Annotated in this window: 55 protein-coding genes, 1 other RNA gene, 1 pseudogene and 1 riboswitch (1 of these 58 running past the window's edge); of the genes and pseudogenes, 18 read left to right on the top strand and 39 right to left on the bottom strand. The window is 60.8% G+C overall.

What is annotated here, in order from left to right:
* The 12 genes from murG to rsmI form a co-directional block, all read right to left on the bottom strand.
* A protein-coding gene (murG, locus tag AC07Y2_RS24530) for an undecaprenyldiphospho-muramoylpentapeptide beta-N-acetylglucosaminyltransferase (protein ID WP_039766246.1) crosses the window boundary here: on the bottom strand, positions 1–991 show its 5' portion. Its footprint begins 80 nt before the window's first position; the window shows 991 of its 1071 coding nt (coding positions 1–991); the start codon lies at positions 989–991; its stop codon lies off the left edge, out of view.
* Entirely contained in the window at positions 981–2198 is a 1218-nt protein-coding gene (gene ftsW / locus AC07Y2_RS24525) for a putative lipid II flippase FtsW (RefSeq protein WP_103387034.1), read from the bottom strand. Before ftsW ends, murG begins: the two co-directional genes overlap by 11 nt.
* Positions 2195–3541 (bottom strand): UDP-N-acetylmuramoyl-L-alanine--D-glutamate ligase, encoded by a 1347-nt coding sequence (gene murD / locus AC07Y2_RS24520; RefSeq protein WP_103387033.1) that lies wholly within the window; start codon positions 3539–3541, stop codon positions 2195–2197. The genes ftsW and murD overlap by 4 nt, the downstream gene beginning before the upstream one ends.
* Before the next feature lie 5 nt (positions 3542–3546).
* Complete coding sequence (gene mraY, locus AC07Y2_RS24515; protein ID WP_007956769.1) at positions 3547–4629, bottom strand: phospho-N-acetylmuramoyl-pentapeptide-transferase; 1083 nt, start codon at positions 4627–4629, stop codon at positions 3547–3549.
* A complete protein-coding gene (locus tag AC07Y2_RS24510) occupies positions 4629–5996 on the bottom strand; it encodes a UDP-N-acetylmuramoyl-tripeptide--D-alanyl-D-alanine ligase (RefSeq protein ID WP_103387032.1) in 1368 nt (455 codons plus the stop codon). The genes mraY and AC07Y2_RS24510 overlap by 1 nt, the downstream gene beginning before the upstream one ends.
* On the bottom strand, positions 5989–7452 hold the full coding sequence (locus tag AC07Y2_RS24505) for a UDP-N-acetylmuramoyl-L-alanyl-D-glutamate--2,6-diaminopimelate ligase (protein ID WP_103387031.1): 1464 nt from the start codon (positions 7450–7452) through the stop codon (positions 5989–5991). Before AC07Y2_RS24505 ends, AC07Y2_RS24510 begins: the two co-directional genes overlap by 8 nt.
* Positions 7452–9191 carry a peptidoglycan D,D-transpeptidase FtsI family protein gene (locus AC07Y2_RS24500; protein ID WP_170844883.1) on the bottom strand — a complete coding sequence of 580 codons (1740 nt, stop codon included), beginning with the start codon at positions 9189–9191 and terminating at the stop codon, positions 7452–7454. The genes AC07Y2_RS24505 and AC07Y2_RS24500 overlap by 1 nt, the downstream gene beginning before the upstream one ends.
* Positions 9191–9484 (bottom strand): cell division protein FtsL, encoded by a 294-nt coding sequence (gene ftsL, locus AC07Y2_RS24495; protein WP_007956777.1) that lies wholly within the window; start codon positions 9482–9484, stop codon positions 9191–9193. Before ftsL ends, AC07Y2_RS24500 begins: the two co-directional genes overlap by 1 nt.
* Positions 9481–10428 carry a 16S rRNA (cytosine(1402)-N(4))-methyltransferase RsmH gene (rsmH, locus tag AC07Y2_RS24490; protein WP_085700843.1) on the bottom strand — a complete coding sequence of 316 codons (948 nt, stop codon included), beginning with the start codon at positions 10426–10428 and terminating at the stop codon, positions 9481–9483. Before rsmH ends, ftsL begins: the two co-directional genes overlap by 4 nt.
* Positions 10425–10880, bottom strand: coding sequence for a division/cell wall cluster transcriptional repressor MraZ (mraZ, locus tag AC07Y2_RS24485; protein ID WP_007917012.1), 456 nt, complete (start codon positions 10878–10880; stop codon positions 10425–10427). The genes rsmH and mraZ overlap by 4 nt, the downstream gene beginning before the upstream one ends.
* A gap of 403 nt (positions 10881–11283) precedes the next feature.
* Positions 11284–11637, bottom strand: an RNA gene (gene rnpB, locus AC07Y2_RS24480) — RNase P RNA component class A.
* Between the two features lie 73 nt (positions 11638–11710).
* Positions 11711–12616, bottom strand: coding sequence for a 16S rRNA (cytidine(1402)-2'-O)-methyltransferase (gene rsmI / locus AC07Y2_RS24475; protein WP_074690999.1), 906 nt, complete (start codon positions 12614–12616; stop codon positions 11711–11713).
* Positions 12617–12793: 177 nt separating this feature from the next.
* Between rsmI and AC07Y2_RS24470 the strand changes: the two genes are divergently transcribed.
* From AC07Y2_RS24470 to AC07Y2_RS24455, 4 genes are all read left to right on the top strand, one after another.
* Positions 12794–14605, top strand: coding sequence for a penicillin-binding protein activator (locus tag AC07Y2_RS24470; RefSeq protein WP_103387030.1), 1812 nt, complete (start codon positions 12794–12796; stop codon positions 14603–14605).
* Positions 14605–14967: a YraN family protein gene (locus AC07Y2_RS24465; protein WP_039766259.1), complete on the top strand. Its 363-nt coding sequence runs from the start codon at positions 14605–14607 to the stop codon at positions 14965–14967. The genes AC07Y2_RS24470 and AC07Y2_RS24465 overlap by 1 nt, the downstream gene beginning before the upstream one ends.
* Positions 14968–15069: 102 nt before the next feature.
* Positions 15070–15663: a phosphoheptose isomerase gene (locus AC07Y2_RS24460; RefSeq protein WP_007928463.1), complete on the top strand. Its 594-nt coding sequence runs from the start codon at positions 15070–15072 to the stop codon at positions 15661–15663.
* Positions 15660–16238 carry a BON domain-containing protein gene (locus AC07Y2_RS24455; protein WP_011335871.1) on the top strand — a complete coding sequence of 193 codons (579 nt, stop codon included), beginning with the start codon at positions 15660–15662 and terminating at the stop codon, positions 16236–16238. Before AC07Y2_RS24460 ends, AC07Y2_RS24455 begins: the two co-directional genes overlap by 4 nt.
* Positions 16239–16289: 51 nt before the next feature.
* On the opposite strand, the gene AC07Y2_RS24450 is transcribed toward AC07Y2_RS24455, so the two are convergent.
* The 7 genes from AC07Y2_RS24450 to rplM all read right to left on the bottom strand — a co-directional run bounded on the left by AC07Y2_RS24450 (position 16290) and on the right by rplM (position 21176).
* Positions 16290–16703 carry a ClpXP protease specificity-enhancing factor gene (locus tag AC07Y2_RS24450; protein ID WP_007956787.1) on the bottom strand — a complete coding sequence of 138 codons (414 nt, stop codon included), beginning with the start codon at positions 16701–16703 and terminating at the stop codon, positions 16290–16292.
* Between the two features lie 16 nt (positions 16704–16719).
* Positions 16720–17337 carry a glutathione S-transferase N-terminal domain-containing protein gene (locus AC07Y2_RS24445; RefSeq protein WP_011335872.1) on the bottom strand — a complete coding sequence of 206 codons (618 nt, stop codon included), beginning with the start codon at positions 17335–17337 and terminating at the stop codon, positions 16720–16722.
* Positions 17338–17485: 148 nt separating this feature from the next.
* Positions 17486–18268 carry a cytochrome c1 gene (locus AC07Y2_RS24440; protein ID WP_007956790.1) on the bottom strand — a complete coding sequence of 261 codons (783 nt, stop codon included), beginning with the start codon at positions 18266–18268 and terminating at the stop codon, positions 17486–17488.
* On the bottom strand, positions 18268–19479 hold the full coding sequence (locus AC07Y2_RS24435; protein ID WP_007956792.1) for a cytochrome b: 1212 nt from the start codon (positions 19477–19479) through the stop codon (positions 18268–18270). The genes AC07Y2_RS24440 and AC07Y2_RS24435 overlap by 1 nt, the downstream gene beginning before the upstream one ends.
* A complete protein-coding gene (petA, locus tag AC07Y2_RS24430) occupies positions 19479–20072 on the bottom strand; it encodes a ubiquinol-cytochrome c reductase iron-sulfur subunit (protein ID WP_007917031.1) in 594 nt (197 codons plus the stop codon). The genes AC07Y2_RS24435 and petA overlap by 1 nt, the downstream gene beginning before the upstream one ends.
* A 268-nt stretch (positions 20073–20340) precedes the next feature.
* Complete coding sequence (rpsI, locus tag AC07Y2_RS24425) at positions 20341–20733, bottom strand: 30S ribosomal protein S9 (protein ID WP_039766266.1); 393 nt, start codon at positions 20731–20733, stop codon at positions 20341–20343.
* 14 nt (positions 20734–20747) lie between these two features.
* On the bottom strand, positions 20748–21176 hold the full coding sequence (rplM, locus tag AC07Y2_RS24420) for a 50S ribosomal protein L13 (protein ID WP_003228062.1): 429 nt from the start codon (positions 21174–21176) through the stop codon (positions 20748–20750).
* Between the two features lie 244 nt (positions 21177–21420).
* Between rplM and AC07Y2_RS24415 the strand changes: the two genes are divergently transcribed.
* The gene (locus tag AC07Y2_RS24415) at positions 21421–22461 is read left to right on the top strand and encodes an NADP(H)-dependent aldo-keto reductase (protein WP_074690996.1); all 1041 of its coding nucleotides are present in this window, start codon (positions 21421–21423) and stop codon (positions 22459–22461) included.
* Positions 22462–22511: 50 nt separating this feature from the next.
* Here AC07Y2_RS24415 and AC07Y2_RS24410 read toward each other — a convergent pair whose 3' ends face one another.
* Positions 22512–23648 (bottom strand): acyl-CoA dehydrogenase family protein, encoded by a 1137-nt coding sequence (locus AC07Y2_RS24410; protein WP_007956797.1) that lies wholly within the window; start codon positions 23646–23648, stop codon positions 22512–22514.
* A gap of 246 nt (positions 23649–23894) precedes the next feature.
* Here AC07Y2_RS24410 and AC07Y2_RS24405 point away from each other — a divergent pair, with 246 nt between their 5' ends.
* Positions 23895–24791, top strand: a complete 897-nt coding sequence (locus AC07Y2_RS24405) for a GlxA family transcriptional regulator (RefSeq protein WP_170844884.1) — start codon at positions 23895–23897, stop codon at positions 24789–24791.
* A 62-nt stretch (positions 24792–24853) separates the two neighbouring features.
* On the opposite strand, the gene zapE is transcribed toward AC07Y2_RS24405, so the two are convergent.
* From zapE to AC07Y2_RS24390, 3 genes are all read right to left on the bottom strand, one after another.
* The gene (zapE, locus tag AC07Y2_RS24400) at positions 24854–25948 is read right to left on the bottom strand and encodes a cell division protein ZapE (RefSeq protein WP_039766273.1); all 1095 of its coding nucleotides are present in this window, start codon (positions 25946–25948) and stop codon (positions 24854–24856) included.
* 90 nt (positions 25949–26038) lie between these two features.
* Positions 26039–27394 (bottom strand): tryptophan--tRNA ligase, encoded by a 1356-nt coding sequence (locus AC07Y2_RS24395; RefSeq protein WP_074690995.1) that lies wholly within the window; start codon positions 27392–27394, stop codon positions 26039–26041.
* A gap of 24 nt (positions 27395–27418) precedes the next feature.
* The gene (locus AC07Y2_RS24390; protein ID WP_103387040.1) at positions 27419–28048 is read right to left on the bottom strand and encodes an alpha/beta hydrolase; all 630 of its coding nucleotides are present in this window, start codon (positions 28046–28048) and stop codon (positions 27419–27421) included.
* A gap of 144 nt (positions 28049–28192) precedes the next feature.
* On the opposite strand from AC07Y2_RS24390, the gene AC07Y2_RS24385 reads away from it, so the two are divergent.
* On the top strand, positions 28193–28627 hold the full coding sequence (locus AC07Y2_RS24385) for a Z-ring associated ZapG family protein (protein WP_039766275.1): 435 nt from the start codon (positions 28193–28195) through the stop codon (positions 28625–28627).
* A gap of 67 nt (positions 28628–28694) precedes the next feature.
* On the opposite strand, the gene AC07Y2_RS24380 is transcribed toward AC07Y2_RS24385, so the two are convergent.
* The 7 genes from AC07Y2_RS24380 to AC07Y2_RS24350 all read right to left on the bottom strand — a co-directional run bounded on the left by AC07Y2_RS24380 (position 28695) and on the right by AC07Y2_RS24350 (position 39296).
* A complete protein-coding gene (locus tag AC07Y2_RS24380; protein WP_007956806.1) occupies positions 28695–29426 on the bottom strand; it encodes a YiaD family glycine zipper/OmpA-like lipoprotein in 732 nt (243 codons plus the stop codon).
* A 114-nt stretch (positions 29427–29540) separates the two neighbouring features.
* Complete coding sequence (locus AC07Y2_RS24375) at positions 29541–30185, bottom strand: MBL fold metallo-hydrolase (protein ID WP_074690994.1); 645 nt, start codon at positions 30183–30185, stop codon at positions 29541–29543.
* 101 nt (positions 30186–30286) lie between these two features.
* A complete protein-coding gene (locus tag AC07Y2_RS24370; RefSeq protein WP_103387029.1) occupies positions 30287–33022 on the bottom strand; it encodes a winged helix-turn-helix domain-containing protein in 2736 nt (911 codons plus the stop codon).
* 187 nt (positions 33023–33209) lie between these two features.
* The gene (locus AC07Y2_RS24365; protein WP_103387028.1) at positions 33210–34574 is read right to left on the bottom strand and encodes a DUF1329 domain-containing protein; all 1365 of its coding nucleotides are present in this window, start codon (positions 34572–34574) and stop codon (positions 33210–33212) included.
* Positions 34575–34601: 27 nt separating this feature from the next.
* Entirely contained in the window at positions 34602–36491 is a 1890-nt protein-coding gene (locus tag AC07Y2_RS24360) for a DUF1302 domain-containing protein (protein WP_039766283.1), read from the bottom strand.
* Positions 36492–36827: 336 nt separating this feature from the next.
* On the bottom strand, positions 36828–38510 hold the full coding sequence (locus tag AC07Y2_RS24355; protein ID WP_074690993.1) for a fatty acid--CoA ligase: 1683 nt from the start codon (positions 38508–38510) through the stop codon (positions 36828–36830).
* A gap of 156 nt (positions 38511–38666) precedes the next feature.
* Positions 38667–39296, bottom strand: a complete 630-nt coding sequence (locus AC07Y2_RS24350) for a LysE family translocator (RefSeq protein ID WP_103387027.1) — start codon at positions 39294–39296, stop codon at positions 38667–38669.
* 91 nt (positions 39297–39387) lie between these two features.
* Here AC07Y2_RS24350 and AC07Y2_RS24345 point away from each other — a divergent pair, with 91 nt between their 5' ends.
* The 3 genes from AC07Y2_RS24345 (at position 39388) to AC07Y2_RS24335 (ending at position 42221) form a co-directional block, all read left to right on the top strand.
* Positions 39388–40353 carry a 2-hydroxyacid dehydrogenase gene (locus tag AC07Y2_RS24345; protein WP_103387026.1) on the top strand — a complete coding sequence of 322 codons (966 nt, stop codon included), beginning with the start codon at positions 39388–39390 and terminating at the stop codon, positions 40351–40353.
* Positions 40354–40386: 33 nt separating this feature from the next.
* Entirely contained in the window at positions 40387–41385 is a 999-nt protein-coding gene (locus AC07Y2_RS24340; RefSeq protein WP_103387025.1) for a methyltransferase, read from the top strand.
* A gap of 39 nt (positions 41386–41424) precedes the next feature.
* Positions 41425–41549, top strand: a riboswitch (yybP-ykoY riboswitch).
* 87 nt (positions 41550–41636) lie between these two features.
* Entirely contained in the window at positions 41637–42221 is a 585-nt protein-coding gene (locus AC07Y2_RS24335; protein ID WP_007956837.1) for a TMEM165/GDT1 family protein, read from the top strand.
* 44 nt (positions 42222–42265) lie between these two features.
* Here the strand turns inward: AC07Y2_RS24335 and AC07Y2_RS24330 are convergent, their stop codons facing one another.
* The gene (locus tag AC07Y2_RS24330; RefSeq protein WP_039766290.1) at positions 42266–43084 is read right to left on the bottom strand and encodes a M48 family metallopeptidase; all 819 of its coding nucleotides are present in this window, start codon (positions 43082–43084) and stop codon (positions 42266–42268) included.
* Positions 43085–43287: 203 nt separating this feature from the next.
* Between AC07Y2_RS24330 and AC07Y2_RS24325 the strand changes: the two are divergent.
* Positions 43288–44631, top strand: a pseudogene (locus tag AC07Y2_RS24325) (methyl-accepting chemotaxis protein); the annotation flags it as partial.
* A gap of 15 nt (positions 44632–44646) precedes the next feature.
* Positions 44647–45489: a methyl-accepting chemotaxis protein gene (locus AC07Y2_RS24320; protein WP_371916411.1), complete on the top strand. Its 843-nt coding sequence runs from the start codon at positions 44647–44649 to the stop codon at positions 45487–45489.
* 150 nt (positions 45490–45639) lie between these two features.
* Here the strand turns inward: AC07Y2_RS24320 and AC07Y2_RS24315 are convergent, their stop codons facing one another.
* Genes AC07Y2_RS24315 through AC07Y2_RS24305 form a run of 3 tightly spaced genes read right to left on the bottom strand, consistent with a single transcriptional unit; the run spans position 45640 to position 46752 of the window.
* On the bottom strand, positions 45640–46263 hold the full coding sequence (locus AC07Y2_RS24315; protein ID WP_039766293.1) for an SOS response-associated peptidase: 624 nt from the start codon (positions 46261–46263) through the stop codon (positions 45640–45642).
* Between the two features lie 36 nt (positions 46264–46299).
* Positions 46300–46560, bottom strand: coding sequence for a putative signal transducing protein (locus AC07Y2_RS24310; protein ID WP_011335895.1), 261 nt, complete (start codon positions 46558–46560; stop codon positions 46300–46302).
* 9 nt (positions 46561–46569) lie between these two features.
* Positions 46570–46752: a CPXCG motif-containing cysteine-rich protein gene (locus tag AC07Y2_RS24305; RefSeq protein ID WP_020799766.1), complete on the bottom strand. Its 183-nt coding sequence runs from the start codon at positions 46750–46752 to the stop codon at positions 46570–46572.
* A 142-nt stretch (positions 46753–46894) separates the two neighbouring features.
* On the opposite strand from AC07Y2_RS24305, the gene AC07Y2_RS24300 reads away from it, so the two are divergent.
* Entirely contained in the window at positions 46895–48058 is a 1164-nt protein-coding gene (locus AC07Y2_RS24300; RefSeq protein ID WP_170929378.1) for a 1-acyl-sn-glycerol-3-phosphate acyltransferase, read from the top strand.
* A gap of 49 nt (positions 48059–48107) precedes the next feature.
* On the opposite strand, the gene AC07Y2_RS24295 is transcribed toward AC07Y2_RS24300, so the two are convergent.
* Positions 48108–48386 carry a hypothetical protein gene (locus tag AC07Y2_RS24295; RefSeq protein WP_039766296.1) on the bottom strand — a complete coding sequence of 93 codons (279 nt, stop codon included), beginning with the start codon at positions 48384–48386 and terminating at the stop codon, positions 48108–48110.
* Positions 48387–48579: 193 nt separating this feature from the next.
* Between AC07Y2_RS24295 and AC07Y2_RS24290 the strand changes: the two genes are divergently transcribed.
* Complete coding sequence (locus AC07Y2_RS24290; RefSeq protein WP_039766399.1) at positions 48580–48786, top strand: hypothetical protein; 207 nt, start codon at positions 48580–48582, stop codon at positions 48784–48786.
* Positions 48787–48841: 55 nt separating this feature from the next.
* Here the strand turns inward: AC07Y2_RS24290 and AC07Y2_RS24285 are convergent, their stop codons facing one another.
* Positions 48842–49426 carry a YajG family lipoprotein gene (locus AC07Y2_RS24285; RefSeq protein WP_007951676.1) on the bottom strand — a complete coding sequence of 195 codons (585 nt, stop codon included), beginning with the start codon at positions 49424–49426 and terminating at the stop codon, positions 48842–48844.
* Between the two features lie 190 nt (positions 49427–49616).
* Here AC07Y2_RS24285 and AC07Y2_RS24280 point away from each other — a divergent pair, with 190 nt between their 5' ends.
* Together AC07Y2_RS24280 and mqo are read left to right on the top strand one after the other, a co-directional pair.
* Entirely contained in the window at positions 49617–49850 is a 234-nt protein-coding gene (locus tag AC07Y2_RS24280; RefSeq protein ID WP_039766297.1) for a hypothetical protein, read from the top strand.
* A 700-nt stretch (positions 49851–50550) separates the two neighbouring features.
* Positions 50551–52059, top strand: a complete 1509-nt coding sequence (gene mqo, locus AC07Y2_RS24275; protein WP_039766299.1) for a malate dehydrogenase (quinone) — start codon at positions 50551–50553, stop codon at positions 52057–52059.
* Between the two features lie 74 nt (positions 52060–52133).
* Here the strand turns inward: mqo and AC07Y2_RS24270 are convergent, their stop codons facing one another.
* The 3 genes from AC07Y2_RS24270 to AC07Y2_RS24260 form a co-directional block, all read right to left on the bottom strand.
* Positions 52134–52421, bottom strand: coding sequence for a PA4642 family protein (locus AC07Y2_RS24270; RefSeq protein ID WP_103387023.1), 288 nt, complete (start codon positions 52419–52421; stop codon positions 52134–52136).
* A gap of 63 nt (positions 52422–52484) precedes the next feature.
* Positions 52485–52964 (bottom strand): hypothetical protein, encoded by a 480-nt coding sequence (locus tag AC07Y2_RS24265; RefSeq protein ID WP_103387022.1) that lies wholly within the window; start codon positions 52962–52964, stop codon positions 52485–52487.
* Between the two features lie 86 nt (positions 52965–53050).
* Positions 53051–53608 carry a hypoxanthine-guanine phosphoribosyltransferase gene (locus AC07Y2_RS24260; RefSeq protein WP_007951681.1) on the bottom strand — a complete coding sequence of 186 codons (558 nt, stop codon included), beginning with the start codon at positions 53606–53608 and terminating at the stop codon, positions 53051–53053.
* 164 nt (positions 53609–53772) lie between these two features.
* Here AC07Y2_RS24260 and upp point away from each other — a divergent pair, with 164 nt between their 5' ends.
* Both upp and AC07Y2_RS24250 read left to right on the top strand, forming a co-directional pair.
* Positions 53773–54411 (top strand): uracil phosphoribosyltransferase, encoded by a 639-nt coding sequence (gene upp / locus AC07Y2_RS24255; protein WP_007951682.1) that lies wholly within the window; start codon positions 53773–53775, stop codon positions 54409–54411.
* A gap of 2 nt (positions 54412–54413) precedes the next feature.
* Entirely contained in the window at positions 54414–55688 is a 1275-nt protein-coding gene (locus AC07Y2_RS24250) for a uracil-xanthine permease family protein (protein ID WP_039766305.1), read from the top strand.
* Positions 55689–55838 lie beyond the last annotated feature (150 nt).

Raw genomic sequence — 55838 nt, 5'->3', positions numbered from 1 at the left:
CCATTTGTTCGAGTCGTTGCGGTTGCATCAAGACCTCTGTCAGGCGCGCGGCAAGGTCCGCGGCGCCAGTCGTTCTTTGCGGCATCAGGAAGGCAGCGCCTTCGCGGGCCAAATAATCGGCGTTGCGGGTCTGGTGATCGTCGATCGCGTGGGGCAAGGGCACCAGCATCGAGGGCAGACCGGCGGCAGCCAGTTCGCTGATGGTCAATGCGCCGGCGCGGCACACCACCAGGTCAGCCCAGCCATAGGCCTGGGCCATGTCTTTGATGAACGGCTGCACCTGCGCATCCACGCCGGCGGCGCGGTAGCGCTCTGCAGTCACTTCATCGTGGTTTCTGCCGGCCTGATGGAACACTTCCGGACGCAAGTCGGCAGCGACTTGTGCCAGGGCTTCAGGCAGCAACTTGTTCAACGGCTCTGCGCCCAGGCTTCCGCCCAGGATCAGCAAACGCGCCTTGCGTCCGGCCAGGGCCGGGCGCGGTGTTTCGAGGAACAGCTCGCTGCGCACCGGGTTCCCGGTGGTACGGCGACTGTCCGACAGGGTAAAGGTGTCGGGGAAGGCTTCACACACCCGGGCGGCGAACGGCACCAGCAACCGATTGGCGGTGCCGGCCACGGCGTTCTGCTCATGAACGATCACCGGCACGCCGGCCAGTTTGGCGGCAAGACCACCGGGGCCGGTCACATAGCCGCCGAATCCGACCACGCACACCGGCCGCAAGCGGCGAATGATCGCCCGCGCCTGCCACACCGATTTCAGCAGCATGAACGGCGCCTTGAGCAGCGACAGCTTGCCCTTGCCACGCAGGCCAGTGGCGTTGATGCGATGCAGTTCAATACCTGCCGCCGGCACCAGATCGTTCTCGATCCCGCGCGGCGTTCCGAGCCAGTGCACGGTGTAGCCGCGCGCCTGGAATTCGCGGGCACAGGCCAGCGCCGGGAACACGTGGCCACCGGTGCCGCCGGCCATGATCAATACGTTAGCGCCCATGGTTCGGCTCCTCGGCGAAGTCGCTCTCATGGAATTCCATCTCTTCACTGCCCAGGTGGGTCCGGCTCTCCCACTCGATCCTCAGCAACAGGCCAAGGCAGGCGCAGCAGATCACCAGGGAGCTGCCGCCGTAACTGAGGAACGGCAAGGTCAGGCCCTTGGTCGGCAACAGGCCGACGTTCACGCCGATGTTGATCAGGAACTGGCCGATCCACAGGAACGACAGACCGTAGGCAACATAAGCGGCAAAAAACTGTTTGGCTTTCTCGGCCCACAGACCGATGTACATGCCGCGAATACACACGAACACGAACAGCGCCACGGTGCACAGCGAGCCCACAGCGCCCAGCTCTTCGGCCAGGACCGAGAACACGAAGTCGGTGTGCGCTTCCGGCAGGTAGAACTGCTTCTGCACGCTGTTGCCCAGGCCAACGCCCAGCCATTCACCGCGACCGAATGCGATCAAGGCTTGCGACAACTGATAACCGGCGCCGAACTGGTCGGCCCACGGGTCGGCGAAGTTGGTCAGACGCGCCATCCGGTACGGCTGCATCTGAATCAGCAACACCACCGCACCAACGGCCAGCACCACCATGAGCGAGAACCGGAACAGCCCGACCCCGCCGAGGAACAGCATCGCCGCCGCAGCGCCCATCATCACGACGGTGGCACCGAAGTCCGGCTCCATCAGCAGCAAGCCCGCCATCGGCAGCAGCACGATGAATGGCTTGAAGAAGCCCATCCAGCTCTCGCGCACCTCTTTCTGGCGACGCACCAGGTAACCGGCGAGGTAGATCACCACGAACACCTTGGCGATCTCGGACGGCTGTACGTTGAAGAAGCTGAAACCGATCCAGCGCATCGAACCGTTCACCTCACGGCCGATCCCCGGGATGATCACCATCACCAGCAGACCGAACGCACCGATCAGCATCATCCAGCCGAGGCGCTGCCAGGTGGCGATCGGAATCATCATCGTGACGACGCAGGCACCGAGGCCCAGCACCACGTAGATCAGGTGACGGGTCATGTAATAGAGAGCACTGCCCGACTGCGCCGCGCCGACTTCTGTCGATGCCGAGGCGATCATGATCAGGCCCAGACCGAGCAACGCCAGGCAACCGGCGAGCATCGGGAAGTCGAGGTCGATTCCGCGTCCGGTAATGAGCGGCGACGGGTATGGCTTGATGATGTTTCTCAAGCTCATGCCAGATCCTCCACAGCGCGGACGAACTGGTGACCACGGTCTTCGTAGTTCTTGAACATGTCGAAACTGGCGCAGGCCGGCGACAGCAGCACCACGTCACCCGGCTGGGCGGCGGCGCGGCATTGGGCGACCGCGTCGACCAGCGTGTTCGCACGAATCAGCGGTACGGCATCGCCGATCGCTTCGCCGATCTTGTCGGAGTCGCGACCCATCAGGATCACGGCGCGGCAGTGGGCCGCCACCGGATCGCGCAGGTCCTTGAAGTCGGCACCCTTGCCATCGCCACCGGCGATCAGCACGACCTTGCCGTCGATGTCCGCACCCAGACCTTCGATGGCGGCCAGCGCAGCGCCGACGTTGGTGGCCTTGGAATCGTTGTAGTAACCGACGCCGTCCAGATCACGTACCCACTGGCAACGGTGTTCGAGACCGGCGAAGGTGCGCAGCGCCGCCAGCATGGCGTCGAACGGCAGCCCGACCGCGTGGCCGAGCGCCAGCGCCGCCAGGGCGTTGGACTGGTTGTGGGCGCCGCGAATCTTCAGTTCGCGCACCGGCATCAGGTTCTGGAATTCGAAGGCCAGGTATTTCTCGCCATTCACTTCGCGCAGGCCGAACGCCTTGAAATCGGGTTTGGTCAGGCCGAAGGTCCAGCACGGCTGGCCCTCGCCCATCAGCGGACGGGTCAAGGCGTCCTGGCGGTTGACCACGAACTGCTTCGCACCCCGGAAGATCCGGTGCTTGGCCAGGTGGTAGGCCGGCAGACCGCTGTAGCGATCCATGTGGTCTTCGCTGATGTTGAGCACGGTCGCCACTTCGGCGTTGAGCTGGTCGGTGGTTTCCAGCTGGAAGCTCGACAGCTCCATCACGTACAGCTCGACGTCATCGCTGAGCAGATCCAGCGCCGGCGTACCGAGGTTGCCGCCCACGGCCACGCGCTTGCCGGCCGCAGCCGCCATCTCGCCGACCAGCGTGGTGACGGTGCTTTTCGCGTTGGAACCGCTGATGGCCACGATCGGCGCCTTCGCGTTGCGCGCGAACAGCTCGATGTCGCCGGACAGCTTCACGCCACGGGCCGCGGCGGCTTGCAGGGCCGGGGTCGCCAGCGCCAGGCCGGGGCTCACGTAGAGCTCGTCGGCACGGCACAGGAATTCGACGTCCAGCTCGCCACAACGCACTTCCACGTGCGGATAGTCACGCTGGAGCGTGGCCAGTTCCGGTGGATTTTCCCGCGTGTCGGCCACGGCAAACGCCACGCCCCGGTTCGCCAGGAAGCGAACCAGGGACATGCCGCTCTTGCCGAGGCCGACAACGATGCGGAAGTGGTCAGAAGCGATCAGAGACACTCGTTCTACCTCAGCTTCAGGGTGGCAAGGCCGATCAGCACGAGAATCACGGTGATGATCCAGAAACGGACGATCACGCGCGGCTCGGGCCAGCCCTTGAGTTCAAAGTGGTGGTGAATCGGCGCCATGCGGAACACACGGCGACCGGTCAGCTTAAAGGACGCAACCTGAATGACGACTGACAGGGTTTCCATCACGAACACGCCCCCCATGATGAACAGGACGATTTCCTGACGGACGATCACCGCGATGGTGCCCAGGGCCGCGCCCAGCGCCAGTGCGCCGACGTCGCCCATGAAGACTTGTGCCGGGTAGGTGTTGAACCACAGGAAGCCCAGGCCGGCACCGATCAGTGCGCCGCAGAACACGATCAACTCGCCTGCGCCCGGTACGTAAGGAATCAGCAGGTATTCCGCGAATTTCACGTTACCCGACAGGTAACAGAAGATGCCCAGACCACCGCCCACCATCACTGTCGGCATGATCGCCAGACCGTCGAGGCCGTCGGTGAGGTTGACTGCGTTGCTCGAACCGACGATCACGAAGTACGTCAGCACGATGAAACCCGCGCCCAGCGGAATGCTGTAGTCCTTGAGCATCGGCAGGATCAGGGTGGTTTCCACCGGAGTGCTGGCAGTCATATAAAGGAAGATCGCCGCACCGAGGCCGAACACCGACTGCCAGAAATATTTCCAGCGGCTCGGCAGGCCACGGGAGTTCTTCTCGATCACCTTGCGGTAGTCGTCGACCCAGCCGATGGCGCCGAACAGCAGGGTCACCAGCAGCACGACCCACACGTAGCGGTTGCTCAGGTCAGCCCACAGCAGAGTGCTGACTCCGATCGAAGACAGAATCAGCGCACCGCCCATGGTCGGCGTACCGGATTTGGACAGGTGCGATTGCGGGCCGTCGTTACGAACGGACTGCCCGATCTGACGGTTCTGCAGGGTGCGGATCATCCACGGGCCGTAGCACAGCGACAAGACCAGCGCGGTCAGCACACCGAGGATCCCGCGCAGGGTCAGGTACTGGAAGACCGCGAAGCCTTTGTAGAACTGTTGCAGATACTCCGCTAGCAGCAGCAGCATTAATGTTTCTCCAGACTGGACCCGCACAGGGCCGCAACGATGTTTTCCATCGCTGCGCTGCGCGAACCCTTGATCAAAATGGTGGTGTTTGTGTCCTGCTCGGCGCCAAGGGCCTGGATCAGTTCGGCTTGTGTGCCGAAGTGCTGCGCCTCGTTACCGAATGCGTTCACGGCGTGGACCATGTTCGGCCCGACAGCGTAAAGCGCGGAAACCTTGCCTCGGGCGTATTCGCCCACGTCGCGGTGCCCCTGCTCCGCCCAGTCGCCCAACTCGCCGATATCCCCGAGCACCAGAACGGTGCGGCCGGAAAAGCCGGCGAGTATATCAACGGCCGCGCACATCGAGGTGGGGTTCGCGTTGTAAGTGTCATCGATCACGCGCATGCCGTTTTTCGCCAGTTGCGCGACGGTGCGCCCCTTGACCGGTTGTACCGCGCCAAGCCCGGTGGCAATGCCGAACAGCGACACGCCCAGGGCGTGAGCGGCAGCGGCGGCGGCCATGGCGTTGGCGACGTTGTGGGTGCCGAGCAGGTTCAGTTGAACCCGTTCCACACCTTCAGGAGTGTGAAGGTTGAACGCCGGGCAACCACGGGCATCGGTGGCCAGGTCGCTGGCGTAAAAATCCGCCTGAGTGTTGCTCAGGGCAAACGTCAGCACCTTGCGCGTGCCGGCGCGGGTTTTCCAGATACCAAACGCCTTGTCATCGAGGTTCAGCACGGCGACGCCATCGGCCGCCAGCCCGTCGATGATCTCGCCCTTGGCTTCGACGATTTTCTCCGGCCCGCCGAACTCACCGACGTGGGCGGTCCCGGCGTTGTTGAGGATTGCCACGTGCGGCTTGGTCAGCCCCACGGTGTAGGCGATTTCACCCAGACGCGAGGCGCCCAGTTCGATCACCGCCGCGCTGTGTTCCGGGGCGAGTTCGAGCAGGGTCAGCGGCGCACCCAGATCGTTATTCAGGTTGCCACGGGTCGCCAGCACCGGACCGCGTGTGCGCAGGATGCTTGCGAGCATTTCCTTGACCGTGGTCTTGCCACTGGAGCCGGTAACCGCAGCGACCGGTTTGGTGAACGCGGCACGGTTCAAGGCACCCAGCTGGCCGAGCGCCTGGCGAGTGTCCTTGACCAGCAATTGCGGCAGCGTGCTGTCGGCGACTTCGCGCTCGACCAATGCCGCAACGGCGCCTTTGGCGGCGACTTCGTTCAGATAGTCGTGACCATCGAAACGCGGGCCGGTCAGGGCAATAAACAGTTGGCCAGCCTTGATCGCACGGCTGTCGATGCTCACGCCGTCAAAACTGGCGTCGGCGCTGATCAGACGGGCGTCGAGCGCGCTGGTCAGCTCGCTGAGTTTCAGGGCCTTAAGCATGGGCCACCTCCCACGCGGTCAGGGCGTGATCCGCCTCGACCAGATCAGAGAATGCATGGCGCTCGCCGTTGATTTCCTGATAGTCCTCGTGACCTTTGCCGGCCAGAACGATCACGTCATCCGCCGAAGCGCCGGCAATCAGTTGCGCGATGGCCTGGCCACGACCGGCCACGAACGTCACCTTGTCCACAGCCGTGAAACCGGCGCGGATGTCATCGAAAATCACCGCCGGGTCTTCGGTGCGCGGATTGTCATCGGTCACCAGCACACGGTCGGCCAGACGCTCGACCACTTCGGCCATCAGCGGACGCTTGCCGCGATCGCGATCACCGCCGCAGCCGAACAGGCACAGCAGCTGGCCTTTGACGTGCGGGCGAAGCGCAGTCAGAACTTTTTCCAGCGCGTCCGGGGTGTGGGCGTAATCGACCACCACCAGTGGCTGAGTGCCGCCGCCGAGACGCTGCATGCGACCGGCCGGGCCTTCGAGCTTTGGCAGCACCTTGAGGATTTCGTCGAGGGCGTAGTCCAGACCGAGCAAGGCGCCGACGGCGGCCAGTACGTTGCTCAGGTTGAAACGGCCCAGCAGCGTGCTGCGCAGATGGCGTTCGCCTTGCGGCGTGACCAATGTGGCACGCACGCCTTCGTCGTCGAACTGCGCTTCACGCACATAGAGATAAGCGCTGCTGTCGAGCAGGCTGTAAGTGATCAAACGTGACTCGCGCTTTTCAGCGGCCAGTTGCCGGCCGAAATCGTCGTCGAGATTGACCACGCGGCACTTCAGGTCATTCCAGGCGAACAGCCGGGCCTTGGCCTCGGCGTACGCTTCCATGGTGCCGTGGTAATCGAGATGATCACGGGACAGGTTGGTCATCACTGCCACGTCGAATGCCAGCGCGGTAACCCGGCCTTGATCCAGACCGTGAGACGAAACTTCCATGGCCACGGCTTTGGCGCCGGCCTTTTTCAGGTCGCCCAGGGTCGCTTGCATGGCAATCGGATTCGGCGTGGTGTGCAGGCCGCTTTGCAGCGCGCCATGAAAACCGGAGCCGAGGGTGCCGACGATGCCGCAATGCTGGCCGAGCAAGTCCAGCGCCTGCGCCACCAACTGGGTCACGCTGGTCTTGCCGTTGGTGCCAGTCACGCCCACCAGATTCAGGTGATGGCTCGGCTCACCGTAAAAACGCCCGGCGATGTCAGACAGTTGCGCCGCCAGGCCCTTGACCGGAATCAGCGGAACTTCGGTGATCGGCAGCACGGTGGCGCCTTCCACTTCATAGGCCACGGCAGCAGCACCGCGCTGCAAGGCGTCGGCGATGTGCGCACGCCCGTCGAACTTGCCGCCCGGCACCGCGAGGAACAGATCACCCGCGCGTACATTGCGACTGTCGAGCGCCAGTTCACGGATCAACAGATCATGGCCGGCGTGGGGGAAAATCTTGTTCAGACTCAGAGACATCAGCCGCGCCCTCCATTGGCTTTCAGCGGAACGACCGGGGTGGCGTTGGCCTGTTGTGTGGTCGGCAGGTTGTCCGGGGTAACGTTCATCAGGCGCAGGGTGCCCGACATCACGCGGCTGAACACCGGCGCCGAGACCAGACCACCGAAATAACCGGCCTTGGTCGGTTCATCGATCACCACGACGATTGCATAGCGTGGATCGCTCATCGGGCCGAAACCGGCGAACAGCGAGCGATAAGAGTTTTCGGCGTAGCCCTTGGTGCCGACCGACGTTTTACGCGCGGTACCGGACTTGCCGCCCACGTGATACGCCGGCACCTGCGCGCGGAACACGCCGCGCGGGGCTTCGATCACTTGTTGCAGCATGCCTTGCATGGTTTTGGCGACGGCTTCCGGCAGCACTTGGGTGGTCTGCGGCGCCTTGTCGGTTTTGATCAGTGTCAGTGGTGCCAGGCGACCGTTGTTGGCCAGCGCCGAGAACGCGTGCACCAGCTGGATCGCGGTCACCGAGATACCGTAGCCGTAGGACAACGTCGCGGTCTCGGCCTTGCGCCACTCGCGGTAGTTCGGCAGGTTGCCGACACGTTCGCCCGGGAAGCCGAGGCCGGTGTCCTGGCCGAGGCCGACTTTCTGTGCGAGGCGGAAAATGGTTTCGCCGCCGATATCGAACGCGACCTTACTCATGCCGACGTTACTGGAATTGATCAGAATGCCGGTCAGGTCGAGTACCGGACCTTCGGTCTTCGATACGTCCTTGATCGTGTATTTGCCGATCTGCAGGGAGCCCGGATACACCTCGACGGTGTCGCTCGGTTTCCAGCGGCCGGTTTCGATCGCGGCGCTCATCGAGATCGCTTTCATGGTCGAACCGGGTTCGAACACATCGATCATCGCGCGGTTACGCATCATCGCCGGTTGCAGGTTGCGACGGTTGTTCGGGTTGTAGGTCGGCTGGTTGACCATGGCGAGAATCTCGCCGGTCTTCACGTCCATGATCACCAGACTGCCGGCCTTCGCGCCGTTCTCGATGATCGCGTTGCGCAGCTCGCGGTTGGCCAGATATTGCAGGCGCAGGTCAATCGACAACGCCAAGGGCTTGCCGGCCTTGGCGTTCTTGGTGACCTGGACATCCTTGATCAGCCGTCCGCGCCGATCCTTGATGACTTGCCGCTTGCCGGGCACGCCGGCCAGCCATTCATCGTAGGCCAGTTCGACACCTTCACGACCGTGGTCATCGATGTCGGTGAACCCAACCATATGTGCGGTGACTTCACCGGCCGGGTAGAACCGGCGGAACTCTTCGATGCCGTAGACGCCCGGCACTTTCAGGTCGAGCACGGCCTGGCCCTGCTCGGGGGTCAACCCGCGCACCAGATAAATGAATTCCTTGTTGGCCTGGGCTTCGAGACGTTCGGCCAGGGCTTTCGGATCCTGCCCCAGCGCGGCGGCCAGTGCCGGCCATTTTTCTTTCGCTGTCTGCATTTCCTTGGCGTTGGCCCACAGGGTGGTCACCGGCGTACTGACGGCCAGCGGCTCGCCGTTACGGTCGGTGATCAGACCACGGTGAGCCGGAATCGGAATGTGCCGAAGACTGCGCGCGTCGCCCTGACCTTTGAGAAAGTCTCGGTCAACCACTTGCAGGTCGATGATGCGCCAGCAGATGGCCGCAACCATCACGCCGAGCAGTGCCACCATCAGACGGAAACGCCATGGGAAAAGAGCCCCCTCGAGTTTCATCATGGCGCCACCATCTTCACGTCAGCCGCGCCGGGAATGTGCATCTTCAGTTGTTCGGTGGCCAGTACTTCGATCCGGCTGTGGGCGGTCCAGGTGCTTTGCTCCAGGATCAGGCGCCCCCATTCGGCCTGCGCCTTGTCGCGCACGCTCAGTTCGTTGTACAGGGTGTTGAGCAATTGCCGGTTCCAGTGAGCGCTGTAAGACACGCCGATGGCCGACACGAGCACGCCGATGAACAGCAGCAGCATGAAAAAGCTGCCGCCGGGCAGTGGCTTGGCGAAAAGCTTGCTCACCGCAGCTTCTCCGCGACGCGCATGACGGCGCTACGGGAACGTGGGTTGGCTTTGAGTTCGGCGTCGGAGGCCGTCTGCGCTTTGCCATGGACTTTGATTTTCGGTTCGAACGCAACGTGGCGAACCGGCAGGTTGCGCGGCAGGTTGTCGGCTTCGCCTTTCACCAGCTTGCGCATGAACAGTTTGACGATACGGTCTTCCAGCGAGTGGAAGCTGATCACCACGAGACGGCCGCCCACTTCCAGGCACTCCAGCGCGGCTTCAAGACCCGCTTCCAGATCTCCCAGTTCGTTGTTGACGTGAATGCGCAGGCCCTGGAAAGCGCGGGTTGCCGGGTTCTTGCCCTTTTCCCACGCCGGGTTGGCGACTTTCAGCACTTCGGCCAGATCGGCAGTGCGCTCGAACGGCGTGATGTCACGACGCTCGGCCACGGCACGGGCCATGCGACCGGAGAAACGTTCTTCGCCGTATTCCTTGAACACACGGGCGATTTCTTCCACCGGCGCGGTGTTGACGAACTCGGCGGCGCTGATGCCACGGGACGGATCCATGCGCATGTCCAGTGGGCCGTCGTTGAGGAAGCTGAAGCCGCGCTCGGCATCATCGAGCTGCGGAGAGGACACACCCAGATCCAGCAGAATGCCGCTGACTTTGCCTGTCAGACCCTGTTCGGCAACCACCGAACCGAGCTCGGCAAAGCTGCGCTGCACAACGACAAAGCGGCCGTCTTCGGCCGCTAGCGTTTGCCCGGTGGCAATCGCTTGAGGATCCTTGTCGAATCCGATGAGCCGACCATCCGGCCCGAGCTTGCTCAGGATCAACCGGCTGTGCCCGCCGCGCCCGAACGTGCCGTCCAGATAGCAGCCATCAGGACGTACGGCGAGAGCCTCGACGGCTTCGTCAAGCAGTACGGTGATGTGGTTAAAGCCGCTATCAATAGTCACAGGATCAGATCACGCAGTTCGTCAGGCATGGCGCCCGGTTGTTGTATGGCAGCCAGGTCAGCGGCAGAAACCGCGTTCCAGGCATCTTCGTCCCACAGTTGGAACTTGTTCAGTTGGCCCACCAGCATCGCGCGCTTGTCGAGCTTCGCGTATTCGCGCAGGCGCGGCGGCACCAGGAAACGACCACTGCCGTCGAGCTCAAGGTCAACGGCATTACCAATCAATAAACGTTGCAGACGACGGTTCTCTTCACGAAGCGAAGGAAGCGCGCGCAACTTGGTTTCAATAATTTCCCACTCATCGAGCGGGTAGACACACAAACACGGATCAACGGCGTCAATGGTCACGATCAACTGGCCGGAACTGCGCGAATCGAGCTCGTCACGGTACCGGCTCGGCATGGCGAGACGGCCCTTTGCATCGAGACTGATAGCGTTAGCTCCGCGAAACACGTCTGCGTTTCTCCAATTTTTATCGTTTTGAGCTCAAAAAACCCACTTCATGCCACTTTCCGCCACTTGCGCACACTATAGGAATGCGCCCACCACACCGTCAAGGCGCGGATTAAAGGAAAACCCTTACAGAACGGAGATTTAGGAGCATAAAAGGAGGAGCAACGAGAATCTGGCGGATGCTTTTATCCAATAACTTGAAGCAGCACTGAAAGCTGCGCTCGAAAGTTAAAGTAATTTGTTAAGAGTAAGATTTTTTCGGTATTACAAAAGCGCTTCTGCTGTTGATTGAAGCAAGGTGGGAAATGGCTATTACTGCGTTTGCCGCTGCCGGGTTTCCAGCGCAGGCCTGCTGATAATAAACAGCCCTGTCGCCTTTAATTCAAGCAGGGAAAAGAAAAAGGTGGAGAGTCGATCTGTAAGCCGGGTTCTGTCTTGAACAGTCATTCGTCTACGATGGCCATCACTGGACATCTTTAGCAACCTACCCGGTCCCAGCGCGGGCCACGCCTTGGGACCCTATTTGGTCTTGCTCCAAGTGGGGTTTACCTAGCCACGAACTGTTGCCAGACGTGCGGTGCGCTCTTACCGCACCTTTTCACCCTTACCGGCGCCGAAGCGCTTAGGCGGTTATTTTCTGTGGCACTTTCCGTAGGCTCACGCCTCCCAGGCATTACCTGGCACTTCGCCCTATGGAGCCCGGACTTTCCTCCCCCCCCTAATTTTCATAGAGGGCAGCGACTGTCCGATCGACTCTCCGCCGCGCAGGTTAACGGCAGAGCCGCCGAAGAACAAGCGCTAATAGCCCGCAAACCGGTCTGCGCGACGGGTTACGCGTCTTTTTGCTGATCCAGCGCCACCTGGTACAGCACGTTTTTGCGCTCACCGGTGATTTGCGCCGCCAAGGCCGCCGCACGCTTGAGCGGCATCTCTTCCAGCAACAGATTGAGGATGCGCATCGCCTCGCTGCTGACGGCGTCTTCGGATTCCGGCGCGGTCCAGCCCGCCACTACCACAACGCATTCGCCGCGCTGCTGATTACTGTCCGCCTCGACGAACGCCCGCAACTCGCTCAACGGCAATCCCTTGAGGGTTTCAAAAGTCTTGGTGATCTCACGAGCGAGCAATGCAGGACGATCAGCGCCGAACACCGCCTCCATATCCTGCAGGCATTCAAGAATGCGATGCGGTGCCTCGTAGAAAATCAGCGTGCGCGGTTCTTCCTTGATCGCTTCCAGGCGCGCTTTGCGCCCCACGGCCTTGGCCGGCAAAAAGCCTTCGAAGATAAAACGGTCGGACGGCAGACCGGCAGCCGACAACGCCGCGATCAAAGCGCACGCGCCTGGCACCGGCACCACATTGATCCCGGCGGCACGGGCCTGCCGTACCAAGTGATAACCGGGATCGGAAATCAGCGGCGTACCGGCATCGGAAATCAGCGCGACGTTGTCTCCTGCCAGAAGACGGGTAATGAAGCGACTGCCTTCGTCCCGCTCGTTGTGTTCATGACAGGCTGCCAGCGGTGTCGAGATGCCGAAGTGCTGCATCAGCCGCTGCGAGTGGCGCGTATCTTCGGCGGCGATCAGCGCCACCTCGCGCAGGATCTTCAACGCCCGGGCGCTGATGTCATCCAGGTTGCCGATGGGCGTCGCCACCACATAAAGCGAGCCCGCAGCGGAATTCAAAGGACCTGGAGCAGTCAAAGCGCACACCTCATGATCGGTAAAAGCCGCCATTGTAGCGCGTCGTGCGCCGGACGATGCGTCCGGGTCGGACACGGTTTGTCGCACCATTGTGAGGCTGCGCACTCTTTGTATCAGCTAAATTGACGGTTTCACGCCAGTAACATCGCGCCCCGGCCAGTGCTTGGGTACAATTCGACGCTAATTTGATCGAGTATCAGGAACACTTACATGATCGCTTGCCTGCGGCTGTTCACTGCCCTCTGCCTCGCTGCCTTGTTGGCGGCTTGCGCCAGCTCCCCTTCCTCCAGCCTTGGCGAACTTCCACGGACCCCGGATGCCACCATCGAGCAACTGCTCGAACAGGCTGCCCAGGCCAAATCGCCGGACAAGGCTGCGCTGCTGCGCCTGAGTGCGGCAGATATGGCGTACCGCCAGGGCAATGCCGGACAGTCCGCGCAAATCCTGCAGCAAGTGCCGATGGAACAACTCCAGCCGGGCCAGCAGGCATTCGCCAGCACCCTGTCTGCTGAACTGGCCATGACCCGCAACCAGCCGAAAGCCGCGCTGACTGCCTTGAGCCATCCAAGCCTGCAACGCCTGAGCGAAATGTCCGTACCGCTGCAAGTTCGCGCCGGCACCGTTCACGCCCGTGCCCTTGAAGCCGACGGCCAGACCTTGGCCGCCGCCCGCGAACGCATCTTCATCGCGCCGATGCTGGAAGGCGAAGCCGCCAGCAAGAACCATGAAGCGATCTGGTCCCTGATTGCGTCGCTGCCGGCCGATCAACTGCAAGCGAACACCACCGATGACCTCGGCGGCTGGATGAGCCTGGCCCTGGCCGTGAAAACCGCCGGCACCCTGGAACAGCAGCAAGCCGCCATCGACAACTGGCGCAACCAGCATCCAAAGCACCCGGCCGCGATCAACCTGCCGCTGCCCCTGACCAAACTCAAGGAGCTGGCCAGCCAGCCCCTGAGCAAGATCGCCCTGCTGTTGCCACAGGACGGTCAACTGGCCTCGGTCGGCAAGGCCCTGCGTGACGGTTTCATGGCCGCGCACTATCAGGCTCAGCAAGCCGGCCAGAAACCACCGGCCATCGAGTTCTATGACAGCTCGAAACTGACCAACCTCGACGAGTTCTACCGCAAAGCCCAGGCCGATGGCGTGCAACTGGTCGTCGGCCCGCTGGAGAAGCCGCTGGTCAAACAGCTGAGCACTCGCCCGCAATTGCCGATCACCACCCTCGCCCTGAACTACAGCGAAGGCGATCAAGGCCCGGCGCAGCTGTTCCAGTTCGGTCTGGCCGCTGAAGACGAAGCCCGCGAAGTCTCCCGCCGCGCCCGTGCCGATGGCCTGCACCGCGCCGCCATCATGGTGCCGAAAGGCGAATGGGGCGACCGCGTCCTGCGCGCCTTCAGCCAGGACTGGCAAGCCAACGGCGGCAGCATTGTCGCCACCGAGCGCGTCGACCAGCCGGTGCAACTGGCCCAGCAGATCGCCGACATGTTCCAGCTGCGTCAGAGCGAAGCCCGCGCCAAGAGCCTGCAGAATGCTGCCGGCACCAACGTTGCCGCCCAGCCTTCGCGTCGCCAGGACATCGAATTCATCTTCCTTGCCGCCACCCCGCAGCAGGCGCAGCAGATCAAGCCGACCCTGAACTTCCAGTACGCCGGTGACGTGCCGGTCTACGCGACCTCCCACGTGTTCAGCGCCAGCGGCGACGTGAACCAGTACAACGACATGAACGGCGTGCGCTTCTGCGAAACCCCGTGGCTGCTGGAAACCAGCGATCCGCTGCGCCAGCAGGTTACCGCGCAATGGCCACAAGCTGCCGGCAGCCTGGGTCGCCTGTACGCAATGGGCGTTGACGCCTATCGCCTGGCGCCACGACTGGATCAGCTCAAGGCACTGCCGGACAGCCGTATCGAAGGTCAGTCGGGCAGCCTGGGCATGACCCAGTCCCAACGGGTCGTACGTCAGTTGCCATGGGCGCAGTTCGTCAGCGGTCAGATCCAGCGCCTGCCGGACACTCCACGCTGATGCCCGACAGGTCACACCTGCAAAGCGGCAAGGATGCCGAGCGCCAGGCGCTCGAGCATCTGCAACACCAGGGTCTGCGCCTGCTGGCGCAGAACTGGTTATGCAAACGCGGTGAGCTTGATCTGGTCATGCTTGATGGCGATACAGTAGTATTCGTCGAAGTCCGTTACCGAAAGAACACTCAATGGGGTGGCGCACTCGACAGCATCGATGAGCGCAAACGGCAGAAACTGATTTTCGCCGCACAGTATTTTCTTCAGCGCGAGTCGCGTTGGGCCAATTCCCCCTGCCGCTTCGACGTGGTGGCCATCGACAGCCACCAGGGTCAGCTGAACTGGTTGCAGAATGCGTTCGACAGTTGACCGCCTGCTCCGACCCGGACACTTTCACTCAACATTTTTGCTCTTTGCTTTGCGGGCTGCACATTCACGTGCCGGACAGCCGCGCTAATTAAGGTCACACAGATGGACATGCAATCCCGAATTCGCCAGCTTTTCCAGGCCAGCATCGACACCAAGCAACAGGCGATGGACGTACTTGCACCGCACATCGAGCAAGCCAGCCAGGTGATGGTCAACGCCCTGCTCAACGAGGGGAAAATGCTCTCATGCGGCAACGGCGGCTCGGCCGGCGATGCCCAGCACTTCTCCTCGGAACTGCTCAACCGTTTCGAGCGTGAGCGCCCTAGCCTGCCGGCGATCGCGCTGACCACCGACAGCTCGACCATCACCTCGATCGCCAACGACTACAGCTATAACGAAGTGTTCTCCAAGCAGATCCGCGCACTCGGCCAGCCGGGTGACGTGCTGCTGGCAATTTCGACCAGCGGCAACTCGGCGAACATTATTCAGGCGATCCAGGCCGCACATGATCGCGAAATGATTGTCGTAGCATTGACCGGACGCGATGGCGGCGGCATGGCTTCGCTGCTGCTGCCCGAAGACGTAGAGATTCGCGTACCGGCCAACGTCACCGCACGTATTCAGGAAGTCCACTTGCTGGCGATCCATTGCCTTTGCGATCTGATCGACAGCCAACTGTTCGGGAGTGAAGAATGACCCCTAATCGCCTTGGCCTTCTGGCCTTGACCCTGTGCCTCGGCATCAGCGGCTGCACCTCTGTGGTGAATGCCAGCCGTGAAGCGCCGATCGAAGACGACCGCGGCACCCGCACTTTCGGCAGCAAGATCGATGACTCGCTGATCGAAACCAAAGTCGGCGTTAACGTGGCCAAGGCCGATCCGGCCCTGGACAACGACTCGCACATCGTCGTCACCAGCTTCAACGGCGTCGTTTTGCTGGCTGGCCAGACCCCGCGCGCAGACCTCAAGGAAAAGGCCGAACAGGCCGCCGCCAACGTTCAGCGCGTGAAAAAGGTCCATAACGAACTGCAAGTGCTGCAGCCCTCCTCCCTGCTGGCCCGCCAGAACGATGCCTGGCTGACCACCAAGATCAAGACCCAGATGCTCACCGACGCCAGCATTCCCGGCTCGCGGATCAAGGTCGTGACCGAGAACGGCATCGTCTACCTGCTGGGCCTGCTGACCAAACAGGAAGCCGCCCAGGCTACCAACCTGGTGCAGGGCGTTTCCGGCGTACAGAAGATTGTGAAGTTGTTCGAATACATCGACTGATTCGCAACTCGCAGGCAAAAAAAAGGCGATCCAACCGGATCGCCTTTTTTATTACTTCACCACTTTCAGGCTTGGCCGGCCGCTTGGGCGCGGCGGCTCGCTGTCCGGTGGCGGAACGTCGTCGTCCTGCTCGATCTCGTCCTCGTCATCCATCGGTGACTCGAGATCGAACACCATGCCCTGACCGTTTTCCCGGGCGTAGATGCCCAGGATTGCAGCAATCGGCACGTACAGACTGTGCGGGACGCCGCCGAAGCGACCTTCGAAGGTCACAACGTCGTTGTCCATGTGCAAATGCCGCACGGCACTTGGCGAAATGTTCAGGACAATCTGCCCGTCGCTGGCAAATCCCTGTGGCACCTGCACCGCCGGGTACTCGGAATTGACCAGCATGTGCGGGGTGCAATCGTTATCTACAATCCACTCGTAGAGCGCGCGGACCAGATAAGGTCGACTGGAGTTCATAGCGGCTCCTTAAGCCTCAGCGCATGTCGCGTTCGACACCAGACAGACTCGCCTGGAATGCCTCACGCGCAAATTGACGCTCCATATAATCAAGCAGCGGCTTGGCCGGCCGCGGCAGTTCTATACCCAGAATCGGCAAACGCCAGAGTATTGGCAATAGGCAGCAATCCACCAGACTTTGTTCCTCACTGAGGAAAAACGGCTTGTCGGCAAACAGCGGCGACACGCCGGTCAGGCTTTCACGCAATTCCTTGCGCGCTACGGCACGGGCCGCTTCCTTGGTGCGCGAATCCAGAATCAGATCCACCAGACCACACCAATCGCGCTGAATACGATGAATCAGCAGACGGCTGTTGGCACGCGCCACCGGGTACACAGGCATCAACGGTGGATGCGGGTAACGCTCATCCAGATACTCCATCACCACGGTCGACTCCCACAACGCCAGGTCACGATCGACCAGCGTGGGCAGACTGCCGTAAGGGTTCACTTCAATCAGTTTAGGCGGCTGACGACCAGCCTCCACAAAAATGATTTCGGCGCTGACACCCTTCTCTGCAAGCACGATGCGCACTCGGTGGGAATAGTGGTCGGCGGGGTCGGAGTAACAGGCCAACCGATTGGTCACGCCCATGGCGATCCTCCTCGCTTGTTGAAATAGTCGGAGCCGGAAAAACGCGCGCGCCCAGAGGGCGCCTCCCGCAACCGCTGGCGAACCAGACGTTGCGTTTTCAGAGGCGCCCTTGGGCGCGCGCGATTAACAGCAATTGCTTTGAAGCGTATCAGTGCACGTCTTTCCAGTATTCACGCTTGAGCAGGTAGGCGAACACAAAGAAGAACGCCAGGTACAGCAAGACGTAAGTACCGATGCGCTGATGTTGCAGCTTAACCGGGTTAGCCGAGTAAGCCAGGAAGGTTACCAGATTCTTGACCTTCTCATCGAACTGCTCTTCGTTGAGGGTTCCGGTTTTCGGCACGATGGTCAACTGATCGCACGCCTCATGAGTCAGAGGTGTACCGGTCAGCGGATCATATTGCTTCTTGCCGTCCTCGACGATCTGTACCTGTTTGCAACCCACGACCTGACGACCTTGCAGGCCGACCAGCACGTTAGGCATGCCGACGTTCGGGAAGACCTTGTTGTTCACGCCCCATGGACGTGCAGGATCTTCGTAGAACGACTTGAGGTAACCGTAGAGCCAGTCGGTGCCGCGAACACGAGCCACCAGCGTCAGGTCCGGCGGCGCTGCGCCGAACCAGGTCTTGGCGTCGGCCGGTTGCATGCCGATGTTCATGTGATCGCCGATCTTGGCACCGGTGAACACCAGTTTTTCCAGCATCAGCTCGTGCGGAACACCGAGATCATCGGCCACACGCTCGTAACGCTGGAACTTGGCACTGTGACAACCCATGCAATAGTTGGCGAACGTACGCGCACCATCCTGCAGGGCAGCCTTGTCGGAAACGTCGATGTCGACCTTTTCCAGTTCCGGACCACCGTGTTCGGCCGCGAAAGACAGCACTGGCAGAGCAGCAAAAATCAGAGCAAAAAATAACTTTTTCATCAGCCAGTCACCCTTTCCGGAACCGGTTTGGTCTTCTCGAGCCTGGTGTAGAACGGCATCAGAATGAAGTAGGCGAAGTACAGGAAGGTGCAGACCTGCGACAGCAGCGTACGGCCTGGCGTCGGGGCCAGAACGCCCAGAATGCCGAGGATCACGAACGAAATGCAGAACACCACCAGCCAGATCTTGCTCATCCAGCCTTTGTAGCGCATCGACTTGACCGGGCTGCGGTCCAGCCATGGCAGGACGAACAGCACCGCAATCGCGGCACCCATGGCGATAACGCCCATGAGCTTGTCAGGGACCGCCCGCAAGATTGCGTAGAACGGTGTGAAGTACCAGACCGGTGCAATGTGCTCTGGCGTCTTGAACGGGTTGGCCTGCTCGAAGTTAGGCTTTTCGAGGAAGTAACCGCCCATTTCCGGGAAGAAGAACACAATGAAGCAGAAGATAAACAGGAACACCACGACACCGACGATATCTTTCACGGTGTAATAAGGATGGAAGGCAATGCCGTCCAGCGGGATACCGTTTTCGTCTTTGTGCTTCTTGATGTCCACGCCGTCCGGGTTGTTCGAACCGACCTCGTGCAGCGCCAGGATGTGCAGCACCACCAGACCGAGAATCACAATCGGCAGCGCAACCACGTGCAGAGCGAAGAAGCGGTTCAGGGTGATCCCGGAAATCAGGTAGTCACCACGGATCCACTGGGTCAGGTCGTTGCCGATGACCGGGATCGCGCCGAACAGCGAGATGATCACCTGGGCGCCCCAGTAGGACATCTGGCCCCACGGCAGCAGGTAACCCATGAAGGCTTCGGCCATCAGCGCCAGGTAGATCAGCATGCCGAAGACCCACACCAGCTCACGCGGTTTCTGGTACGAACCGTAGAGCAGGCCACGGAACATGTGCAGATAGACCACGATGAAGAACGCCGAAGCGCCGGTGGAGTGCAGCAGGCGCAGGATCGAACCGTACTCGACGTCGCGCATGATGTATTCGACGGAAGCGAACGCTTCTTCCGCCGACGGGGTGTAGCTCATCGTCAGCCAGACGCCGGTGACGATCTGGTTGACCAGAACGAGCAGCGCCAGCGAGCCGAAGAAATAGAAGAAGTTGAAGTTTTTTGGAGCGTAATACTTGCTGAGATGGTCTTCCCACATTTTGGTGGCGGGGAAGCGTGCATCAACCCAATCCATGAACTTGCTCATCACGCTTTCTCCGTATCGACGCCAATGACAATCAGGTCATCGGTCTCATAGGAATGCGGGGGTACTGGCAGGTTCAAAGGCGCAGGTTGCGACTTGTAGACGCGGCCAGCCAGATCGTAGTGGGAACCGTGGCAAGGGCAGAAATAACCGCCTACCCAGTCTTTGCCCAGATCCGCGGGTGCCACTTCGGGACGGAAGGTCGGCGAGCAACCCAGGTGAGTGCAGATCCCGATCAGCAGCAGGATTTCCGGCTTGATCGAACGCACTTCAGGGTCGACATAAGTGGGTTGCGTGGAGTTTTTGGAGGTCGGATCGGAGAGTTGGCCTTCGATCTTTTTGAGATTCCCCAGGATTTCCTCGGTACGGCGGACAATGAACACCGGCTGGCCGCGCCATTCAGCAATCATCTGCTGTCCTGGCTCGATTTTGCTGACATTCACTTTCACCGGTGCTCCGGCAGCCTTCGCCTTGGCACTGGGAAACCATGACCCCACGAACGGGACCGCAGCCCCCACCGCTCCTGCAGCACCCACCACGGATGTGGCTGCTACCAAGAAGCGACGCCGGCCTGCATTCACGCCGTCATTGCTCATTCAGTCCTCTCCCATCAGCTTTGTGGCCTGTTAAATCAGGCGTCTACTAAATTGAAACTATGTACTTATAAAAATTTTGCCGAATGGTAATGAAAACCCCCAATTCTGACAAGGTAATTACCCGGAGGGCTGGCCCTCAAGCCTTGTAGTATAGGGGGTCTACGAATGTGGCAAGTTGTCACAGCGCAATTATTCAAGAAATCGCACGCATAAAAAAACGCCCGGTTCCGTGAGGAATCGGGCGTTCTTTTTGAACGTGGAAGCGAAATTAACGCTTCGAGTACTGCGGACGCTTACGCGCTTTACGCAGACCAACTTTCTTACGTTCAACTTCACGAGCGTCGCGAGTAACGAAGCCAGCTTTGCGCAGAGCGCCACGCAGGGTTTCGTCGTAGTCCATCAGAGCGCGAGTGATGCCGTGGCGGATTGCGCCAGCCTGACCACTTACACCACCACCGATGACGGTGACGTAGATGTCGAACTTCTCGACAGTCTCAGTCAGTTCCAGCGGCTGACGAACTACCATGCGGGCAGTTTCGCGACCGAAGAACGTGTCCAGGGAGCGGTTGTTGATGGAGATGTTACCAGTACCCGGACGCAGGAAAACGCGTGCGGTTGCGGTCTTGCGACGGCCAGTGCCGTAATTTTGAGTCGCCGACATAATGAACTATTCCGTTAAATCTTCAGTTCTTGGGGCTGCTGAGCAGTATGAGGGTGTGCAGCGCCCGCATAGACTTTCAGCTTACGGTACATGTCGCGACCCAGTGGGTTTTTAGGCAGCATGCCTTTAACCGCGGTCTCGATCACGCGCTCAGGGGCCTTGGCGATCAGCTTTTCAAAGTTGATCGACTTGATGCCGCCCGGGAAACCGGAGTGGGAGTAGTACATTTTGTCAGTGGTTTTAGCGCCGGTAACACGGATCTGCTCAGCGTTGATTACGACGATGTAGTCGCCGGTGTCAACGTGAGGAGTGTACTCAGGCTTGTGCTTGCCACGCAGACGGCTCGCGATTTCGGTGGCCAGACGACCCAGGGTCTGACCAGCAGCGTCGACGACAAACCAGTCGCGCTTTACTGTTTCCGGTTTAGCAGTAAAAGTTTTCATTCTTTATAGCCTCAGGGGCCGCCTGTAAATAAGACGGCGGATCTTACTGAATAGTGCGTACTTTGACAAGTCAAAGGCAGCCGGATACAGACGCTTTCGGGGGCTCGGGTCGGCGCGTCCGTTCAACGGCAAGATTCTTCGGCGGCGGGGCATCACTTCCACTGCAGAAAGAGGTCGGCAATTATGCAGATTGCGAAAAAAATTTCAACCTGCTTTTATGCTTGTTTTGCCCAAGGAGCACCCGATGGACTATCGCCAGCTAGGCCGTACCGACCTGAACGTGAGTGCAATCTGCCTCGGAACCATGACCTGGGGCGAGCAGAACACTGAAGCTGAAGCCTTCGCCCAGATCGAACGGGCAAAAGAGGCCGGGATCAATTTCCTCGACACCGCCGAGATGTACCCGGTGCCACCGAAAGCCGAAACCTACGCCACCACCGAGCGCTACATCGGCAATTACTTCAAGAGCCGCGGCGACCGCGCCGACTGGATCCTCGCCAGCAAGATCGCCGGCCCCGGCAACACCATCGACTACATCCGCGACAAGAATCTGCGCCACAACCGCCAGCACATCACCGAAGCCGTGAACGCCAGCCTCCAGCGCCTGCAAACCGACTACATCGATCTGTATCAATTGCACTGGCCGGAGCGCAGCACCAACTTTTTCGGACAACTGGGCTACAAGCACCAGACCGAAGCCAACCTGACGCCGCTGGAAGACACCCTCGAAGCACTCGATGAGCAGGTGAAGGCCGGCAAGATCCGCCACATCGGCCTGTCCAATGAAACGCCGTGGGGCACCATGCGTTTTCTCGCTCTGGCCGAAGCCCGGGGCTGGCCGCGCGCAGTGTCGATCCAGAACCCGTACAACCTGCTCAACCGCAGCTTCGAGATCGGCCTGGCGGAAATCGCCATCCGCGAACAGTGCGGCCTGCTCGCCTATTCGCCGCTGGCGTTCGGTTTCCTGTCGGGCAAGTACGAAGGTGGGGCGCGTCCGCCGAAAGGCCGCCTGAGCCTCTACAGCCGCTTCAGCCGCTATTTCAACCCGCAATCGGAAGCGGCGTGCAGCCGTTATGTGGCACTGGCTCGGGAACACGGTCTGGATCCGGCGCAAATGGCCCTGGCGTTCGTGAACCAGCAACCGTTCGTCACCAGCAACATCATCGGGGCGACGACGCTGGAGCAACTGGACAGCAACATCGCCAGCTACGAGCTGAAACTGTCGAAGGAAGTGCTGGAAGGGATCGAAGCCATTCACAAGGATCATCCGAACCCGGCGCCTTGATCCAAGACGAAGATCGCTCCCACGCTCAGCGTGGGAGCGATCACACTGCATTACAGCGACCGCGCAATGATCTCCTTCATGATTTCATTGGTGCCGGCATAGATCCGCTGCACCCGCGCATCCGCCCAGGCCCGGGCCACCGGGTATTCCCACATGAAACCGTAACCGCCATGCAGTTGCACGCACTCGTCGAGCACCTTGCATTGCAGATCGGTGCCCCAATACTTCGCCATCGCCGCCGTCGGCACGTCAAGTTTGCCTTGCAGATGTAATTCGAGACAGCGGTCGACGAACACCCGGCCGATCTGAATCTCGGTGGCCATTTCCGCCAGTTTGAAGCGGGTATTCTGGAAGTCGGCAATCGACTTGCCGAACGCCTTGCGCTCGCGGGTGTAATCCAGCGTCCATTGCAGCGCCGCCTCGGCTGAAGCCAGACCGCCAATCGCCACAGTCAGACGCTCCTGCGGCAGCTCCTGCATCAGATAGGCAAACCCCGCACCGGCCTGACCCAGCAGGTTTTCCTTCGGCACGCGCACGTCCTGGAAGAACAATTCCGACGTGTCCTGAGCCTTCATTCCGACCTTCTCCAGGCGCTTGCCCTTGTCGAAGCCCGGGGTGTTCGCCTCCACCAGAAACAGGCTGGTGCCCTTGGCGCCGGCCTTGGGATCGGTCTTGGCGACGACGATCACCAGATCCGCCAGGAAGCCATTGGTGATAAAGGTTTTCGAACCGTTGATCACATACTCGTCACCATCCAGCACCGCCGTGGTCTTGACCCCTTGCAGGTCGGAGCCGGCGCCCGGCTCGGTCATGGCGATCGCGGTGACCATCTCGCCGGACACCAGTTTCGGCAGGTACTTCTGCTTCAGCGCCTCGCTGCCGTAATGCAGGATGTACGGCGCAACGATGTCCGAATGCAGTGAGAAGCCAATGCCGGTCAGACCCAGCCGCCCCACTTCCTCGATGACAACCGCGCTGTAAAGAAAATCTGCGCCCAACCCGCCGTATTCCTCCGGCAGGTGCGAACAGAGCATCCCCGCCTCCCCCGCCTTGTTCCACAGTTTGCGGTCGATGTAGCCTTGTTTTTCCCATTGCCCATGGAACGGCACGGCCTCTTTTTCGAGGAATGTTCGTACGCTGTCGCGGAACAATTCGTGCTCGGAGCTGAACAAGGTTCTGGGAATCATGCGTCACCTTTTCTTTATTGTTTGAGGGATCAGACCTTCAGAGACTAAGCCTCGCTTCCGATACAGGACACTGGACACATCCGACAAAAAATAAGACGATCCAGCCGTCTGGTGACCACTTTCCCTTATAAAAACAAAAGTTGAATTATGTCCAAGCAAGTCTCCACGCCCTTGCGGCGCGTCAGCATCCTGGCGATCGACCGGGTTTTCGCTTCCACCCTCATGCAGGCCAAGGATTTCTTCCACCTGGCCAGCCTGCGTTACGGCAAACAACTGGGCCACGGCCTGACTCCGGCGTTCGAAACCCGCCTGGTCAGCCCCGACGGCAAACCAGTGAACAGCTTCAGTGACGTGATCATGCCGGTGGACGGCGGCCTGGAAAACGCCGACGTCATCATCCTTCCGGCCTTCTGGGACGATTTCGATACCCTGTGCCAGCGTTATCCCCAGATCCTGCCGTGGCTGCGCGAGCAGCATGCCCGGGGCGCCGTGCTCTGCGGCGAGGCCACCGGTGTGTTCTGGCTGGCCGAAGCCGGGTTGCTCAACGGCAAGGAAGCGACCACCTACTGGCGCTTCTTCAATGCCTTCGCCGAGCGCTTCCCGCAGGTCTATCTCAATCAGGACAAGCACCTGACCGACGCCGACAACCTGTATTGCGCCGGCGGCACCACCTCGGCCTGCGATCTCTACATTTACCTGATCGAGCGCTTCTGCGGCGCCAATGTGGCCCAAGCGGTGGCGCGCGACATTCTCTATGAAGTGCAGCGCAGTTATGCACCGGGACGCATTGGTTTCGGCGGCCAGAAACTGCACCAGGACGTGATCATCCTGCAGATCCAGCACTGGCTCGAAGAGCATTTCGCCGACAAGTTCCGCTTCGAAGACGTCGCTCGCGAGCACGGCATGAGCATCCGCAACTTCATGCGCCGCTTCCAGACCGCCACCGGCGACAAGCCGCTGCACTACCTGCAACGGCTGCGCATCGAGACCGCCAAAGGGCTGTTGTCCGGCAGCCGCAAGAGCATCAAGACCATCAGCTACGAAGTCGGCTACGACGATGCGAGCTTCTTCGCACGACTGTTCCGCCAGCACACCGAACTGTCGCCGAACCAGTACCGGCAGCAGTTCCAGCAAGCTGCCTGACGACTCGACCAGACACAAAAAAGGGCCTGCATCTGCAGGCCCTTTTTGTTTGCCGAATCCGCTTAAGGCTTGTGTGCCCGGGACAGGAATTCGTGGGATTGCATCTCCAGCAGACGGCTGAGGGTACGCTGGAATTCGAACGTCAGACGTCCGCCGGTGTACAGGTCTTTCAACTCGACTTCGGCAGAAATGATCAGTTTGACGTTACGGTCGTAGAACTCGTCGACCATGTTGATGAAGCGCCGGGCGATGTCGTCGGTGGTGACGCTCATCTGCTCCACGCCACTGAGCAGCACGGCGTGGAAGATCTTGCCCAGCTCGATGTAGTCGTTCTGGCTGCGCGGGCCGTCGCACAGTTCGCGGAAGTCGAACCAGGCCACGTCGTCGCAAGTGCGCAGGGCACGGATTTCGCGGTTCTCGATGATCAGCACATCGTTTTCCACTGCCGCCGTACATTCCGGGGTCAGTGCCTTGAAGCTCTTGCGCAGGCTTTCGTGAGCAGCTTCGTCGAGCGGGAAGTGGAACAGTTCCGCTTGTTCGAGATGGCGCAGACGGTAGTCGACGCCACTGTCGACGTTGACGATCTCGGTGTTCTGCTTGATCAGCGCGATGGCCGGCAGGAAGCGCGCGCGTTGCAGGCCGTCCTTGTACAGGCCGTCCGGCACGATGTTCGAGGTGGCGACCAGGGTTACGCCATTCTTGAACAGCTCTTCCATCAGCGTGCCGAGGATCATGGCGTCGGTGATGTCGGAGACGAAGAATTCATCGAAGCAGATGACCCGCGATTCCGTCGCGAAGCGCTTGGCGATGATGGTCAGCGGGTTTTTCTCGCCGCCGAGGGTTTTCATCTCTTCGTGCACACGCTTCATGAAGCGGTGGAAGTGAGTACGGGTCTTTTCCTTGAATGGCAGCGCTTCGAAGAAGGTGTCCACCAGGTAAGTCTTGCCGCGACCCACGCCGCCCCAGAAGTACAGGCCCTTGACCGGCGTCTGATCCTTCTTGCCAAACAGCTTGCCCAGCAAACCCGGCTTGTTCTGCTCGGCCGCGATCAGATCGTCGTACAGGCGTTGCAGATGACGCACGGCAGTTTCCTGCGCCGCATCATGGAAGAAGTCCGGGCGTTTCAGATCAGCTTGATATCGTTCTAGGGGCGTCATAATTCGTTAGCAAGGCAACAAAAACGGGCCGTCACTGTAGCGATGGCCCGTGGGAATGGCAATCGGCCCTTGGTCGGGCCGGCCCGTTGATTATTCCTGAACCGGTGTCAGAGCGATCCGCAACGCCTCGACAGCCGCATCCCGCGCAGCCACGTCGGCGAACGCCGGGCTGTCGCCGACGCACTCGCCTTCCAGCCACACGCTGAAGCCCAGGTCTTCGCTACGTACATCCAGCGCCTGACCCGATTGCAGCTGCTTGGTCACCTGACCGGCGGTTTTACCGTCGGCGAAGTTGCGCGACAACAGCAGTTGCTCGCCGTCAGCCGCCAGCAGACGGAAACGGAAGCTGCCGTCGTCTTCACGGAAGCTGACGAAACGTGCGGCTTTCGCGGCTTTCTTCTTGGTGGTCGCGGCCACCTGAACCTGATTGACGAAGGAGCGCAGGCCGACCGCTTCGCGCAGCTCGTTGAGGAACGGCGTCGCCACCGCACGGGCCTTTTTGGCGCCGTGTTGCAGGATGTCTTCCAGATCTGCCGGACGTTCGATCAACTGGTGATAACGCTCGCGGGATTCGCCCAGCTCGTTGTCGAGCAACTGGAACAGACGGTTCTTCGCCTCGCCCCAACCCAGACCGCCCAGCAGCTCGCTGCGGAACTCGTCAGCCTGCGCCGGTGTGGCGAACGCCTGGAACAGGGTGAACAGGTGCGAGTTGTCCGGATCTTTCGCTTCGCCTGGCGCACGGGAGTCGGTAACGATCCGTGAAATCGCGTCCTTCATGTCCTTGGCGCTGGTGAACAGCGGGATGGTGTTGTCGTAGCTCTTGGACATCTTGCGACCGTCCAGGCCCGGCAACGTGGCCACGCTTTCCTCGATCAGCGCTTCAGGCATGGTGAAGAATTCCTTGCCCTGGCCAAACAGGTGGTTGAAACGCTGGCCGATATCACGGGCCATTTCCACGTGCTGGATCTGATCGCGACCGACCGGCACCTTGTGCGCGTTGAACATCAGAATGTCCGCCGCCATCAGTACCGGATAGCTGTACAAACCCATCGTGATGCCGGCATCCGGGTCTTCGCCGGTCTCGACATTCTTGTCCACCGAAGCCTTGTAAGCATGGGCGCGGTTGAGCAGGCCCTTGGCGGCGACGCAGGTCAGCAGCCAGGTCAGCTCGGGGATTTCCGGGATGTCGGACTGACGGTAGAACGTCACGCGATCCACATCCAGGCCACCGGCCAGCCAGGTCGCGGCGATTTCCAGACGCGAGCGCTGGATGCGCAGCGGGTCATCGCACTTGATCAGGGCGTGATAGTCAGCCAGGAAGTAGAACGAATCGGCATTACTGTCGCGGCTGGCGAGAATCGCCGGGCGGATGGCGCCGGCGTAGTTGCCCAGGTGCGGGGTGCCGGTGGTGGTGATGCCGGTGAGGATGCGGGTACGGTTCGTCATGGGTAATCGCTTGTCAGACTGCAATCAATTCGAGAGACGCGGCAGGATCAGATCCTTGAGATCGGTCAGCTTGCCATGAAAAAAGTGTCCGCATTCTGCCACTTTCAGCAGCTCATGGGGGCGCTGGAGTTTGTCAGACCAGTCGTAGACCAGCTGCGGATCGATCACTTCGTCGGTTTCCGGCTGGATCACGGTCAACTCGCCCTGCTGCGGCAGTTGATCCTGCTCGCCCAGGCGCATCACCGCCGGCGCGACCATGAACAGATGCTTGAGCTGAATGCCTTGGGCTTCGAGACGGCCGCCGAGACTTGCTGCAACAAATCCGCCGAAGGAGAAACCGAACAGGGTCAGCGGCAGATCCGGATGCTTTTCCAGCAACCAGGCGGCAGCGGCCTGGGCGTCATCGACCTCACCGGTGCCCATGTCATGGGAGCCTTCGCTGGCACCGACGCCGCGATAGTTGAAACGCAAGGTGATCAGGCCGGCGTCGCGTGCTGTGCGCTGCAGGGTCGAGACGACCTTGTTGAGCATGGTGCCGCCCTGCACCGGGTTAGGATGGCAGATCAACGCGATGCCGCGCGGCTGCTCGTTGTCGAGGTACAGGCTCTCAAGTTGACCCACCGGGCCATCAATCAATACAGGGGTTTCACGCATCAGCAAGGAAGGAACTCCGTGACCTCGGATCGGGTCGACTCGTCTAGCAAATTGTCTGTGCCAGTCTATTGCGAGTGAATCGCGGTATACAGCGCAGGTTCGAGCCGTTAACGTAAAGCAAAGCCGTTTATAGAGGAAGGACTCGTGGAACACTCGCTCTTAGTTTGGTTGTTACCGACTCTTGCCCTGGTTGTGGGTGTCGCCATTGGTTTCCTGATCGCTCGCGTTGCGCCGAACGCCGCGCCAAGCCGCACACAGCGTCAACTGGACGATATTCAGGAACGTTTCGACAGTTATCAGAACGAAGTGGTAACCCACTTCAACAGCACCGCCAATCTGGTCAAGAAACTGACCCAGAGCTATCAGGAAGTGCAGGATCACCTCGCCGAGGGCGCCAACCGCCTGGCCCTGGACGAGCAGACTCGTCAGCGTCTGCTGGCCTCGCTGCATTCCGAAGCAGCACAGGCTCCACGGGAACGCCTGACGCCACCACGGGATCAGGAACCGCCGCGTGACTACGCGCCGAAGACCCCGAACTCGCCGGGCATGCTTGATGAGCATTACGGCCTGAAGAAGTAATCAGCCTTCGCGCCAACAAAAAGCCCCCGGACAATCACTTATCCGGGGGCTTTTTTGTACCTGACGGTTACGGGTACTGCTGAACCGTGCCCGGTTGTTGCTGACCACCGTACTGCTGGCCCGGGATCGCCTTGAGGTTGACCTCGACGCGGCGGTTCTGCGCCCGGCCGTTGACGTCACCATTGCTGGCAATCGGATTATCCGGGCCGGCACCGCGGGCGCTCAGGTTTGCACCGCTGACGCCTTGCGAAGTCAGGTAGGTGGCCACGCTCTGCGCACGACGCTGGGACAGGTCCATGTTGTGCTGACGGCTGCCGGTGCTGTCGGTGTAGCCGACGATTTCGATCTGGTTCTGGTTGAACTCTTTGAGCGAGTTGGCCAGGTTGTTCAGCGGCTGATAGAAGCTGGAAGCGATGTTCGCCGAATCGGTGGCGAACGTGATGTTGCCCGGCATGATCAGCTTGATCTGGTCGCCCTGACGCTGCACTTCAACCCCGGTATTGGCCATGCTGGCGCGCAGTTTTTTCTCCTGCTGGTCGGCGTAGTAGCCGTAACCGGCGGCCGATGCACCGACGACAGCCGCGCCGATCAGCGCACCCTTGCCGCGGTTGTTGTGGTCGATGGCGGCACCGGCCAGCGCGCCGGCCAAAGCACCGAGGCCACCGTATTTGGCGGTTTTGCTCATGCCCTGGGAGCCACCGTCGGCCTGACCCTGATTGTCATACGGGTTGGGCGAGGCGCAGCCGGACAAAACGGCCACGGCAGTAGCGACAATAATCAAACGACGCGTGGTGAACATGGAGTGCTCCTACATTTTGCATTCTGTGGTGCAGCGGACATTGGCAACTGGCCCGTGCGGGCGTTGGATCATGACAATGCACAAAAATTCCACTGGGCACCCGTGACAAAATGTTTAGGCACGCACAAACGGGTTCTCGCGCATTTCATCCCCCAGACGCGTATCCGGACCATGCCCGGCCACAACGGTCGCGTCTTCATCCAGGGTATACAGCCGCTGCTTGATCGATCGCACGATGGTCGCCTGATCGCCGCCCCACAAATCCGTGCGCCCTACTCCGCGACGAAACAACGTGTCGCCGGCTATCAACAGCTTAGCCTCGGAAAACCAGAAGCTCATGGAACCTGGCGTATGCCCCGGTGTGTGCAGCGCCACGCCACAGCCGCAGGCCAGCTCCTCGTCGTCGCTCAACCAGCGATCCGGTGACGGCACCGGGGTGTAGGGCACGCCGAACATCTGGCATTGCATCTCGAGGTTGTCCCACAGGAACTGATCCTCTTTGTGCAGGTGCAAGGTCGCGCCGGTCTTTTCTTTCATTTGCCCGGACGCCAGGAAGTGATCGAGGTGCGCGTGGGTGTGGATGATGCTGACCACTTTCAGGCCCAGAGCATCGAGCCGGGCCATGATCAGGTCAGGGTTGCCGCCCGGGTCGACGACGATGGCTTTTTTGGTAACTGGGTCGCCGATGATCGTGCAGTTGCACTGGAGCGGGCCGACGGGGAAGGTTTCGCGGATGAGCGCGGGATTTGCAGCGGTCATGGGGGATCCTGAACAGAAATTGAAGACAACGCGCAGAGGCCGATTTCCGCCATTTTACGTTGTTGGCTCGCAGGATGCCGACACAGCGCAAAACAGCAGATTCAGTTCAACACCCCCAGCTCTTTCGCCCGCGCCACCGCCTGCGTACGCCGTTCCACACCCAGCTTGCTGTTGATGTGACTGGCATGGGTTTTTACGGTGTGCAGCGAGATGAAAAGCTGATCGCTGATTTCCTGGTTCGAACAGCCCTGCGCGATCAACCTCAGGACGGCGAGCTCACGGCTGCTGAGCGATTCGGTCGTCGTGGATTCCGCTGCAGGGCGAGCCGGCGCTTGGGGGAAATGTTCCAGCAATTGCTGACCGGCAGCTGTCGGTGCAGTCAGTGACAGTTGCCCGCGCAACCAGTCAGCATGCTCTTTGACCAGCACATCGAAAGGCTGCAGGACGCCCCCGGACGCAGCTTCCAGTGCCTGACTCAACGCCTTGCGCGCTTCAGGCTCGCGTCCGGCTGCCAGCAGCAACGCCACTTTTTGCGTCAGTGCCATCACGCTGAGCAGTTGCCGTCCGGTTTGCTGGCCGTTCTCCAGCAGCACGTTCAATCGCCCTTCGGCGAGCATCGGTTGCCCCTGTATGACGTCCAGCAACGCCTGTTGCAGTTCGACGTGCAGCGGCAGCTGTGGATGAAATTCCGGCGGTGCCGCCGCGCGTTCACCGGTGTAGGTCTGGCCCAGTCGCGCCAGCCACGCTTCGGCCAGATCGATGCGCCCTTGGGCCAGCCACAGTTCGCATTTGACCAGGGTGATCATCGCCAGGTAGTAGATTGGCGGCACGTCCCAGATATGCATAAGACGTTCGGCCTCAGCCAGCTCGGCGAAGGCCTTGGCGAAATCTCCATTGTTTCCGTCCAGACGGGCGATCACGCAATGGCCGATCAGCACGCTGATGTCACGACAGGCCCTTGCTTCAGTCAGACCCGCCTGCAATCGCGTCCTTGCCGCCTGCGGCTGCAGCCGCATGGCCAGCAGAAAACCCTCATACAGCGTCAGTCGCGCACGCACGGCGTACAAACGCTGTGCGGACAATCCGCGCAGGCGCTCCAGCCCTTGGTGCACTTCATCGAGCGCGCGCAGGATTTCGCCGCGCGCCTGCAGGACGCGGGCACGATCATAGTGCGCCAGCGCCTCGAACAAGGGATTGCCGACGCGCTGCGCCAGTTCAAGCGACTCACGGTTCAAGCCCCGTGCACGCCACAGATCACCATCGGCAATCGCAAGATTGGACAGGGTCGACAGACACATCAGGCGCTGACCGTAACGCTTGGCCGGCAGGCTTTCCAGTGCCTCGCTGCAATACTCGATGGTCTGCTCGCGATGGCCCCGTCCACGGGCGATGATGCCTTTGAGCGCCAGCCATTGGGCGAGCATCGACTTCTGGGCGGTTGCCGATGGCGCCGGCAGAAACCGGCTCAGGTGACTGGCAAGTTCTTCGGCCGCGTCGAGTTGACAGGCCAGCCCCAACGCCCAGCTGTACAACACGATCAGGCGCGGGGTGCTGATCAGCAGGCTGTCAGGCAAGTCCATTTTCCAGCGCAGCAGCATGCCGACGTTCTGCTCGGCCAGCAGTTGTTCCTCGGACAGGTTCTGTACCAGATTGGCTGCGACATCCAGATGCCCCGCGCGCAGGGCCTGCTCCACCGCTTCATCCAGCAGGCCCTGGGCATTGAACCAGCGGCACGCGCGCAAGTGCAGCGTGGCGGCCGGGACTATCGCCCGGGTGATCGGCCGACTGCGCAACAGATCGGAAAACAGATGGTGATAGCGATACCAATGACCGTGCTCGTCCAGCGGCACCAGAAACACCTGATGCGCCAGCAGGAAACGCAGGATTTCGGCACTGTCGTGGGCTTCGCGCACAGCATCGCAAAGCTCGCTGCAAAAGCGCTCCTGCGGTGCGGTGTCATAAAGAAACGCCTGCACCTCGGCGGGCAGGCAGTCGATGACTTCCTCCAGCAGGTATTCACGGATCAGCCCTTCCCCGCCGTTCAAAGCCTGCGGCAACGCCGATTCGGTACCTGCTTCAGAAATCGCCAGCAACCAGAAACGCAACCCCGCCACCCAGCCCTCACTGCGCTGGATCAGGTTTTCCAGGGCTTCGCCGCGCAAGGAGCGGCTGTGGCGATCGAGTAACGTGAGGGCTTCGTCGTGGGTCAGGCGCAGATCCTGCTCGTGCAGTTCCAGCAACTGCCGGGACAGGCGCAGACGGGCCAGATGCCAGTCCGGGCGCTGACGGCTGGTGACCATGACCAGCAGACCATCGGGCAAATGGTTGAGGAAAAATTGCAAGCAACGATCGAGGACCGGCCCTTGGGCGAGGTGGTAATCGTCGAGTACCAGCAGCAGCGGCGAGGTCGGTAGCAGGTGCAGTGCCAGCTCATCGAGCAAGCCGTCGAGCCATTCTTCGAAGGCGAACGGCTGGTGACGCTGGCGCATTTTCAACAAACCGAGTGCGCGGCTGCCGAGTTCGGGAAAGTAGTCCTGCAGGCCCTCGAGCAAGCGTTCGAGGAAGCGTCCCGGGTCACTGTCGCGGGCGCTCAGCCCCAGCCACAAACTTTGCCAGTGCGCCGGCAGACTCTGACAGAACTCCACGGCCAGCGAGCTTTTGCCAAACCCGGCCGGGGCGCTGACCAGCAACAGACGTCCACCGAGCCCGGCTTGCAGGCGCTCGCAAAGTCGTGGTCGCAATACGTACCCATCGGGCAGCGGAGGACGGAAGAAACGTCCGTCCAGTGCCGCGACGGCAACGCTTGCGGGACCCGGAAGTGGGGACAGATCAGTCATGGCCGGCTCTTGTTCGTATGGCTGTTGGCGGCGTAGCAGATGCCCGCAGACTAGCCTTAAACGGAGCGGTTATGAAGGTCGTTGCTACAAATGGCTACAAAAAGGCTACGGAAAAACTGATAGCAAAAAAAACGCCCCGAACCAGTCGGGGCGTTTTCACGAGGATGCGGCCTCGGTTTACAGGAGCTTAGCGAACACCATCCTGACGCAGGGCGGCCGGAGTGAAGTCACTGGTGGTGGCGGTGAAGCCGAAGTCATACGCCGACTTCTCTTCGTTCTTCATGCCCAGCGCCAGGTAGCGGCCGGACTGCAGGTCGTAAAGGGTTTCCAGGGTGTACCAAGGCACCTGCACGTTGTAGTAGTTCTGGGAGTGGGCTTCCGCCACGCGCCACAGTTGGTTGCGACCATCGTAGTGATCGATCACGGCCGCTTGCCAGGTGTCCTCGTCAATGAAGAAGTCGCGCTTGGCGTAGATGTGGCGCTGACCTTCCTTCAGCGTCGCGGTCACGTGCCAGACGCGACGCAGTTCATAACGCGCCAGATCCTGATTGATGTGCCCGGCCTTGATGATGTCGGTGTACTTGAGTTTCGGATCGTCGAGCTTGTAGCTGTCGGAGGCGATGTACATCTCCTGCTTGCCCACCAGTTTCCAGTCGTAGCGATCCGGTGCGCCGTTGAACATGTCCAGGTTGTCGGAAGTACGCAGGCCATCCGCCGCAGTACCCGGGCCGTCATACGACACTTGCGGTGCGCGACGCACACGACGCTGACCGGCGTTGTAGACCCACGCCGAACGCGGTTCCTTCACCTGGTCGAGGGTTTCGTGCACCAGCAGCACGCCACCGGCCAGACGTGCCGGCGCGGTCACTTTCTGCTTGAAGTAGAACAGGATGTTGCCCGGGTTCGCCGGATCGTAATCCTTCATCTTGTCGCGGAACACGAACTGATCCTGGAAGTACACCAGACTGAACGAGCCGTTCGGTTGCGGCGTGGCCTGGGTCACCAGACGCGTCACGCTGCCGCCGCGATAGCGGGTGATGTGGTTCCAGATGACTTCCACACCGGTTTTCGGAATCGGGAATGGCACGGCGGTATCGAAGTTTTCCAGGCCGTTGCCGCCCGACACCAGGGTCGTGGTGGTGGCGTTCTTCTTGATGGCTGCGAACACGGCATCCGGCACGGTGGCACCGCGATGGGACGGATAGACCGGCATCTTGAAGGTGTCGGGATAGCGCTGGAACATCGCGTACTGGCCCGGCGCGAGCTTGGCCTTGTACTGATCGACGTTCTGCTTGGTGATGGTGAACAGCGGTTTCTCACTGGCGTACGGATCGGACAGGAAGCCTTTGCTGTCGACGGTGCCGGCATTCTTCGGCATCGGTTTCCAGGCCGGGATCGAACCGTCGGCGTTACCGGCCATTTCGGCGCCCATCGGGGTCAGGCTCTTGCCCAGCTTGTCCGCTTCGGCGGCAGGCACCGCCGCCATGACGCCGGTCGCCAGCAGCGACAGGCTCAGAACACCGGCGTGGAACAGACTCTTTGTTATTTTCATAAATTCGTTCGTCCTGAAATGCAGTGCTTAGAAGTTCACGCCGAGGCTGAGCGCCACGAAATCGCGGTCATCCACGGTGGTGTACTTGCCGTCGAAGAAGTTGGTGTACGCCAGGCTCGCGGTGTAGGTGTTCTGATACTCGGCATCGACGCCCAGACTGACGGCCTTGCGACCTTCCTCGAAGTTGCCGCCAGGGCCTGGCGAGTAGCCGCTGACGTCGTGGGACCAGGCCACGTTCGGCTTGAGGTTCACACCGGCGAAGACATCGTTGTATTCCCAGATCGCACGGCCGCGGTAGCCCCAGGACATCGACGTGGTGAAACCGTCGTTGTCGCAATTGCGGCTGCGGTTGTTCTGCGGCGAACCTGGTCCGGCGCCGTTGATGGTGCCGTTGTTGAGGATGTTGACGCAGGTATTGGTGGTACCGGTGGCTGGCAGCTCGCCCGGGCCATAGACCGGATCGCGGCCATAGCGCTTGTCGGATCGGCTTTCGAGGCCGCCCACATAAGTCATGCCCACTTCACCCACGAGGGTCAGACGGCTGGCGCCCATGACCTGATCGAAGAAGTGCGTGAAGGTGGTTTGCAGTTGAGTGATTTCCTTGCGCTCGTAGCCATGCAGATCCTGACCCGGCACGCCATTGAGCAGCGATGCGTTGGCGTAAGGGCCACCCAGTGGACGCACACCGGCGAACAGGATGTCGGTGGAGTTCAGTTGCACCGGTGCATTCGGGCGATAGCTGATCTCACCGCTCCACGCCGTACCGGTAGGCAAGGTGGTGGAGAAGCTCAGACCGTAGAGGCGGATGTCTTCAGGGTATTCGACGAAGTACTTCGAGTTGCCCGCGACCAACAGTGGCCCGAGCGCCTGAAACGGGCCTGGCAATGCGGCTACGGTGTTGTACACCGACTGCGGCGCACCGGTGGCACTGAAGATCGGCGCCCGGCTGTGGTAGTTCATGAAATAGGCACCGAATTCGGTGTCCAGCGGTTCGAACATGTACTTGAGGGACGCGCCCCACTGGCCGCTGTCGCGCGCATCGCGATCGCCGCCGCGCGGCACCAGCACGCCTTCTTCATTGACGTTGACGCCGTTGGCCGCCAATGGCCCCAGGGCAATGGCCGGGATCTGCGAGCGCTTGTTCAGCACCCGCAGGTTGTCGGTGCAACCGTCGGCAATGATGTCCGGCTGGGAGAAGAACGTACCGCAGTTGTCGACGACGGTCTGGTCCCACTCCAGCTGATAGAAGGCTTCTGCCGACAGGTTGTCGGTCAGGCTCTGGGACACGTAGAACATGTTGACCGGGATCAGGCCTTCCTTGATCTCGGCGCCCGGACGACGGAAAGCGGAAACGTCGATCGGGTTGATCGAGTTGATGCCGCCGCCGATGAAGGTACTTTCACCCCAGCTCACCACCTGTTTGCCCAGACGCACGGAGCCCGGCTGATCGGCAATCGCGTAGTTGTGGTAGACGAAGGCGTCGAGGATCTGACCGCCGGCGGACTTGGCGCCTTCCTTGCGGTTGCTGTCGCTGATGTCCTTGAACTCGCGGCTCTCGTCCTTCAGTTCGAAGTCGTACCAGTATTTGCCTCGGACGAACACGCCGGTGTCGCCGTATTTCAGTTCGAGGTCATGGATGCCCTTGAAGATCTTCGAGAAGGTTTCGCCGCTCTTGAAATTGGCATGGCCGTCGTCGGAAGTCTGGGACAGACCGTGACCGCCGTTGTTGACGCCGATGAGGTTCTTGTTCGGGCTCTGGGTGGACCAGCTGGCACCGATCGACAGGGAGGAGTCGAACTGGCCTTCGATTTCACCGACGTTGAAACTGACGCCGAATGCGGGCCCGGCGAGCGAAGAAGCAAGACTGACGGCCAGAGGCAGCTTTGCCCGGCGCCAGAACTGGTTTACTGAGGTCATCGACGCTACTCCATGTGCATTATTGTTATGGCAGTGAGTACTTTTAAAAACGCCTGAAGGACCGGGTGCCAGAGGCTTCCCGAAATCGCTTCAATGTTGCATCGCCCCGTTTGTGCGTGTGCCCCGTTCTTAAAAATCCTTGAGCGGACTATAGCCAGCAGGTGGTACTGCTTGATCCCTCTAAAGTGTGATTTGCAGCTGCCGGCCACTCTGGAACAGTCCTTTCGCCAGTCCGACACATGTCGGCACGGCAAGGATGGCTGAAAATTCGAATTTCACAAGCCAAGCGCTTGCTTGGTGGGTCTGGCGCGCCGTTTTCGGCGCGCCAGCGGACGCTCAGAGCGTCGAGAGGAAGGTGCTGTTGTTGGCCTGCCATTCGGTGATGTCGAGGCGGATGCGCTTCTTGTCGAGCTTGCCGACACTGGTCTTGGGAATTTCAGTAACAAGCGCGATCTGGCTTGGTATCGCCCACTTGCTCAAGTGCCCCAGTTCAACGAACGGCTTGAGGTGTTCCTTCAGCTCGCGCGCCCCGATGGCGTGACCTTCACGAACCACCAGCAAGGCAAACGGACGCTCGCCCCACTGCGGATCGGCGATCCCCACCACTGCTACTTCACGTACCGCGACGTGACGACTGATCAGGTCTTCGAGGTCCAGCGAGGAGATCCATTCGCCGCCGGTCTTGATCACGTCCTTGATCCGGTCGCGGATGTCGATCACACCCATGGCGTCGAGCGTCGCCACGTCGCCTGTGTGCAGCCAGCCGCCGGCCCACAGCTCGGCGCCCTTCTGCGGTTCGTTGAAATAGCCTTCTGTCAGCCACGGTGCGCGCAGTACCAGTTCGCCCTGGGTCTCGCCGTCGGCCGGGAGAAAATTGCCTTCGGTATCGACGATCGCCGCTTCGACCAATGGCCCCGGCACGCCGGCCTTGATCCGATAGGTGGTGCGCTCGTCTTCGGTGCCCGCCATCAACTCATCATTCAGATGCGCGCACGAAACCAGGGGCCCGGTTTCCGACATGCCGTAAGCAGCCGTCAGTTGAATGCCCTTGCTCTTGGCCGTTTCGTAAAGCGTGCGATTGAGCGCACTGCCGCCGATGACGATTTTCCAGCCGCCGAAATCGGTGCCCTGCGCGCCCTTGGCATTGAGCACCATCTGCAGGATGGTCGGCACGCAATGGGAGAACGTGACCTTTTCCTTGCGCCACAACTCGACCAGGAATTCCGGGTCATAACGCCCCGGATAAACCTGCTTGAGCCCGAGCATGGTCGCCACATACGGCAGACCCCACGCATGCACGTGGAACATCGGGGTGATCGGCATGTACACGTCGTTGGTGCCCAGCAGCCGCACGCTGTCGATGGCGCCCATGATGGTCGACACGCCCATGGTGTGCAGCACCAGTTGCCGATGGGTGAAGTACACGCCTTTCGGATTGCCGGTGGTGCCCGTGGTGTAGAACGTGGTGGCGACCGAGTTCTCGTCGAAATCCTGAAAGTCGTACTGCGGACTCGCGGCCGCCAGCAGTTGCTCGTATTCGCCCACCAGGTTCGGCAGATCGGCGGTTTTATCCGGCAGATCGGTCAGCAGCAGGGTTTTCTCCACCGTGGACAGGTGTGGCGCAATAGCCTGGTACAGCCCGACGAACTCGCTGTTGACCAGCACGAAGCGGTCCTCGGCGTGGTTCATGGTGTAGAGGATCTGCTCCGGCGACAGGCGCACGTTGATGGTGTGGATCACCGCGCCGATCATCGGAATCGCAAACATGCACTCCAGGTATCGATGGCTGTCCCAGTCCATCACCGCCACGGTGTCACCGGCCTTGACCCCGGCCGCCGTCAGTACGTTGGCCAGCCGCGCGACCCGCTCGATCAGGGTCGGGTAGCTGTAGCGCAGCTGGTCACGGTAGATGATCTCGCGGGTTTTCTCGTAACGGGCACCGGACATCAGCAGCCGTTTAATCAGCAGTGGATACTGGTACGCCCCTTCGGCGGGCGGAATGACGCGAGTCTGCAACATAAGAATCCCTTTTCTGACTGCACGGTGTTGGCTTTGGAGTTTCGTACTCTAGAACCGTTATACGTCAGCCAAATCAGCCAAAGGAATGATTTGCAGAGCCGTACAAATGCTAGCTTTGCGCCAGCATTTGCCGAAACAGATGACAGCGCAGAAGGATCAATGCATCTCGGTGAACGCGAGTTTCACGCCGATGGCGATCAGCACCGCGCCCATGGTGCGGTCGAACCAGTGGCCCATGCGGGCGAAACCGGCGCGCACGCGCTGCTGGCTGAACAACATCGCTACCAGGCAGAACCAGGTGGCGGTCGCGGCGGCCAGATAAATGCCGTAACCGGCCTGTACTGTCAGCGGTGTGTGCGGGTTGATCACCACGGTGAACAACGACAGGAAGAACAGCGTGGCTTTCGGGTTCAGGCCGTTGGTCACGAAACCCGAAGTGAACGCGCCACGTGCGGTGCGCTCGCCGGCCTCTTTGTGCAGATCATCGGTCACGGTTTTCGCCGGTTGCGCACGCAGGGCCTTGAAGCCGATGTACAGCAGGTACGCGGCCGCCGCCCATTTCAGGACGTTAAACAACACGATTGATTGGGAAACGATCAGGCCGATCCCCAGCAAGGAATAACCGACGTGCAGGAAAATCGCCGTGCCCACGCCCAACGCGGTCCAGGTCCCGGCGCGTCGACCATGGGTCACGCTTTCACGCACCACCACGGCAAAATCAGGACCGGGGCTGGCGACGGCCAGCAGGTGAATCAGGGCAACGGTCAAGAATTCGGTCCAGTACATGGGGGCTCCTTTCGGCCAAGCGTAACGAGTTGTTTCATCTGGTAGGCTCGGCAGATTACGCCTTCCCTTCAAAGCACGACAGGTACAGTTGATGACGAACGCCCACCGCGCCGTATTCCTCGATCACCCTTCGCTGGATCTTGGCGATCTCGATCTGAGCCCTTTGCGTGACTGCTTCAGCGATCTGCAACTGTTCGCCCAGACGCTGCCTGCGCAAGTGAGCGAGCGCCTGCAAGGTGCAACCGTGGCGATCAGCAACAAGATCCTGATCGACGCCGCCGCCATGGCCGCCAACCCACAGCTGAAGCTGATCCTGATCACCGCCACCGGCACCAACAACGTCGATCTGGCCGCCGCCCGCGCCCACGGCATTACCGTGTGCAACTGCCAGGGTTACGGCACGCCGTCGGTGGCGCAGCACACGATCATGCTGCTGCTCAACCTCGCCACGCGCCTGGCCGATTATCAGAAAGCCGTCGGTGAAGGTCGCTGGCAGCAGGCGAAACAGTTCTGCCTGCTGGACTACCCGATCGTCGAGCTGGAAGGCAAAACCCTCGGCCTGCTTGGACACGGCGAACTCGGCGGCGCGGTCGCGCGTCTGGCCGAAGCCTTCGGCATGCGCGTGTTGCTGGGGCAGATTCCGGGGCGACCGGCCCGTCCGGATCGCCTGCCGCTGGAAGAGTTGCTGCCGAAGATCGACGCTCTCACCCTGCACTGCCCGCTCAACGAACACACCCGCCACTTCATCGGCGCCCGCGAACTCGCCGCGATGAAACCCGGCGCCTTCGTGGTCAACACCGCCCGTGGCGGGCTGATCGACGAACAGGCCCTGGCCGACGCCTTGCGCAGCGGTCATCTGGGCGGCGCGGCCACCGATGTGTTGAGCGTCGAGCCGCCGACCAACGGCAATCCGCTGCTGGCTGCCGATATCCCGCGCCTGATCGTCACCCCGCACAACGCCTGGGGCAGCCGCGAGGCGCGGCAGCGAATCGTCGGCCAACTGGTGGAAAACACCCAGGCGTTCTACAGCGGTAAGGCGCTGCGGGTCGTCAGTTGATAAACTGCGGCACTTTTTTTCACAGGAGCAGTTATGGATCCGCGCAGTGAAGTACTGCTTCGTCAGGCCGAGTTATTCCAGGGTTCGGTGTTGCTGGCCGGTTTGCCTGCCGATGATCTGCTGGGGCGCCTGCCCGAGGCGTTTGGCTGGTGCTGGCACGCAGGCGATCAGGCCGCGCTCGAAGCCCGCTTCGAAGGCCGCAGCCATTTTGGCGTGAACGTGCCGGAACGCGAATTCACCAACGCCGTGGTGTTTCTGCCCAAGGCCAAGGACCTGACCGATTACATCCTCAATGCCGTGGCTTCACGCCTGGCCGGGCGCGAGGTGTATCTGGTCGGGGAAAAACGCAGCGGCATTGAAGGCGCCTCCAAACAGCTCAACCCGTTCGGCAAGCCGCGCAAGCTCGACAGCGCGCGCCATTGCCAGTTGTGGCAAGTGACCCTGGCCAACGCCCCGCAAGCCAAGCCGCTGGAAAGCCTGGCGCAGACCTACGAATTGCCGCTGGCCGAAGGCCCGTTGAAAGTCATCAGTCTGCCGGGCGTATTCAGCCACGGCCGACTGGATCGCGGCAGCGCCCTGCTGCTGGAACATCTGGACAAACTGCCGAGCGGCCATCTGCTGGACTTTGGTTGCGGCGCCGGCGTGCTGGGTGCGGCGGTCAAGCGTCGTTACCCGCACAATCAGGTCACCTTGCTCGACGTTGATGCCTTCGCTGCCGCCAGCAGCCGTTTGACCCTGGCGGCCAATGGTCTGGAAGCCGAGGTGCTGACCGGTGACGGCATCGACGCCGCGCCGATGGGTTTGAACGCGATTCTGAGCAACCCGCCGTTCCATGTCGGTGTGCATACCGATTATTTCGCTACCGAAAACTTGCTACGAAAAGCGGCCAAACATCTGAAAAACGGCGGCGAACTTCGCTTGGTTGCCAACAGCTTCCTGAAATATCAACCGCTGATCGAAGAGCATCTCGGGGTCTGTGCGATCAAGGCCGAAGGCAATGGATTCCGGATTTACCGGGCCAAGCGCGGCTGAAAATTTGTTCTTGCTCTATCGGATTCGCGAAGGCAGAATCCGCTCCGTCCTAGGGGAGTAGTCTCCCACGAGCGCCAAGCTCGTCCGGCATACGTCAACATACTTGATCCTCAGATCATGGCGTATGCGACCCAAGCGTCCGCAGCAGACGGATCGCAGGGTTTGACAAGACCTATGACACGCACACCTTACCCGGGGCGGGAAGGCTGTACGTGTCATAGCCGTGTCGACCCGCCCCTTAGGAAATCCTGATGCTGGACTCGTTACTCGTTCCCACCGCTATCGTTGCCTTGGCCGAAATCGGCGACAAGACGCAACTGCTCGCGCTGATTCTCGCCGCTCGCTTCCGCAAACCCTGGCCGATCATCGCCGGTATCGTGGCTGCGACCCTGGCCAACCACGCGGCAGCCGGTGCGGTCGGCGCCTGGTTCGGCAGCTTCTTCTCCGATTCGGTCCTGCACTGGATTCTCGCCGCGAGCTTCGCCGCCACCGCCCTGTGGACGCTGGTGCCGGACAAGATGGACGACGATGAAGCCAGCACCGCCCGCAAGTTCGGGCCATTCCTGACCACGCTGATTGCGTTCTTCCTCGCGGAAATCGGTGACAAGACCCAGATCGCTACCGTGATGCTGGCGGCGCAATACCCGGAGCTGTGGCTGGTGATCATCGGCACCACGGCGGGCATGCTGATCGCCAACGTGCCGGTGGTACTGGCGGGTAATTTTGCAGCGGAAAAACTGCCGCTGACCCTGATTCGTCGACTGGCGGCCTCAGCGTTCCTGATCCTGGCGATTGTCGCTGTATACAAGGCGATGCAGAGCAGCGGCTGGGTTTGATTCCGCAGACTGCTCCCGCACTGAGTGCGGGAGCGATCCTGGCCTCAGGACTTGGGCGCTTTCTCGTAAAGCGGCATGACCTTCGGAATCGCCGCCTGCAACGCAGCCGTGCGGCTGCTGGAAGACGGGTGAGTGCTCATGAACTCCGGCGGCGCGCCTTCAGAGGCCTTGCTCATCTTGTCCCACAAAGTGATGGCGGCGTTCGGGTTGTACCCGGCACGCGCGGCCAGTTCCAGACCGATCAGGTCGGCTTCGTTTTCGTTGGCGCGGCTGTTGGGCAGCGTCATGCCGTAGTTGGCCACGGTGTCGGCCAGCGCCAGGCTGTCCTGACCCAGGCCGAGCAACGCACCGGCGCCCTGCTTGGCCATTTCGATGCCATAGGCTTTGGACATCGCTTCACGACCGTGCTCGCGCAAGGCGTGGGCGATTTCATGGCCCATGACTGCGGCGATTTCATCGTCAGTGAGTTTCAGGCTGTCGATCAGCCCGGTGTAGAAAATGATCTTGCCGCCAGGCCCGCAGTTGGCGTTGAGCTCGTCGCTCTTGATCAGGTTGACTTCCCATTTCCACTGCGCCGCGTCCGGGCGGAAGTTCGGTGCCTGGGCAATCAAGCGGTTGGCAATCGCCTGAACACGCTTGGCATCGTTGCTGGTCTTGTCCAGTACGCCTTTGCTGGACGCCTCGCCCACGGTCTTCTGATAGGACTGGGCATACATCTGGTCGACCTCTTGCGAGGACAGCATGCTGAACATGTACTGCTTGCGTTCCACGCCCACGGCACCGCCGCTGGTGGTGTTGACCGACTGACAACCGGCCAGCAACAGCGCTGCGCTCAGTGCACTTACAACCAATGTCTTGTTCATTCAAAAGCTCCCTGAAAACCTGTCGCGTATCCTAGGCGGGTAATTGTATCGGCGCCAGATACAACGGACGTGATGCACCTGTTTTCAGAACACGCCCGCCAACCCTGCAGGAAAAAATTCACATCCACCGCCGAGCCCGCTGCAACTGCGTCGTGCACTGGTCCATTTGCGACATCCGGCTGTAATCACTTGCTCCGCACCTCATGGCGCAATCGTGGCTGCCGATACAACAGCGCAGACGTCCTCTCGCGTGCGGAGCTCCCATGAAGTTCAAGTCGATCCAGTTTTCCGTGGCCGCCCTGGCCGGCGCCATCGTACTCAGCGTGGTCGCCGCGCTAGTGCTGTATGCGCTGTTCTCCGGTGCCCGCACCCAGGAAATGGTCCAGCAACGGACCCAGGCCCAGTTCGAGCAAGTCATCGAACAGCGCCTGACCTCGCTGGCGCAGACTCAGGTCAGCCAGATCCAGCGCGAACTCGAAGCGCCGCTGCTGATTGCCGGCGGACTGGTGCGGGTCAACGCCCTGCTCGGCACACCGGGCGCCGACGGCCAGCCGCGACTGACCGTCAGCCGTGAGCAACTGATCAGCCTGATCAAGGAAAACGTCGAGAAGAATCCGAAGATTCTCGGCACTTACATCGGCTGGGAAAAAAACGCACTGGATCACAATGACGCGGCCTACGTCGGCACCCAGGTTGTCGGGATTGATCCTGGCAACGGGCGCTTCCTGCCGTGGTGGTTTCGCAATGACGACGGCACCCTGGGCCTGGACAAACTGGTGGACGTCGACGACCAGAAAGTCCTGTCCACCGGCGTGCGCGCCAGCGAGTACTACCTGTGCTCGAAAGAAACCAAAAAATCCTGCGTGATCGATCCGGCCCCGTACAAGGTCGGCGACAAGATCGTCATGCTCGCCTCCTTTATCGAACCGATCATGCTCAACGGCGCCTTCCAGGGCATCGTCGGCGCCGATCTGTCGGTGAACTTCATCCAGGAAATGCTCCTGAGCGCCAACCAGAAACTGTACAGCGGCGCCGGGCAAATGGCCCTGATCGGCGGCAACGGCCGGATCGTCGCCTACACCAAGGACACGAGCAAATTCGGCGAGAAGGTCAGCGACATCCTCGACGCCCAGCAGATTGCCAACATGGCCAATCTCAAGCGCGGCGAAGTGACTTACACCGTCAATAAAGAGCAAGGCCGGATCGAGTTGTACCTGCCGTTCGGCATCGGCCAGACCGACGCACGCTGGACGCTGATGCTGCAACTGCCGCTCGACGCGGTGATGGCGGATCTGCAAAAGCTCCAAGGCGACCTCGACGCCCAGCGCAAATCCGACACCTTCGGCATGGCCATGGTCGGCCTGATCATTGCCGGCCTCGGCCTGCTGGTGATCTGGCTGGTGGGCCACGGCATCGCCCGTCCGCTCAAACAAATGGTGACCATGCTCGATGACATCGCCCAGGGCGAAGGTGATCTGACCCGTCGTTTGACCAGTGATCGCAAAGACGAACTCGGTTCAATCGCCAAAGGCTTCAATACCTTCCTCGCCAAATTGCAGGGGATGATCACGCAGGTGGTGTCTTCGGTACAGAGCGTCAGCGATTCCTCGGAGCACACGGCGGACATCGCGATCCGCACCAATATCGGCATTCAGAAACAGATGGCCGAGATCGATCAAGTCGCCACCGCTGTGCAGGAAATGACCGCCACCGCGCAAGACGTGGCGCGTAACGCGACCCAGGCAGCACAAGCCGCCAGCCACGCCGATCAGGCAGCCAGTCAGGGCATGCAGATCGTGCGCGACACCTCCCATTCGATTGGCGTGCTGGCCGTGGAAATCGGCAAGGCCGTGGACGTGGTGCAGACCCTGGCCAAGGACAGCGAAAACATCAACGCGATCCTGATCGCCATTCGCGGGATCGCCGAGCAGACCAACCTGCTGGCCCTCAACGCGGCGATCGAAGCGGCCCGTGCTGGTGAACAAGGACGCGGTTTTGCGGTGGTGGCCGACGAGGTGCGCAACCTGGCACAGAAAACCCAGAAAGCCACCGAAGAAATCCAGAGCATGATCCAGCAACTGCAACAGGGCACCCGCGATGTGGTGCGGGTCATGGAGGACAGCCAGAACCGCACCGACGAAAGCGTGCAGCACGCGGCCAAGGCAGCCGAGGCGCTGGAGACCATTACTCAGGCGGTATCGGTGATCAACGACATGAACACCCAGATCGCCAGCGCCGCCGAAGAACAGAGCGCGGTGGCCGACGACATCAACCGCAACGTGATCAATATCGGTCAGGTGGCCAATGAGGTGGCCGGTGGTGCGGATGAATCGAGTTCGGCGAGTGCCGATCTGACCAAACTGGCGGAGCAACAGCGGCGGTTGATCAACCAGTTCAAGGTCTAGCCGACAGTGATCGTTCCCACGTCGAGGCGTCGAACCGTCCGCGTGGGAATGCCTCAACGGACGCTCCGCGTTCGGCTCTGGATCTGGGGCGCGGAGCGCCCCGGGCTGCATTCCCACGCGGAGCGTGGGAACGATCGAAGGTCTGACCGATCAGGCCGGAGTCAGACACTCCGGCCCGTTGAGCTTCGGATCATTGACCAGGTTCGCCAGCACCCGCTCGCGCAGGGTGGCAGGTTCACTGGCGAGCAGGCCTTGCAGGACATGCAACGGCGTTTCAGGATCAAGCCATGCCGCCTGCCCCGCCTCATCGAGAATCAACGGCCGGCGCTGACTGGCCGCCGACTGGGTGATCACAGCCGTGCTCAGCCACACCTGTTCCTGCACCGGATACGCCTCCCAGATCGCCGCAAAAAACAACGAAGCCCCTTCTCCCGGTGTCAGCCAGTACGGCCGTTTGCGCACGTTGCCGCGCCATTCGTAAAACCCGTTGGCCGGCAGCAGACAACGACGCAAGCGCAGGGCTTCACGGAACATCGGCTGTTCGGCGACGGTTTCGGCCCGAGCGTGGGCCGGCGTGCGTGACAGGTCGGTCAGCCACGGCGGTGTCAGCCCCCAACGGGCACGGGCCAGCGTGCGCTGGCCGTCGGGTTCGGCGCGCAGCATCAACACCGAATCGTTGGGGGAAATGTTCCACTGCGCCTGCTGATCGGCAGGAAAACCTGGCAGGCTCGCGAAATCGCGGTTCCAGCGAAACAGGGCATAACGTCCACACATGGGGCAGCACGACTCACAAATAAAACGAACGCCAGCCTAACAGACCAGCGTCCCGGGATAGCTGTCCGGTTCATCGCCGGGCAGCGGCAGCGCGGCATTGTACGCACTGATCAGCTCGCGGGCGTATTCGGCCTGATCGTTATCGACCGACAGGCCCAGCAGACCGAAGATCGGCAACTCGCCCGTGCCGCCCAGCAGATCGCGTCCGACCAGATGCGCCTCGATGCCCTCGCTGGCGAGCATACCCTTGAGCATCTCGCCTTCCATCAGGTTTTCCGGTTCGTAGATTCGCTGCATGGCCGCGCCTCACTCGTTTTCGCTGAAGACTTCCAGAAACCAGTCCTCTCCATGGACCTGCAACACAAAGGTGATCGGCCGACAACACACCTGACAGTCTTCAATATAGGTCTGGTCGCCACCGGAGAGATCCACCGTCGTCTCGACCTCTTCACCACAATACGGACATTCATATAGTGCGCTTTCCAGCATCGCGGTCTCCCGGGTGACTTGTGCGTATAATCGCCGGTCTATTTGCAGGGCTATTTTTGTCTGGCTACTTTTTCAGACCGTGCCCCGTTGGTTTTCGATCAAAACCTTTACTTACCCTAGCCGTTTCCAACAAGAGAGCATGATGGGCGAATTCGATGCCATCCGACCTTACGACGACAGCGAAGTACCTGCGGTACTGGCGCGACTGCTCGGCGACAAGGCGTTTCTAGATATCCTCACCCACTTCCGCTTCCCGCGTTTTGCCGGTGCCTTCGGCTGGATGCTCAAACCACTTATAGCCCATCGGCTGCGTCGTGAGTTTGCCGACGTGACCTCCGTGGCCACTTTGCAGGACAAGGTCGAGTTCTACGTCGACCACACCATCGAGCGCGCCACCGACGGCGTGACCTACACCGGTGTCGAGCAATTCAAGTCCGGCAGCGCTTATCTGTTCATCGCCAACCACCGCGACATCGTGATGGACCCGGCCTTCGTCAACTACGCCGTGTACCACGCCGGCTTGCCGACGCCGCGCATCGCGATTGGCGACAACCTGCTGCAAAAGCCGTTCGTCAGCGACCTGATGCGCTTGAACAAGAGCTTCATCGTGCATCGCTCGATCACCGGGCGCCGCGAGAAAATGGCCGCGTATCAACTGCTGTCGGCGTACATCAACCACTCGATCCGCAACGACTGCGCCTCGATCTGGATCGCCCAGGCCGAAGGCCGCGCGAAGGACGGCGACGACCGTACCGAGTCGGCGATCCTCAAGATGTTCCACATGAGTCGCAAGGACGAGCCGTTCGGCGAAGTCATCCAGTCGCTGAACCTGACCCCGGTGTCGATCAGCTATGAATACGACCCGTGCGACCAGGCCAAGGCCCGCGAGCTGTACATCCGCGCCACCACCGGCACCTACAGCAAGGCGCCGGGCGAAGATGACGTGAGCATCGCCAAGGGCATCACCGGCTACAAGGGCCGGGTGCACGTGAACTTCGCCGCGCCGATCACCGAGCTGTTCGAAGACACCAAGCAATTGGCGGTCGAAATGGACAAGCAGATTCTCGGCGGCTACCGGTTGTTCCCGGTGCATTACCTGGCGTACGCGCAGTGGGCCGATGCCGATCCGCAATTGAACGTGCCGAAGGCTGCCGAGGTGTTTGGCGCCGAGGAACTGGCCAAGGCCCAGGAAGAATGGCAGAACCGTCTCGACGCCTGCCCCGAGGAGCATCGTCCGTATCTGGTGCTGCAATATGCGACGCCGGTGCGCAATCAGTACCGGGTCAAGGCTGGACTGCCGCTGTAAGCGGTGTCGGCCGGATACAAGAACGGCGCCTTCGGGCGCCGTTCTTCGTTCAGAAGCGGGTACTGATCCAGGACACCAGCAGCGCCAGGCCCAGGCAGGCAAAACCGAAGCGGTAGAAGAAGCGGTTCATGCGCAGGGTCGCCCAATCGAGCACCGGCTCCCGATCGGGTTGGTTCTGGCGCTGGGCTGCGATACTGGCCATCGCCCTTTGTTCACGGCGACGGGTCGCGTGCAGCAGCCAACTGCCGGGAAAGGCCAACAGCAGGGCCAGCAGATTGATCAGTTTGGCGGGATGGGCGGTAAACAGCGTCATCAAGTGCAGCGACATCACAGACCTCAATCTAAACCGGTATGGCGAACGCCAGACCGACGACCGCGGCGCGGATTCTACCGAAACACTCCCTGACTGCCCTACCCTTTACGACAAATAACCCATCAATCGACCGATGGCTGTCCTGTGTCACGGCATCGTCATTAGTTTCAGTCACCCTGCGCGCCTCGAAACCGACATGGAACGCGACATGCTTCACGCTGAAAACCAGGATCGCCTGTACCTCATCTCCCCGTCCGACGAGCAGCAAACCCTCGTCGGCAGCCTGGCCTTCAATGTTCAGGACCGTCACTGGCTGGTGTATTGCGCCCTAGGCGGGCATCAGCATGCGGACTTGCCCGAGACCGACCTGCTGACCGGCGTCAGCGTCCTCGACTTCTATTCGCAAGCCGCCTGAACGAAAAAGCCCGGAGCCATCACTGGCCCCGGGCTTTTTCACATCAACCGAACACTTACTCGGCGAGGACCTGACCCACGGTCGGATCCTTGAACAGACGGGTCAGCGCATCGCTCAGCACATCGCTGACCAGTTTGGTGTTGGTTTCCTGGTTCGGCGCCATGCCGAAACGCTGATCCAGCGAGGCACCGTAACGGCCGCTGTAGCGACGGTTGGCGTTCTGCACGTCGGAGCGGAAGGTGGCGCCGATGGTGGCTTCGGTCACGTACATGCCTTCTTTGGGCGACTGGTACTTCAGTTCGGCCAAAGTCACGGTCAACTGCGGTGCATTGGGCGCGTTGTTGGTCGGGGTGAACCCGAGCAGACGCACGGCGGCTTCAGCCTGGGCCTGCAGCTTCGGCAGGATCTGCTCGCGCTGCACGGTGATGGCGCTGGTTTCCGGGTACAGGCCGCCACGGGTGCCGAGGGTTGGCGACGGACGACCGTCGACGACGCGAACCACGACAGGCTGGCCGTGGCCGACCGGTGCCAGCTGAGTGGTCAGCTTCGGTTCCGGGCTCAGTTGTTGCGGGCTGTGGGCGCAGCCAACCAGGGTCAAACTGGTCACAGTGATCAAACCGAACAACAGGCGTTGCAACATGCTCTTCTCTCCAGAATCAGGCACAGACAGGCCGGCAGTATAGCGGTGGGCCACTGTGGGTCACCAGCACTGAAATCTCTGACAAAACCCGCTGCCAGCGGTTCCTGTCACACATTCGTCACCCCCCATACACGTGCGCGTCACGGCCCTTTGCCAATCTTGCTCACAGATCCCCAAAAGGAGCACTGCCATGCGCTATCTGATCTCGTTGTTCGCCCCCCGCCCGCTGCACCGCAGCTTCGCCCTGCTCGACCGCAACGGCCATTGCCAGGCCTTCAAGCAATGCAGCCTGCAACCGATGGGTGATGGCTGGGTGGAAATCGAGGAAATCCGTCTCAACTGGTTGCACCAGCCACTGCCCGCCAGCGCCCGGGTCGAACAGCAGCGCCCACGCGCACGGGCTCAGGCGATGTTGAGCATCTGACCGGATGCCTAATAAAAGTCATTAAACTCGACCAACTCCGCGCATTTCTTCGATACAATCTCCCCCCGATTATAAGGACGTCTCCTGATCGGGCCCCGCAACAGCGTCAATGCGCTTGCATTGGCATCCAAATCGCCCACAGAGAGCCGCCCACACAGATCGAGTGAAGCTGGCGTGCTTGCTGTTTCCCTGGCAAATCCCGCTTTTCGCGAATCTGCAGAGCTGTCATGACGCTCGGCCACTGAGTTGTTTGCCCCTCCGGGCACGGTGCCAGCCCCGGACAGCCCTTTTTGAGGTTCACGTCTTCAAAAGAGCGTGAAAAAAACGGGTTTTCACAACTTCACAAGAGTGTGGCGAGCAAATGAATAGTTTTGCGTCTGAACATGCACCATTAGCGTCTGAAACAGCCCAACGACACAGGAACGGGAACGCCTCGACTACCGGAGCCTGAAGCCTGTCCGCTACGGATTTGGTTGCACAAACGGATGTCTCGACCATAAGTCGAATTGCCAGCCCCGTGCCGAAATGAGTTCATGGGACTCTTGAAGCCAGGCCGCACGCATCCGTCGAAGTTGCGAAAAATTGCGAAGATTCGGACATGGCACACCTGACCAAGGATACCCGGGGCTCAACTGACCTGCCCTGGACGCCTGGCAGCCATGCCGACAATTTGGTGCTGCAGATTTTGGAGACGCGTTAAATGGCGCATAACGAAGCAGTCGACGTAGTTCTGGTTGGGGCCGGCATCATGAGTGCCACCCTCGCAGTACTGCTCAAGGAACTCGACCCGGCGATCAAGCTGGAAGTCGTCGAGCTGATGGATTCCGGTGCCGCGGAGAGTTCCAACCCATGGAACAACGCCGGTACCGGCCACGCCGGCCTGTGCGAGCTGAACTACACGCCGCAGGCTGCCGACGGCACCGTCGACATCAAGAAAGCCGTGCACATCAACACCCAGTTCGAGGTGTCGAAGCAGTTCTGGTCGTACCTGACCAGGAAAGGCACGTTCGGCTCGTGCAAATCCTTTATCAGCCCGGTGCCGCACCTGAGTTACGTCGAGGGTGAGAAAGGCGTGTCGTTCCTCAAGGAACGTTTCAATACGCTGCGCAAGCACCACGCCTTCGCCGACATGGAATACACCGAAGACAAGGCGAAGATGACCGAGTGGATGCCGCTGATGATGCCGGGTCGTCCAAAAGACCAGGTACTCGCCGCCACCCGCGTGATCAACGGCACCGACGTCAACTTCGGCGCCCTGACCAATCAGTTGCTCAAGCACCTGACCAGCGCCCCCGATGCCCAGGTCAAGTACTGCAAGCGCGTGACCGGCCTCAAGCGTAACGGCAATGGCTGGACCGTCAGCATCAAGGACGTCAACAGCGGCAGCAGCCGTGAAGTCGACGCCAAGTTCGTGTTCCTCGGCGCCGGTGGCGCGGCCCTGCCGCTGCTGCAGGCTTCGGGCATCGAAGAAAGCAAAGGCTTCGGCGGCTTCCCGATCAGCGGCCAGTGGCTGCGCTGCGACAACCCGGAAGTGGTCAAACATCACCAGGCCAAGGTTTACAGCCAGGCCGCCGTGGGTTCGCCTCCGATGTCGGTACCGCACCTGGACACCCGCGTGGTCGACGGCAAGAAATCCCTGCTGTTCGGGCCATACGCCGGCTTCACCACCAAGTTCCTCAAGCATGGCTCCTTCATGGACCTGCCGCTGTCGGTTCGCGCCGGCAACATCGGGCCGATGCTGGCCGTGGCGAAAAACAACATGGACCTGACCAAGTACCTGGTCAGCGAAGTGATGCAGTCGATGGAACAGCGCCTGGAATCCCTGCGCCGTTTCTACCCCGAGGCGAAAGCCGAAGACTGGCGCCTGGAAGTGGCCGGCCAACGGGTGCAGATCATCAAGAAAGACCCGAAAAAAGGCGGCATCCTGCAGTTCGGTACCGAACTGGTGGCCGCGAAGGACGGCTCCCTCGCCGCCCTGCTCGGCGCTTCGCCGGGTGCTTCGGTGACCGTTTCGATCATGCTGGAACTGATCGAGAAGTGCTTCCCGGCCAAGGCCAAGGGTGAATGGGCTGCCAAACTGGCGGAAATCTTCCCGGCCCGTGAAAAGGTCCTGGAAACCGACGCGGCGCTGTATCGCAAGATCAACACGCAGAACAACATTGCGCTTGAACTGGTGGAAGAAAGCAGCGAGACCCCAAGCTTCGCTTGATATTGCGACATAAAAAACGCCCCGCACTCAGTGAGTGCGGGGCGTTTTTTTATGCCTTGGGAACGCCGCGGATATCAGCCGCGCGCTTTCTCGATCAGCTCGATGTATTCCGCAGCGTTGCGTTGATCGCGGATCTGGTCGATGAAAGTCTTGCCGTGCTCGTCCTTGCCATCGACGTCATAACCGGCTTCGACGAACAACGTCAGGAAGCGTTCGAAATCGTCGATGCGCAGGCCACGGTAAGCCTTGACCAGTTTGTGCAGCGACGGCGAGGTGGCGTCGACCGGCTCAAAATCGAGGAACAGCTTGATCTGCTCATCGCCGATCTCGTCACCAATCACTTGCTTCTTATCTTTACGCATTGCCGACTCCAGCTCGCAGACATTTCACGGGGCGGGCAGTTTACCCCTGCGCAGGCACAAGGCTCAACGCGAGCGCGTACTGCCGGTGTGCAAATCGGCCCAGATGTGGCCGTTGGCGTAACTGAGAAATTGCACGTAGACCGTATCGTTGCGCAACAGATCGATCACCACCCGGTACTGGGCCAGCGGGTAGTAGAGCGTGAGGGTCTTGCTCTTGTCGTCATACACCGGTTTTTTCAGGCTTTTGCTTTCGCCATCGAAGTTGACCAGCACCTGATTGATCGTCGCCCCCTTGTTCAGGGATTTGCCCTTCAGGCGGATCATCAACGAAGAGGTGACCGGAATCGGCTGCTGATTGGACTGGCGCTGGGCCCCCACCACCACGGAATAGTCGGTGACCTGCAACAGTTGCTGCTGCTCGGGTTCGGCATCGCGCAGGGTCAGGTCGTCCGGCGGCAGGAATTGACTGTGCATCGGGGCGGCGGCCAGGGGCAGGCTGAGGGTCAGCAACAGGGCGGCGCAGCTGCGGATCAAGAGGCTCATGACAGGCTCCGGGGGGCGGGGCCGAGCACTTTAGCAGCCTTTAAAGCAAAAGATCGCAGCCCGGGGCTGCGATCTTTCAGGGGTTCTCACATGCCTTTGACGGCGAAGATCCCGTTAGCGTTGCGCCAGTAGCCTTTGTAGTCCATGCCGTAACCGAAGATGTAACGGTCGATGCACGGCAGACCAACGAAGTCGGCTTTCAGGTCAGGACGGGCCTTGCGGTCGTGATCCTTGTCGATCAGCACCGCGGTGTGCACTTTGCGCGCGCCGGCGTGACGGCAGAAGTCGATGATCGCGCCCAGGGTGTGACCTTCGTCGAGGATGTCGTCGATGATCAGCACGTCGCGGTCGATGAACGAGACTTCAGGCTTGGCTTTCCAGAACAGGTCGCCGCCGCTGGTTTCGTTGCGATAGCGGGTGGCGTGCAGGTAGGACGCTTCCAGCGGAAACTGCAGATGGGTCAGCAGTTTGCCGGAGAAGATCAGGCCGCCGTTCATCACGCAGAACACCACCGGGTTGCTGTCGGCCAGTTGTTCGTTGATTTGTGCACCGACACGGGCAATGGCAGCCTCGACTTCAGCTTCGGTGTACAGGCAGTCAGCCTCTCGCATGATTTGACGGATATGCTCGAGATCAGCGGACATGGCGCTCTCCAGGGGGGTCTGTTTCGGAAAAGCGAGCAAAGGTACGCATCCCGCACGGCCGAATCAAGCATTTGTGGACTAACGTACTGTATGTCCTATAGGACATCACCGTCGGATAGATTAATCTAGGCCGGTTTTTTTGCCCGCCGCCGGAGCCTTTCCCCATGTCCATCCAAGAGATCCGCCATCCGCTGATCCGTCACAAACTTGGCCTTATGCGCCGTGCAGACATCAGCACCAAGAATTTCCGCGAACTCGCGCAGGAAGTCGGTGCCCTGTTGACCTATGAAGCGACCAAAGACCTGCCGCTGGAAACCTACGATATCGAAGGTTGGTGCGGCACCGTGTCGGTCGAGAAAATCGCCGGCAAGAAGATTACCGTCGTGCCGATCCTGCGTGCCGGCATCGGCATGCTCGAAGGCGTGCTGAGCCTGATCCCGGGTGCGAAGGTCAGCGCCGTCGGCGTTGCCCGTAACGAAGAAACCCTGCAGGCCCACACCTATCTGGAAAAACTGGTTCCGGAAATCGACGAACGCCTGGCCATGATCATCGACCCGATGCTTGCCACCGGCAGCTCCATGGTCGCGACCATCGACCTGCTGAAGAAAGCCGGTTGCAAGGACATCCGCGCAATGGTGCTGGTTGCCGCGCCGGAAGGCATTGCCGCTGTCGAGAAAGCTCACCCGGACGTGATCATCTACACCGCGTCCATCGATCAGAAACTCAACGAGCACGGCTACATCATTCCTGGGCTTGGCGATGCCGGTGACAAGATCTTCGGCACCAAGCAGAAGGATGCGTAAGCATGCAGCAAGAGTTCAACGATCCGCTCTGGCGCACCGTGCTGTCCGGCGCACAGATGCTGTTCGTGGCTTTCGGCGCCCTGGTGCTGATGCCACTGATCACGGGCCTGGACCCGAACGTGGCACTGTTTACCGCGGGTCTGGGAACGATCCTGTTCCAGATCGTCACCGGGCGTCAGGTGCCGGTATTCCTGGCGTCGAGCTTCGCCTTCATCACCCCGATCATTCTCGCCAAAGGCCAGTTCGGCCTCGCCGCGACCATGGGCGGCGTGATGGCGGCCGGTTTCGTCTACACCTTCCTCGGCCTGGCCGTGAAGATCAAAGGCACCGGGTTCATTGACCGTTTGCTGCCGCCGGTGGTGATCGGCCCTGTGATCATCTCCATCGGTCTGGCCATGGCGCCGATTGCCGCGAACATGGCGATGGGCAAGGCCGGCGACGGTTCGGAACTGATCCATTACCAGACCGCCATGATGATCTCGATGCCGGCGCTGCTGACCACATTGATCGTGGCGGTGTTCGGCAAGGGCATCTTCCGTCTGGTGCCGATCATTTCCGGCGTGCTGGTGGGTTTTGCCCTGTCCTTCTACTTCGGCGTGGTCGACACCGCGAAAATTGCCGCGGCACCGTGGTTCGCCCTGCCGGCCTTCACCGCACCGGAGTTCAACTGGCAGGCAATCCTGTTCATCGTCCCGGTAGCTTTGGCCCCGGCCATCGAACACATCGGCGGCGTGATTGCTGTCGGCAGCGTGACGGGTCGCGACTACCTGAAGAAGCCGGGCCTGCATCGCACCCTGCTCGGTGACGGTATCGCCACCACCGCAGCCGGCCTGTTCGGCGGCCCGCCCAACACGACCTACGCGGAAGTCACCGGCGCAGTGATGCTGACCAAGAACTACAACCCGAAAATCATGACCTGGGCGGCGATCTTCGCCATCAGCCTGGCGTTCATCGGCAAGTTCGGCGCCCTGCTGCAAAGTATTCCGGTGCCGGTGATGGGCGGGATTCTGTGCCTGCTGTTCGGTTCGATCGCGGCGGTGGGGATGAACACCTTGATCCGTCACAAGATCGACCTGGGTGAGGCGCGCAATCTGGTGATCGTTTCGGTGACCCTGGTGTTTGGTATCGGTGGCGTGCTGGTCGGCACCGGCACCGGTCCCGACGACTTCGGTCTCAAAGGCATCGCGCTGTGCGCGGTGGTGGCGATTGCGTTGAACCTGCTGCTGCCGGGTAATGACGGCTGGAAGCAGAAGAAGGCGGATGAGCCGCTGATCTAACGACGGATCGTTCCCTCTTTGATCGTCATGATCGTTCCCACGCTCATCACCTCACACTGATCGTTCCCACGCTCCGCGTGGGAATGCAGCCCGTGACGCTCTGCGTCACTGGACGCGGAGCGTCCCCAGAGGCATTCCCACGCGGAGCGT

The sequence above is a fragment of the Pseudomonas sp. GW456-12-1-14-TSB6 genome, assembly GCF_059424205.1.
The sequence above is the reverse complement of the archived record's forward strand: the minus strand, read 5'-3'. Positions and strand labels throughout refer to the sequence as shown.

Coding starts and splice junctions, on each gene's coding strand:
- AC07Y2_RS24465 (WP_039766259.1), top strand. CDS start 14,605: ATGCCCGACAGGTCACACCTGCAAAGCGGCAAGGATGCCGAGCGCCAG.
- AC07Y2_RS24265 (WP_103387022.1), bottom strand. CDS start 52,964: ATGAGCCTCTTGATCCGCAGCTGCGCCGCCCTGTTGCTGACCCTCAGC.
- AC07Y2_RS24300 (WP_170929378.1), top strand. CDS start 46,895: ATGGGCGAATTCGATGCCATCCGACCTTACGACGACAGCGAAGTACCT.
- rsmI (WP_074690999.1), bottom strand. CDS start 12,616: ATGGCGGCTTTTACCGATCATGAGGTGTGCGCTTTGACTGCTCCAGGT.
- AC07Y2_RS24250 (WP_039766305.1), top strand. CDS start 54,414: ATGCAGCAAGAGTTCAACGATCCGCTCTGGCGCACCGTGCTGTCCGGC.
- AC07Y2_RS24360 (WP_039766283.1), bottom strand. CDS start 36,491: ATGACCTCAGTAAACCAGTTCTGGCGCCGGGCAAAGCTGCCTCTGGCC.
- AC07Y2_RS24370 (WP_103387029.1), bottom strand. CDS start 33,022: ATGACTGATCTGTCCCCACTTCCGGGTCCCGCAAGCGTTGCCGTCGCG.
- AC07Y2_RS24445 (WP_011335872.1), bottom strand. CDS start 17,337: ATGGGCGTGACCAATCGGTTGGCCTGTTACTCCGACCCCGCCGACCAC.
- AC07Y2_RS24410 (WP_007956797.1), bottom strand. CDS start 23,648: ATGATTCCCAGAACCTTGTTCAGCTCCGAGCACGAATTGTTCCGCGAC.
- AC07Y2_RS24365 (WP_103387028.1), bottom strand. CDS start 34,574: ATGAAAATAACAAAGAGTCTGTTCCACGCCGGTGTTCTGAGCCTGTCG.
- AC07Y2_RS24500 (WP_170844883.1), bottom strand. CDS start 9,191: ATGAAACTCGAGGGGGCTCTTTTCCCATGGCGTTTCCGTCTGATGGTG.
- AC07Y2_RS24455 (WP_011335871.1), top strand. CDS start 15,660: ATGACCCCTAATCGCCTTGGCCTTCTGGCCTTGACCCTGTGCCTCGGC.
- AC07Y2_RS24260 (WP_007951681.1), bottom strand. CDS start 53,608: ATGTCCGCTGATCTCGAGCATATCCGTCAAATCATGCGAGAGGCTGAC.
- AC07Y2_RS24335 (WP_007956837.1), top strand. CDS start 41,637: ATGCTGGACTCGTTACTCGTTCCCACCGCTATCGTTGCCTTGGCCGAA.
- AC07Y2_RS24330 (WP_039766290.1), bottom strand. CDS start 43,084: ATGAACAAGACATTGGTTGTAAGTGCACTGAGCGCAGCGCTGTTGCTG.
- AC07Y2_RS24440 (WP_007956790.1), bottom strand. CDS start 18,268: ATGAAAAAGTTATTTTTTGCTCTGATTTTTGCTGCTCTGCCAGTGCTG.
- AC07Y2_RS24345 (WP_103387026.1), top strand. CDS start 39,388: ATGACGAACGCCCACCGCGCCGTATTCCTCGATCACCCTTCGCTGGAT.
- ftsW (WP_103387034.1), bottom strand. CDS start 2,198: ATGAGCTTGAGAAACATCATCAAGCCATACCCGTCGCCGCTCATTACC.
- AC07Y2_RS24380 (WP_007956806.1), bottom strand. CDS start 29,426: ATGTTCACCACGCGTCGTTTGATTATTGTCGCTACTGCCGTGGCCGTT.
- AC07Y2_RS24505 (WP_103387031.1), bottom strand. CDS start 7,452: ATGTCTCTGAGTCTGAACAAGATTTTCCCCCACGCCGGCCATGATCTG.
- AC07Y2_RS24470 (WP_103387030.1), top strand. CDS start 12,794: ATGATCGCTTGCCTGCGGCTGTTCACTGCCCTCTGCCTCGCTGCCTTG.
- AC07Y2_RS24320 (WP_371916411.1), top strand. CDS start 44,647: ATGATCACGCAGGTGGTGTCTTCGGTACAGAGCGTCAGCGATTCCTCG.
- AC07Y2_RS24395 (WP_074690995.1), bottom strand. CDS start 27,394: ATGACGAACCGTACCCGCATCCTCACCGGCATCACCACCACCGGCACC.
- AC07Y2_RS24295 (WP_039766296.1), bottom strand. CDS start 48,386: ATGTCGCTGCACTTGATGACGCTGTTTACCGCCCATCCCGCCAAACTG.
- AC07Y2_RS24305 (WP_020799766.1), bottom strand. CDS start 46,752: ATGCTGGAAAGCGCACTATATGAATGTCCGTATTGTGGTGAAGAGGTC.
- AC07Y2_RS24355 (WP_074690993.1), bottom strand. CDS start 38,510: ATGTTGCAGACTCGCGTCATTCCGCCCGCCGAAGGGGCGTACCAGTAT.
- AC07Y2_RS24315 (WP_039766293.1), bottom strand. CDS start 46,263: ATGTGTGGACGTTATGCCCTGTTTCGCTGGAACCGCGATTTCGCGAGC.
- mqo (WP_039766299.1), top strand. CDS start 50,551: ATGGCGCATAACGAAGCAGTCGACGTAGTTCTGGTTGGGGCCGGCATC.
- AC07Y2_RS24350 (WP_103387027.1), bottom strand. CDS start 39,296: ATGTACTGGACCGAATTCTTGACCGTTGCCCTGATTCACCTGCTGGCC.
- AC07Y2_RS24310 (WP_011335895.1), bottom strand. CDS start 46,560: ATGCAGCGAATCTACGAACCGGAAAACCTGATGGAAGGCGAGATGCTC.
- AC07Y2_RS24280 (WP_039766297.1), top strand. CDS start 49,617: ATGCGCTATCTGATCTCGTTGTTCGCCCCCCGCCCGCTGCACCGCAGC.
- AC07Y2_RS24340 (WP_103387025.1), top strand. CDS start 40,387: ATGGATCCGCGCAGTGAAGTACTGCTTCGTCAGGCCGAGTTATTCCAG.
- AC07Y2_RS24375 (WP_074690994.1), bottom strand. CDS start 30,185: ATGACCGCTGCAAATCCCGCGCTCATCCGCGAAACCTTCCCCGTCGGC.
- rplM (WP_003228062.1), bottom strand. CDS start 21,176: ATGAAAACTTTTACTGCTAAACCGGAAACAGTAAAGCGCGACTGGTTT.
- AC07Y2_RS24285 (WP_007951676.1), bottom strand. CDS start 49,426: ATGTTGCAACGCCTGTTGTTCGGTTTGATCACTGTGACCAGTTTGACC.
- AC07Y2_RS24270 (WP_103387023.1), bottom strand. CDS start 52,421: ATGCGTAAAGATAAGAAGCAAGTGATTGGTGACGAGATCGGCGATGAG.
- rpsI (WP_039766266.1), bottom strand. CDS start 20,733: ATGTCGGCGACTCAAAATTACGGCACTGGCCGTCGCAAGACCGCAACC.
- AC07Y2_RS24460 (WP_007928463.1), top strand. CDS start 15,070: ATGGACATGCAATCCCGAATTCGCCAGCTTTTCCAGGCCAGCATCGAC.
- mraY (WP_007956769.1), bottom strand. CDS start 4,629: ATGCTGCTGCTGCTAGCGGAGTATCTGCAACAGTTCTACAAAGGCTTC.
- AC07Y2_RS24450 (WP_007956787.1), bottom strand. CDS start 16,703: ATGAACTCCAGTCGACCTTATCTGGTCCGCGCGCTCTACGAGTGGATT.
- AC07Y2_RS24290 (WP_039766399.1), top strand. CDS start 48,580: ATGCTTCACGCTGAAAACCAGGATCGCCTGTACCTCATCTCCCCGTCC.
- upp (WP_007951682.1), top strand. CDS start 53,773: ATGTCCATCCAAGAGATCCGCCATCCGCTGATCCGTCACAAACTTGGC.
- AC07Y2_RS24415 (WP_074690996.1), top strand. CDS start 21,421: ATGGACTATCGCCAGCTAGGCCGTACCGACCTGAACGTGAGTGCAATC.
- AC07Y2_RS24510 (WP_103387032.1), bottom strand. CDS start 5,996: ATGCTTAAGGCCCTGAAACTCAGCGAGCTGACCAGCGCGCTCGACGCC.
- AC07Y2_RS24435 (WP_007956792.1), bottom strand. CDS start 19,479: ATGAGCAAGTTCATGGATTGGGTTGATGCACGCTTCCCCGCCACCAAA.
- zapE (WP_039766273.1), bottom strand. CDS start 25,948: ATGACGCCCCTAGAACGATATCAAGCTGATCTGAAACGCCCGGACTTC.
- petA (WP_007917031.1), bottom strand. CDS start 20,072: ATGAGCAATGACGGCGTGAATGCAGGCCGGCGTCGCTTCTTGGTAGCA.
- AC07Y2_RS24390 (WP_103387040.1), bottom strand. CDS start 28,048: ATGCGTGAAACCCCTGTATTGATTGATGGCCCGGTGGGTCAACTTGAG.